The organism is Streptomyces sp. PA03-5A (genome assembly GCF_033792725.1).
Taxonomy (GTDB): Bacteria; Actinomycetota; Actinomycetes; order Streptomycetales; family Streptomycetaceae; genus Actinacidiphila.
In genome coordinates this window covers 168,924-223,297 of the sequence record NZ_JARAVL010000013.1, presented here as the reverse complement: position 1 = coordinate 223,297, position 54,374 = coordinate 168,924, and the positions used below count along the sequence as shown (strand labels likewise).

The window sequence follows — 54,374 nt, the reverse complement described above, 5'->3', positions numbered from 1 at the left end:
TATCTGGCGTTGACTTTTGGCACGCTGTTGAGTTCTCAAGGAACGGAAGCTTCCTTCGAGACCGTTTCACCGGCCCCTCCGGGCTTTCCCTTCGTTGTCACCAGCTTATCAGACTCTTTCGGGCCCGATTCCCGCCGGCGGGGATTTCCTGCTTTTGCGTTTCCGCCTTTCGGCTTTCGCGCTCCCCGACTTTAGCAGATGCTTTCTGTCGGATTTACCGTTCCGCTGTGAGCACGCACGTCTCCGTGGCGTTCTCGTCGCGGGGGTTGTGACAACGTACTGGAGCGGGGCACCCCGATGCAAATCGGGGTGCCCCGCTCCTGGTGGTGCGTCAGACCTCCACGACCACAGGGAGGATCATCGGGCGGCGACGGTAGTTGTCGGAGACCCACTTGCCGATGGCTCGGCGGATGAGCTGCTGCAACTGACGGACCTCTGCGACGCCGTCGGAGGCGGCGCGGGCGAGGGACTCCTCGACCTTGGGGAGTACGTCGTTGAACGCCGCGTCGTCGATCCCGGAACCGCGGGCCTGGACGAACGGACCGCCCACGACCTTGCCGGTGGTGCTGTCGACGACGATGAACACCGAGACGATGCCCTCCTCGCCGAGGATGCGGCGGTCCTTCAGGGAGGCCTCGGTGATGTCACCGACCGAGAGGCCGTCCACGTACACGTAGCCCGCCTGGACCTTGCCGGTGACCCTGGCGACGCCGTCGACGAGGTCGACGACCACGCCGTCCTCGGCGAGGACGCAGCGCTGCTTCGGGATGCCGGTGGCCTGGCCGAGTTCGGCGTTGGCCCGCAGGTGCCGCCATTCGCCGTGGACCGGCATGAGGTTGCGCGGCTTGCAGATGTTGTAGAAGTACACCAGTTCGCCGGCGGAGGCGTGGCCGGAGACGTGCACCTTGGCGTTGCCCTTGTGCACGACGTTGGCGCCCCAGCGGGTGAGGCCGTTGATCACCCGGTAGACCGCGTTCTCGTTGCCGGGGATGAGCGAGGAGGCCAGGACCACCGTGTCGCCCTCGACGATGCGGATCTGGTGGTCGCGGTTGGCCATCCGGGACAGGGCGGCCATGGGTTCGCCCTGGGAGCCGGTGCACACCAGGACGATCTTCTCGTCGGGGAGGTCGTCGAGCGTCTTGACGTCCACGATGAGACCCGGTGGGACCCGCAGGTAGCCCAGGTCACGGGCGATGCCCATGTTGCGGACCATGGAGCGACCGATGAAGGCGACCTTGCGGCCGCGCTCGTGGGCCGCGTCCAGGACCTGCTGGATGCGGTGGACGTGGCTGGCGAAGCTGGCCACGATGATCCGCTTCTCGGCCTTGGCGAAGACCTGGCGCAGCACCGGCAGGATGTCCCGCTCGTGCGGGATGAAGCCGGGCACCTCCGCGTTGGTGGAGTCGGAGAGCAGCAGGTCGATGCCCTCCTCCGACAGGCGCGCGAAGGCGTGCAGGTCGGTGAGGCGGCCGTCGAGCGGCAGCTGGTCCATCTTGAAGTCGCCGGTGTGCACGACCATGCCGGCCGGGGTGCGGATGGCGACCGCGAGGGCGTCGGGGATGGAGTGGTTGACCGCCACGAACTCGCAGTCGAACGGCCCGATGCGCTCGCGCTGCCCCTCGGCGACCTCGAGGGTGTAGGGACGGATGCGGTGCTCGGCGAGCTTGGCCTCGATGAGGGCCAGGGTCAGCTTCGAACCGATCAGCGGGATGTCGTCCTTCTCCCGCAGGAGGAAGGGGACGGCGCCGATGTGGTCCTCGTGACCGTGGGTGAGGACGATGCCGACGACGTCGTCCAGGCGGTCACGGATGGACGTGAAGTCCGGCAGGATCAGGTCGACTCCGGGCTGCTCCTCCTCCGGGAAGAGCACCCCGCAGTCGACGATCAGCAACCGGCCTCCGTATTCGAAGACCGTCATGTTGCGGCCGATCTCGCCGAGACCGCCTAGCGGGGTGATGCGCAAACCCCCTTCGGGCAGCGCGGGGGGCGGGCCGAGCTCAGGGTGCGGATGGCTCAAAGTATCTCCTCACCACGCACGCCACAGGCCCCGGGCGGACACCCGGGGACACCGTGCGCGCATGACAGCGTGCTTTCTGTTGCGTTGTCCTCATGGAGCGATCATTCAGTTCTTAAGTCTTTGGTTACAGCTGTACCCCGCCGGCGGCGAGATCCTGCTTCAACTGTGCCGTCGCGGCCTCGCCGAGCTCCACGAGCGGGAGCCGGAGCGGGCCGCCGGGCAGCCCCTGCAGGGCCAGGGCGGCCTTGGTGGTGATGACGCCCTGGGTGCGGAAGACGCCGGTGAAGACCGGGAGCAGCTTCTGGTGGATCTCGGCCGCCTTGTGGACGTCACCCGAGAGGTACGCCTCGAGGAGGGCCCGCAGCTCAGGGCTGACCAGATGTCCCACGACGGAGACGAAGCCGGCGGCGCCGACGGAGAGCAGCGGCAGGTTGAGCATGTCGTCGCCGGAGTACCAGGCGAGGCCGCTGCGGCTGATGGCCCAGCTCGCGGCGCCGAGGTCGCCCTTGGCGTCCTTGTTGGCGACGATCCGGGGGTGCTCGGCGAGCCGGACCAGGGTCTCGGTCTCGATCGGGACGCCGCTGCGGCCGGGGATGTCGTAGAGCATCACCGGAAGGCCGGTGGCGTCCGCGACGGCGGTGAAGTGCCGGTACAGGCCCTCCTGCGGGGGCTTGTTGTAGTACGGCGTCACCGTGAGCAGGCCGTGGGCGCCGGCGCGCTCCGCCTGGCGGGCCAGCTCGACGGTGTGGTGGGTGTCGTTGGTGCCGACGCCGGCGACGACGAACGCGCGGTCGCCCACCGCCTCGAGTACGGCCCGGACGAGCTGCTCTTTCTCCACGTCGCTGGTGGTCGGCGACTCACCGGTGGTGCCGTTGACGACCAGGCCGTCGTTGCCTGCCTCGACGAGGTGGGCGGCGAGCTGCTGCGCGCCGTCGAGGTCGAGGGCGCCGTCCGCGGTGAACGGCGTGACCATTGCGGTCAGGACCCGCCCGAAGGGGGTCTGCGGGGTGGAGGTCGGAGCCATGAGTCCAACGCTACTCGGTGCCGGTGCCGGGACACCCCCTCGGGACCTGCGATGAGGACTCCGGCGCTGCCTGCTCGGGGGTTCAAGCAGCACCGGAATCCGTTTCTGAAGACTAGACGAACAGCACGAAACCCGGCAATCGGAAGATTCCGGATGAGTGGTGACCTGCTACGGAGCGACCCGGCCGTTGGCGTTGAAGGCGGCGTGGGTGAGCGGCATGAGCTTCGTCCATTCGGCTTCCATCCGCTCCCCGACCATCTCGATCTCCCGCTGCGGGAAGGACGGGACCGTGGCGAGCTCGTGCTGGGTGCGCAGGCCGAGGAAGTGCATCAGCGAGCGGGCGTTGCAGGTGGCGTACATCGACGAGAACAGGCCGACGGGCAGGGTGGCGCGGGCGACCTCGCGGGCGACGCCGGCCGCCAGCATCTTCTGGTAGGCCTCGTAGGAATGCCGGTAGGAGGCCTCCATGGCGTCCACGACGGCCTGGTGCTGCTCCGGGGACCCGTGCACGAACTCGTACTTCCCGGGGCGGCCCTGCTGCACCAGCTTGCGCTCCGTGGACGGCACGTAGAAGACCGGCTGCAGCTCGCGGTACCGGCCGGACTCCTCGTTGTACGACCATCCGACGCGGTGGCGCATGAACTCGCGGAAGACGAAGATCGGGGCGCTGATGAAGAAGGTCATGGAGTTGTGCTCGAAGGGGCTGCCGTGGCGGTCCCGCATGAGGTAGTTGATCAGGCCCTTGGAGCGCTCGGGGTCCTTCGTCAGCTCCGCCAGGGACTGCTCGCCGGCCGTGGAGACCCGGGCGGCCCACAGCACGTCGGAGTCGGCGGCGCTGTGCTTGACGAGCTCGACGGTCACGTCGTCGCGGAACTGCACGGAATCGTCGGCGGGGATGTCGGTCACCGGGCGTCCTTCCTCATGGAGCTTGGGGCGGCGCCCAGCCTATGCGCCCGCTCCGACATCGCCCGACACCCGTCGACACCGGCCCCACCCCCCGCAAAGCGGAGCAAGGCAGACGACCGGCGGACCACTGCTGGCCGGTCCCGGCGGGGCCCGCTAGCCTCACCGATGTGTCTCTGCCCTTCCTCGCCGCCGACAGCGGCCACGACGAGTACGCCGCGGACGCCGCCCTTCCGCACCGGGTCCAGGACGGGTGGATCCGTCCCTACCGCCCGGGGCCCTGGCGGGTCGCCGCGGCGGCGATGCTGCTGGTGCTCGCCTCGTACCTGCTCATCGCGGGAGTGATCATGGGGCTCGCGGGCAACGGGCCCGGGGTCGCCGCTACGGTCGTCGCCGCCGTGCTGGCCATCGTCTGCGCGCTGCGTCTGCTGCGCGTGGGGTTCTGGGTGAGCACGCGCGGGCTGCGGCAGGTGGGGCTCTTCTACACCACGACGCTGCCCTGGAACCGCGTCGGGGCCGTCCGTACGGCCCAGCAGCCGGTGAAGTGGCTGGGGCTGCCCCGGACCGTCCAGGGCCAGGCCCTGGTCGTCACGCGGGCGGACGGCCAGCGGTTGCGACCGCTGCTCACCGACCACAACGCGGACTTCCTCGGCCGTACGGAGGCCTTCGACCAGGCGGCCGACGCCATAGAGGGCTGGGCCTCCGAGCTGAGCCGCTGAGGGCTCAGCGGGGAACCACGCCACGCCCCGGTCCGGGAGGCACACGGTGGCGGGAGACGGCGTGGAGGCGACAGCCGGGCGTCATCGGGGGTTTGCCTGCGGCTGTTAGCGTCCGGCCGACCCGGCCCGCCGAGGACCTGGAGCGACTCTTGCTCGCACCGCCGCATCCCGACACGCTCCTCACCCATCCCGCGCCGCTGCCCGCGCTGGAACCGCTGCGGGGCCGCACCGTCGTCGTGAAGTTCGGCGGGCACGCCATGACCGACGGGACGTTGCTGCGCACCTTCGCCGAGGACGTGGTGCGGCTGCGGCGGACCGGGGTGCGGGCCGTGGTGGTGCACGGGGGCGGTCCGCAGATCAGCGCGCAGCTGGACCGGCTCGGCGTACCCGCGCACTTCCTGGGCGGTCAGCGCGTCACCACGCCGGAGACGCTGGACGTCGTGCGGATGGTGCTCGCCGGCAAGGTGCAGCGGGAGCTGGTGCGGCTGTTCAACGAGCACGGCCCGTACGCCGTCGGGCTCACCGGCGAGGACGCGCACACGCTCACCGCGGTGCGCCGGTACGCCGAGGTCGGCGGGGAGCTGATGGACATCGGCCTGGTCGGGGACGTCACGGAGGTCAACACGGCCGCCGTGGACATGCTGCTGGACCACGGGCACATCCCGGTGGTCTCGCCGCTCGGCCGCGGCACGGACGGCGAGGTCTACAACGTCAACGCGGACGCGGCCGCCGGCGCGCTCGCCGCCGCGCTGGGCGCGGAGGCCCTGGTGGTGCTGACGGACGTGCCCGGGCTGTACGCGGACTGGCCGTGCCGGGAGCGGGTGCTGGACCGGCTGACCGCCACCGAACTGGAACGGATGCTGCCGTCCCTGGGGGGCGGCATGGTGCCGAAGATGGAGAGCTGCCTGCGCGCGGTCCGCGCCGGTGTCGGTACCGCACGGGTACTGGACGGGCGCGCCCCGCACGCCCTGCTGCGCGCGCTGACCGGCGCCCCCGGCGAGGCCGGGACGACCGTCCTGCCGGGCTGAGGCCGGGCCCCTTTCAGGGGGTCTGCGGCGCCTTCCCGCGCAGGGCGATCGCCCGCTGCATGGCCTTGCGCGCCCGCGGGGTGTCGCGGGCGTCGTGGTAGGCGACCGCGAGCCGGAACCACGTCCGCCAGTCCTCCGGCGCGGCCTCCGTCTCGGCCTTGCGCCGGGCGAAGACCGCGTCGGCGGAGGCGCGGTCGACGCGCCCGCTCGGGGTGCGCACCAGCTCGTCCTCCGGCAGGCCGCCCTCGGCCTCCAGTTCGCGGGCCAGCCGGTCCGCGTTGCGTGCGAACTGCGTCGTACGGACCAGGAACCAGACGCCGACCAGCGGCAGCACGAGCACGGCCACGCCGAGGACCACCGTGACCGGGCGGCCGTCCTGGATCAGCCAGACGCCGCGGGCGCCGGCCAGCACGAAGTACACGACCAGCACGGCCGCGAGGACGAAGTAGGTGATCTTTGCGCGCATGGTGGGCGAACCGGCTCTCGGTTGGTCGTCTCTCGGTCGGTCAGTCGAGGTCCATGAAGTGCTCCAGGCCGAAGGTGAGTCCCGGCGTGGAGACGACCCTGCGCACACCGAGCAGCACGCCCGGCATGAAGGAGCCGCGGTTCATGGAGTCGTGACGGATGGTGAGGACCTCTCCGGCGTCGCCGAAGAGCACCTCCTGGTGGGCGACGAGACCGCGCAGCCGCACCGCGTGCACGGGCACGCCCTCGACGTCGGCGCCGCGCGCGCCGTCCAGGGCGGTGGCGGTGGCGTCCGGCTGCGCGCCGAGGCCGGCCTCGCGGCGGGCGTCGGCGATGAGCTGCGCGGTGCGCACGGCGGTGCCGCTGGGGGCGTCGACCTTGTCCGGGTGGTGGAGTTCGACGATCTCCGCGGACTCGAAGAAGCGGGCCGCCTGGCGGGCGAAGCGCATGGCCAGGACCGCCCCGATGCCGAAGTTCGGGGCGATGAGCACACCGGTGCCCGGCGTGGCACCGAGCCAGCCGCGCAGGGTGTCCAGGCGCTCGTCGGTCCAGCCGGTGGTGCCGACGACGGCGTGGATGCCGTGCCGCAGGCAGAAGTCGAGGTTGCCCATGACCGAGCCCGGGGTGGTCAGTTCCACCGCGACCTGGGCCTCGTTCTCGGCCAGGGTCTCCAGCTTGTCCTCGCGGCCGATCGCCGCCACGAGCTCCAGGTCGTCCGCGGCCTCGACGGCCTTGACCGCCTCGGCGCCCATCCGGCCGCGGGCCCCGATCACACCCACACGGATCTTGCTCATCGTTCCAGTCCTCCGGTCCAGACGTTCGAGACGGTCGGTACGGCTCAGGCTCAGACGACGGACTCGTGCAGGCGGGCGGCCTGCCGGTCCTTCAGCGGGCCTATGACGGCCAGCGAGGGACGCTGTCCCAGGACGTCGCGGGCGACCGCACGCACCTCGTCGGGGGTGACCGCGGCGATCCTCTCCAGCGTGGCGTCCACCGACATCTGCTCGCCCCAGCAGAGCTCGCTCTTGCCGATCCGGTTCATGAGCGCGCCGGTGTCCTCCAGGCTGAGCACGGTCGAGCCGGAGAACTGACCGATGGCGCGGTGCAGTTCCTCGTCGCTCAGCCCGTGCTCGGCGACCTGGTCGAGCTCCTCGCGGCAGATCTTCAGGACCTCGTGGACGCGGCGCGGCTGGCAGCCGGCGTACACACCGAACAGGCCGCAGTCCGCGAAGGACGAGGTGTACGAGTAGACGCTGTAGGCGAGGCCGCGCTTCTCGCGGACCTCCTGGAACAGCCGGGAGCTCATCCCGCCGCCGAGCGCCGTGTTGAGCACGCCCAGCGCCCAGCGCCGGTCGTCGTGCCGGGACAGCCCCGGCATGCCGAGCACGACGTGGGCCTGCTCGGTGCGGCGCTCCAGCAGCTCCACCCGGCCCTGGCCGCGGATCGTGCGGGCGCCGTCGCGCGGCGGGCGGGGAACGGCGTCCGCGTCACGGAGGGCGCCCGCGTCCTCGAAGGCCTTGCGCACCTGGCGGACGACGGTGGCGTGGTCGATGTTGCCCGCGGCGGCGACGACCAGCCGGGTCGGGTCGTAGTGCTTCCGGTAGAAGCGGGCGACCTGGTCGCGGGTGAGGGCGTTGATGGTGTCGACCGTGCCGAGGACGGGGCGGCCCAGCGGGGAGTCGCCCAGCATGGCGGTGGCGAACAGGTCGTGGACCTGGTCACCGGGGTCGTCCTCGGTCATCGCGATCTCCTCCAGGACCACACCGCGCTCGGCGTCGATGTCCTCCTGGCGGATCAGGGAGCCGGTCAGCATGTCGCTGACCACGTCGATGGCGAGCGGCAGGTCGGTGTCGAGGACACGCGCGTAGTAGCACGTGTACTCCTTGGCCGTGAAGGCGTTCATCTCGCCGCCGACGGCGTCGATGGCCGAGGAGATCTCGAGTGCGCTGCGCCGCGCGGTGCCCTTGAAGAGCAGGTGCTCCAGGTAGTGCGTGGCGCCGTTGAGTGCCGGGGTCTCGTCGCGGGAACCGACGCCGACCCAGATGCCGAAGGTCGCGGAGCGCACGGTCGGCAGGGTCTCGGTGACGACGCGCAGTCCCCCGGGGAGGACGCTGCGCCGGACCGTACCGATGCCGTCGGCGCCGGGCAGGAGGGTCTGCGTGCGGACGGCCCGCCCCTTGGTGGAGGGGCGGGCCGTCACGCGTGTGGAGCCGGTGGTCACTTCTCGGACGCGTCCTCGGCCTTGTCGTCGGCCGCGGTCTCTTCGCCCTCGATGACCGGGATCAGCGACAGCTTGCCGCGCTGGTCGATCTCGGCGATCTCGACCTGGACCTTGGAGCCCACGGCGAGGACGTCCTCGACGTTCTCGACGCGCTTGCCGCCGGCCAGCTTGCGGATCTGCGAGATGTGCAGCAGGCCGTCCTTGCCCGGGAGCAGGGAGACGAAGGCACCGAAGGTGGTGGTCTTCACGACCGTGCCCAGGTAGCGCTCGCCGACCTCGGGCATCGTCGGGTTGGCGATGCCGTTGATCGTGGCCCGGGCGGCCTCGGCGGACGGGCCGTCGGCGGCACCGATGTAGATGGTGCCGTCGTCCTCGATGGTGATCTCGGCGCCGGTGTCCTCCTGGATCTGGTTGATCATCTTGCCCTTGGGGCCGATGACCTCACCGATCTTGTCCACCGGGATCTTGACGGTGATGATGCGCGGGGCGTTCGGCGACATCTCGTCCGGGGTGTCGATCGCCTCCATCATCACGTCGAGGATGTGCAGACGGGCGTCGCGGGCCTGCTTGAGGGCCGCGGCCAGGACCGACGCCGGGATGCCGTCGAGCTTGGTGTCCAGCTGCAGCGCCGTGACGAACTGCTTGGTGCCGGCGACCTTGAAGTCCATGTCGCCGAAGGCGTCCTCCGCACCGAGGATGTCGGTGAGGGTGACGTAGTGGGTCTCGCCGTCGATCTCCTGGGAGATCAGGCCCATGGCGATGCCGGCGACGGGGGCCTTCAGCGGCACACCGGCGTTCAGCAGCGACATGGTGGAGGCGCAGACCGAGCCCATCGAGGTGGAGCCGTTGGAGCCGAGCGCCTCGGAGACCTGGCGGATGGCGTACGGGAAGTCCTCGCGGGCCGGCAGGACCGGGAGGATCGCCCGCTCGGCCAGCGCGCCGTGGCCGATCTCACGGCGCTTGGGGGAGCCCACGCGGCCGGTCTCGCCGACGGAGTACGGCGGGAAGTTGTAGTTGTGCATGTAGCGCTTGCGCGTCTCGGGCGCGAGCGTGTCCAGCTGCTGCTCCATGCGGAGCATGTTGAGGGTGGTGACGCCCAGGATCTGCGTCTCACCGCGCTCGAACAGGGCCGAGCCGTGCACCCGCGGGATGGCCTCGACCTCGGCGGCCAGGGTGCGGATGTCGGTGACACCGCGGCCGTCGATGCGGACCTTGTCCTTGATGACGCGCTCGCGGACCAGCTTCTTGGTCAGCGAGCGGTAGGCGGCGGAGATCTCCTTCTCGCGGCCCTCGAACTGCGGGAGCAGCTTCTCGGCGGCGAGACCCTTGACGCGGTCCAGCTCGGCCTCGCGGGCCTGCTTGCCGGCGATGGTCAGCGCCTGCTTGAGCTCGTCGGAGACGGCGGCCTCGAGCGCCTCGAACACGTCGTCCTGGTAGTCCAGGAAGATCGGGAACTCGGCGGTCTCCTTGGCGGCCTTGGCGGCGAGGTCGGCCTGCGCCTTGCACAGCACCTTGATGAAGGGCTTGGAGGCCTCCAGGCCCGCCGCGACGACCTCCTCGGTCGGCGCCTCGGCGCCGTCCTCGACGAGCTTGATCGTCTTGGTGGTGGCCTCGGCCTCGACCATCATGATCGCGACGTCGCCGTCCTCGAGGGTGCGGCCGGCCACGACCATGTCGAAGACGGCGTCCTCCAGCTCGCTGTGGGTCGGGAAGGCGACCCACTGGCCGCGGATCAGCGCGACGCGGACGCCGCCGACCGGGCCGGAGAACGGCAGGCCGGCCAGCTGCGTGGAGCAGGAGGCGGCGTTGATGGCAACCACGTCGTAGAGGTGGTCGGGGTTGAGTGCCATGATCGTCGCCACGACCTGGATCTCGTTGCGCAGGCCCTTCTTGAAGGACGGGCGCAGCGGGCGGTCGATCAGGCGGCAGGTGAGGATCGCGTCCTCGGAGGGACGGCCCTCACGGCGGAAGAAGGAGCCGGGGATCCGCCCGGCCGCGTACATGCGCTCCTCGACGTCCACCGTCAGCGGGAAGAAGTCGAGCTGGTCCTTCGGGTGCTTCGAGGCGGTGGTGGCCGACAGCACCATGGTGTCGTCGTCCAGGTAGGCCACGGCGGAGCCAGCGGCCTGACGGGCCAGGCGGCCCGTCTCGAAGCGGATCGTACGGGTGCCGAAGCTGCCGTTGTCGATCACGGCTTCGGCGTAGTGGGTCTCGTTCTCCACTATGGGGATTCTCCTCTTTCGTGCCCCCGGGCGTCTTCCCGGGAGCCGTCGGTGGAGGGGCGTCCCGCCGGGCCGGTCTTCGATCGAAGCCACCGGGACGTACGTGCTGCCCGGGGGCCACTACCGAGGACCGGCTCTGGTGGCGTTTAGGAGGACGCTCCCTCCGCATGCTCTATGGCGTTGTGTATGGGACCAGACTACAAAGCTTCGGTCCCGGTCTCGCGCCCAGCGCGGTCCCGTACGTACGCCAAGGGAGCGGCTCCCGGACGGGAACCGCTCCCTTTACGGCGTCTCAGCGGGCGCCGGCCGCGCCACGGCGGATGCCGAGGCGCTCGACGAGCGCACGGAAGCGCTGGATGTCCTTCTTGGCCAGGTACTGCAGCAGGCGGCGGCGCTGGCCGACCAGGATCAGCAGACCACGACGGGAGTGGTGGTCGTGCTTGTGGGTCTTGAGGTGCTCGGTCAGGTCCGAGATGCGGCGCGAGAGCAGCGCGACCTGGACCTCGGGGGAGCCGGTGTCGCCCTCCTTGGTGCCGAACTCGGCGATGATCTGCTTCTTCGTCGCGACGTCGAGCGACATACGGTCTCCTTGTGGTGTCGGTGCCTCCGAGCGCCCCTGGTCTGCGTCACAGGAGAAGCTGCGATGACTCGGAAGGCATGACGCGCCGCGCATGGGCGGACGCATCGGTTACACAGAGTACCACCCCGGGCCCGGTGCGATGTCCGGGGCCGGGGTGGCGGTGCTGCGGGCGGCTCGCGGGCGTCCCGGCTCAGCCGCTGGTCATGCCGCGGGCCTCGGCGTACAGGTCGAGGACCGCGAGGGCGAGCGGGATCAGCGAGAGCAGCACGGTCGCCTCGGCGAGGTCGAGCATCCGGCCCCAGAAGGGGGTGACGCCCTTGCTCGGGACGATGAGGGCGATCGCGACCAGGAGGGTGGCGCCCAGGGCCACCGCGGCGGACAGCCACACGGTGCGGATGTCGAGCGAGGAGTGGTTGCCGCGCAGCAGGTCGGTGAGGACGTCGGTCGGCAGGTTGAGGGCGAGACCGATGATCAGCAGCCCGATGGTGATCACACCGGCCACCATCAGCGTCACGACCTGCGAGGTGTAGCGGAACAGCCGGGCGCGCATCAGTGTCGCCAGGCCCATCGCGAGGGCGAGCAGCTGCGCCCAGGCGCTGTCGGAGAAGCCGAGCACGACGCCGGCGGAGCCGACGATCGCGGCCGCGCAGCCGCCGACCAGCCCCAGCAGCAGCTCGTGGCCGCGACGGGCCTGGTTGGTGATCCGGTCGAAGTCGACCGGCTCCTCCTCGCCCTGCCGGTCGCCGTCGCCGCGGTGCCGGGCCTGGACCTGGTCGGGCGAGCGGAAACCGATGGGCAGCCGGGCGAAGCGGGCGGACCAGCCGGGCAGGAAGCCGATGACGGCGATCATGACGACGGCGGTGACGGCGGCCGCCTCGCGCGGCGCGGCGTCCGTGAGGATCGCCACGAAGGTGGCCACGGTGCCGACGCCGGCCGTGAAGGAGGCCGCGACGAACGGCGCGTCGCCCTGCGGCAGCATCAGCACGAGAAGCACGGCGGCGATGAGCACCACGACGCAGCCGATGAGGAAGTGCAGCCGGCCGGGTCCCTCGGTCTTGCCGACGCCCATGACCCCGGAGCCGGCGACGAGCAGCAGCGGCAGGGAGGCGAGGCCGAGGGCGACGGCGGAGTGCCGGTCGTCGTACACGCGGGCGCGCACCGAGGCGAGCGCCACCAGCACCAGGCCCGCGGCGCCGGCGAGGATGCCGGGCAGGCCGTGCATGTCGTGCTTGACCGGCTCGGAGAACCAGAGCACGAAGGCCATGAGGGCGAGCAGGATGACGCCCGCGGTCAGGCCCACGCCGCGCATGAGGCCGTCGTTCCAGCTGCGGCGGTCGGTCTGGACCGCGGCGGCGACGGCATCGACGACGTCGTCGAACACGGCGGGCGGCAGCGAGTCCGCGAACGGACGCAGCAGCAGCAACTCGCCGTCGTGGACGCGCTGTTCGGCCAGGGACAGGGTGTCGTCGAGGACACGCCCGTCACGGCGGACCAAGTTGTAACCGGTGGGGGCGGCTTCGTCGGGCGTCTGGCCCGACAGGCGCAGTATCTCGGGATGGATGTCGGAGAGCGGTACGTCCTCCGGAAGTGCCACATCGATCCGGCTGTTCGGCGCCGCCACCGTGACTCTGCAGAATCCCGTCGCTGAGATCGTGCTCACCTGGAGTGGTCCCCCTCGTCCGGTGATGGATGGGTAGAGGTCGGGTCCACGCGGCCGTCCAGGGTCGGACCCCCGTTCCGCGCTTCGCGATCCGTCACCCTACCGGGTACCCCAAGTCCCTTGTCCCTCACCCGTCCCAGTGCCCTGTGACTGTCATGCCCAGTAGGATCGCCACCTGCCTGTGGTCCAATGCCCGCCCCGTGCGGGGGCGGAGCGCGACCGGGACGTGTCATACGGGGGACCGTCGCCACGGGGGCGGCCCGAAACTGCGATTCGCGTGAAGGACTGGTGCATCGGTGAGCGTGGTCGTCATCAAGCGCCCGCCGCGGGTTTACCCGCCGGAGGTGCCGAATGAGGAGGTACGGCTCGAAGCCCCGCCCGAACTGCCACGCGGCGAGGACCAGGGCCTGTTGATGAACCTGCTGCCGATGCTCGGCATGGGTTCGTCGGCGGCGTTCTTCTTCCTGCCGACGGGGTCGGGGACCTCCGGCGGATTCATGAAGGTCATGGGCGTGCTCATGATGGGCTCCACCGTGGCGATGGTGGTGGCCCAGATCGTGCGCTCCCGCAAGGGACCGTCGGGGCAGATGGCGGAGGCCCGCCGGGACTACCTGAAGTACCTGGCGCAGATACGCCGCGGGGTGCGCAAGACCGCCCGCAAGCAGCGCGACGCACAGTATTACCTGCACCCCGCGCCCGAACAGCTGTGGGCGCTGGTCGCCGAGGGCTCGCGGGTGTGGGAACGCCGGCTCACCGACCCCGACTTCGCGCAGGTGCGGGTGGGCCTGGGGCCCCAGCAGCTGTCGACTCCGCTGGTGGCGCCGGAGACCGCCCCGGTGGACGAGCTGGAACCGCTGACCGCGCACTCGATGCAGCAGTTCATCGCGGCGCACGGTTCGCTGGACAACCTGCCGCTGGCCGTCGGCCTGCGCTCCTTCTACCACGTGACGGTCTCCGGTGACCCCGACACCGTCTACGGGCAGACCCGCTCCATCGTGGGCCAGCTGTGCTCCCTGCACTCGCCGGAGGACCTGGTCGTCGCCGTCGTGGCGGCTCCCGGCGCGCAGTCGGAGTGGGAGTGGGTCAAGTGGCTGCCGCACGCACAGCACAAGGAGCACGACGGCGCGGGCTCGCGCCGTCTGATATGCGGCGACCTGGGTGAGGTCGAGGAGCTGCTGGCGGACGAGCTGGACGGCAGGCCGCGCTTCAACCGCGAGGGCCAGACGGTGCTGGACCAGCCGCACGTGGTGATCGTGCTGGACGGCGGCGGCGTGCCGGCGGACTCCGTGATCGCCTCCGCCGAGGGCCTGCAGGGCGTCACGATCCTGGAGGTCGTCCCCGGCGAGCTGGACGAGGCGCGTGGCTCGCTGTCCATCCAGGTGTGGCGCGACCAGCTGTACCTGGAGGCCGGGGCCGGCACCTTCACCGGCGTCCCCGACGTGCTGTCCCCCGTACAGGCCGAGTCGCTGGCGCGGCAGCTCGCGCCGCTGCGGCTGGGCGCCGCCGACGCCGACGAACCGCTGCTGGCGAACCTGGACTTCACCGACCTGATGGGGATCGGCGACGCCTCGTCGGTGGACGTCGCGCGGACCTGGCGGCCGCGGACCCTCCATGAGCGGCTGCGGGTGCCGATCGGCCTGGGCGAGACCGGCGAGCCGGTCATGCTGGACGTCAAGGAGGCATCGCAGGAGGGCATGGGCCCGCACGGCCTGTGCGTCGGCGCCACCGGTTCCGGCAAGTCCGAGCTGCTGCGCACGCTGGTACTGGGACTGGCCGTGACGCACTCCTCGGAGACCCTCAACTTCGTGCTCGCCGACTTCAAGGGCGGCGCGACCTTCACCGGCATGGGCACGATGCCGCACGTGTCGGCGGTCATCACCAACCTGGCCGACGAGCTCACCCTGGTGGACCGCATGCGCGACTCCATCACCGGTGAGCTGACCCGCCGCCAGGAACTGCTGCGGCAGTCCGGCAACTACGCCAACATCACGGACTACGAGAAGGCCCGCGCGGCGGGCGCGGCGCTCGACCCGCTGCCCTCGCTGATCCTGATCATCGACGAGTTCTCCGAGCTGCTCGCCGCCAAGCCGGACTTCATCGAGATGTTCATCCAGATCGGCCGCATCGGCCGTTCGCTGGGTGTGCACATGCTGCTGGCCTCGCAGCGCCTGGAGGAGGGCAAGCTGCGCGGCCTGGACACCTTCCTGTCGTACCGCATCGGTCTGCGGACCTTCTCCGCCGCCGAGTCGCGCACCGCGATCGGCGTGCCCGACGCGTACCACCTGCCCAACGTCCCCGGCGCGGGCATCCTGAAGTACGGCACCGACACGATGGTGCAGTTCAAGGCCGCGTACGTGTCCGGCACCTACCGGGCGCCGGGCACGCGGACGGCCAGCGGGGCACGCATCGACCGCTCCCCCGTGCTGTTCACCGCCTCGCCCGTGCCCGTGCGCATCGTCACCGAGCCGGAGCCGCAACCGCGCGCCGGGCAGGTGGACGACGCGCTGGCCGACACCGTGCTCGACGTCATCGTCGGCCGGCTGGAGGGCCAGGGGCCGCCCGCCCACCAGGTGTGGCTGCCGCCGCTGGACGAGCCGTTCAGCGTCGACCAGGTGCTGCCGCCGCTGACGGTGAGCGCCGAGCGGGGTCTGCACGCGGACGGCTACACCGCCACCGGCAAGCTCCAGGTGCCGGTCGGCCTGGTCGACAAGCCCTTCGAGCAGCGCCGTGACGTCATGTACGCGGACCTGTCGAGCTCCGGCGGTCACGCGCTGGTCGTCGGCGGCCCGCAGTCCGGCAAGTCGACGCTGGTGCGCACCCTGATCGCGTCGTTCGCGCTCACGCACACCCCGAAGGAAGTGCAGTTCTACGCACTGGACTTCGGCGGCGGCGGCATGCTCGCCCTGGACGGGCTGGCGCACGTCGGCGGGGTGGCCTCGCGCCTTGACGCGGAGAAGGTCCGCCGTACGGTGGCCGAGGTGCACGGCATCCTCAACGCCCGCGAGGAGTTCTTCCGCACCAACGTCATCGACTCGATGAACACCTTCCGCTCCCGCCGGGCCTCGGGGCACTTCCCCGACCAGCCCTGGGGCGACGTGTTCCTCGTCATCGACGGCTGGAGCACCTTCAAGACCGACTACGAGATGCTCGACCCGGTCATCAACGACATCGCCACCCGCGGTCTGGGCTTCGGCATCCACCTGGTCATCACCGCCACCCGCTACACCGAGATCCGGCCCGCACTGCGCGACCAGGTCCTCAGCCGGCTGGAGCTGCGGCTCGGCGACCCGATGGAGTCCGAGTTCGACCGCAGGCGCGCCGAGAACGTGCCGGTCGGCAAGCCGGGCCGCGGTCTGTCCCCGGAGAAGCTGGACTACCTGGCGGCGCTGCCCCGCGTCGACGCCTCCTCGAACGTGGAGGACCTCTCCGAGGGCATGGCGCAGTTCGTGGCCACGGTCAACGCCAACTGGTCGGGTCCCACCGCGCCGAAGGTGCGGATGCTGCCGACGATGCTGCCGTCGACCGAGCTGCCCAAGGGCGGCGACTTCTCCGACCGCGGCATCGCGATCGGCGTGGACGAACTCACCCTGTCGCCGGTGTTCGTGGACTTCGAGACCGACCCGCTGTTCGTCATCTACGGCGAGAGCGAGTCCGGCAAGTCCTCGCTGCTGCGGCTGATCGCCAAGCAGGTCAGCGAGCGCTACGAGTCCGGCAAGGCGCTGTTCGTGGTCTCCGACTTCCGCCGGGCGCTGCTCGGCCAGGTCCCGGAGAGCCATGTGTACAAGTACTGCGCCTCCGGTCCGCAGCTGCAGGAGGTCATGGAGTCGCTGGCCGGTTCCATGAGCCGCCGGATGCCCGGCCAGGACGTCACGCCCGAGCAACTGCGCAACCGCAGCTGGTACAGCGAGCCGGACGCCTGGGTCTTCGTGGACGACTACGACCTGGTCGCCACCTCGATGGGCAACCCGATGCAGGTGCTGATGGAGTACCTGCCGTTCGCCCGTGACCTGGGTCTGCGCATCGTGCTGTCGCGCAGCACCTCGGGGGCGTCTCGGTCGTCCTTCGAGCCGTTCCTGACCCGCGTCAAGGAGCTGGGCGCGACCGGTGTGCTGCTCTCCGGCGACCCGGGCGAGGGGCCGGTCTTCGGCAACGTCAAGGCGTCCAGGCTGCCCCCGGGCCGTGCGCAGTTCATCACGCGGCGCCGCGGCAACCAGCTCATCCAGACCGGCTTCCTGCCGGAGAGCTGAGCCCGTTCCGGCGCGCGGCGCCGGGACACGCGAGTGGGGGCGGGCCGGACGGCCCGCCCCCACTCGCGTGTCCGCGTTCAGTCCCGCGGGGCCGGTGGCCGGTAGGCGGGCGGGACGTCCCGGGGGTCGCGCCGGACGGCGGCCGGGCGGTGGCCGCCGGACGCCTCGTCCTCCCGGTCGTCCCCGGCTTCCCCGGCTTCCTCCTCGGCCTGCTGCTCGAACCAGCGCCGGGCGCGCTCCTCCTGCGCGGCCCGCTCCTCGGGCGTCAGCCGTTCGTCGGCCCGCTTCAGCTCGGCCAGGCGGTCGCCGATCGCACCGAGGTAGGCGCTGGAGGCCAGTGCCTCGCGCATGCCGAGGCGACCGGAGAGCACCTCCCGCGCCGTCTCCTTGAGCGTGCCGTCCACGGTGGGGTTGTCGGCGAGCGTCCTGAGCGCCTTGTGCAGTCGGCGGGCCTGTGCGGGGTCGTCCGCGACGTCCATCAGGTCCGCGTCGCTGATCTCCTTGCTCATCGGTCCGTTCCCCCGGTCGAGAGTGTGGTGACGGGTGTGCTCATGCCATCGTGCCACCAGGGGGACGCCGCAACCACGGTCAGCGGTCGCGGGCACCGTCGCGGGTGCGCGGGCCGAGCGGCACCGACACGCTTCGTCAACCTTTCGGACGTCCTTCCCGGAGCGCTGATCGGAGTTCCTCGATCAGATGTGGCACGGTCTGTCTGAACGATGCCGAAGGAGGCGACGAGCGATCATGTCCTACCCCGAGCCCCGTTACCTCGGAGAACAGGGCGAGATCAGCGCACTGTTCCGCTCCGCCGACACCGCCGCGGACGTGGTCGCGCCGTCGGGCAACCGCACCCACTACCTCGCCACGCACACGTCGACGGACGGCGGCTTCGGCCTGTACCGGATCGACATGGGCCCGGGCTCCCCCGGCCCCAGCACCCACTTCCACCGCTCGATCTCCGAGTCCTTCTTCGTCCTCTCCGGGGCGGTGCAGCTCTTCGACGGGGAGCGCTGGATCACCGCCCGTCCCGGGGACTTCCTCCACGTGCCGCCGGGAGGACTGCACGCCTTCCAGAACGACTCCGACGAACCCGCGTCGATGCTGCTGCTCTTCGCGCCCGGCGCGCCCCGGGAGGAGTACTTCGAGCGGGCCGGTGAGATGGCGCAGCGCGGGGGCACGGCGTTCCGGGAGTTCCTGCTCCGCCACGACAGCTTCTTCGTGGACCCGCCGCAGGTCGGGCCGGAACCGCTGTGACATAGGGGGCGGCGGTCAGCCGACGCTCTTGTCGATGACGCAGAACCGGTTGCCCTCGGGGTCGGCCAGCACAACGAAGTCCGGGTCCGGGGGGTAGAGGTCCCAGTCGACCCGCCCGGCGCCCAGGGCGACCAGTCGCTCCACCTCCGCAGCCTGTCCGGCGGCGTCGTCCGCGTACAGGTCCAGGTGGACCCGGGGGTGCTCCTGGACCGGGGTGTCGCTGGTGCCGAGCGCGATCCCGGGTCCCGCCGCTCCCGCGGCGGGCACCAGCACCGCCCAGTCGTCCTCCGCCCGCACCTCGCCGTCGCGGGGCACGTAGCCGAGGGCGGCGCCCCAGAAGGCCGCGGCGCGCCGCACGTCCGTCACTCCGAGCACGATCGTCCCGAGGGTCAGCATGCGTCGATTGTGGCAGCCGGCGCCGGACCCGGACGGGCCTGCCCGGATGGGGACATGGCCCGCGTCACCCGTCGCCCGCACCGCCGACCTGGACGCCGCCGTGCTCGGCGCGGCGCGCTCGCTGCCGGACACCGCCTTCGAGGGCGACCTGTCCGGCTCCGACGGGGAGCACGCCCTCGGCGGCATGCACGCGGTGGTGTGGGAGGACAGCGGCCTCGCCGGGCACGCCGCCGCGCTGCTGGACGCCCTGGAACGGCTGGTGCGCGGCACCCACGGCCTGGGGCGCCGGCCGCCGCCGACGGAGCCGGCGCCTTCTGCGCCGCGCGCGGCTGGCGGCCCTGGCGCGGCCCCACCGCGGCACTGACGCCGGACGGTGTCGTCCGCACCCCCGGGGACGACGGTTGCGTGCTCGTGCTGCCCGGGCCCGCCCCGCTCGACCTGTCCTGCCCGCTCATCTGCGACGGGCGCGACGGCGACCTGTGGTGACCGCGGCCGGCGTCACGGGACGTACAGCTCCAGGCGCCAGTCGTTGCAGCGGATGGGGTGCCCCGGCGGGTACTCGAAGTCGCACTCCTCCACCAGCGTGAAGCCGAGCTTGCGGCAGATCGCGTTCGAGGGGTGGTTGTCGACCTTGGGGAAGGCGTGCAGGAAGCGCGGGCCCTTCTCGGCCGCCGCCCGGGCGATGACGGCCGCCCCGGCGGCCGCGGCGACCCCGCGCCCCTGGAACTCGGGCAGGACGCCCCAGCCGGTCTCGTACACCGTCCCGCCGCGCCAGGACTTCTCCCAGTAGCCGATGCTCCCGGCCGGGACCCTCTCGGGCAGCAGCACGATGCTGAACATCCCGCCACCGCCCTCGCCGCCGCTCGCCAGGTACCGCTCGTGCCGGACGAGCAGTTGCTCCTCGGTCTCGGGGCCGCCGAGGTGGCGCATCATCCCCGGCGCGTTCGCCCGGCGCAGCAGGTCGAGGTCACCCTCCGCCCACGGCTCGATCCGTACCTGCGCTGCCATGTTCCGCTCCCTCGTCGCTCCTGCCGATCACACCACACGGGTCGGACACCGCCACCGATGAGTTCCGCCGGCCCGGCCGGTCCTACCTCCCGGAGCCGTTCCGCAGTGGCCCGGCCCGACCAGGAAGGCAGCATCATGAACGACATCACCATTACCCGGGTCTTCGACGCCCCGCTCGCCAAGGTGTGGAAGGTGTGGACCGAGCCGGAGTACTTCGCCCAGTGGTTCGGCGCCCCGCTGCCCACCGTCGCCAGCGACGTCCGCCCGGGCGGCGCCTGGCGCGCCACCATCACCACGCCGCAGGGCGAGATGCCGCTGAGCGGGGTGTACCGCGAGGTGGAGGTGCACAAGCGCCTGGTGTGGACGATGGACGTCCCCGGCGCACCCGAGGTCGTCATGGACGCCACCTTCACCGACCGCGGGGACAGGACCGAGGTCGTCTACCACCAGCCCGGGGTCCCCGAGGAGCACTGCGCCACGGCCGAGGCCGGGGCCAACCACATCCTGGACAGCTTCACCTCCGTCCTGACGAAGTCCTGAAGGGAGGGCGGACGGACGTGACGGAGACGACCTTCGTCCTGGTCCCCGGGGCGGGCGGCGGCACCTGGTACTGGCACCTGCTCGTGCCGGAGCTGCGCCGCCGCGGCCACGCCGCGGTCGCGGTGGACCTGCCCACCGCGGACGACTCCGCGGGCCTGCAGGAGTACGCCGACGCGGCCGTCGCCGCCGCGGGCGACCGTGCGCCGCTGGTGCTGGTCGCCCAGTCGATGGCCGGCTTCAGCGCGCCCCTGGCCTGCGAACGACTGGGGGACCGGCTCGTCCTGCTCGTCCTGGTCAACGCGATGGTCCCGGTCCCCGGCGAGACCGCCGGGGACTGGTGGGCCGCCACCGGCCAGCCGGAGGCCCGGCGCGTCCTCGACCTCGCCGAGGGACGTCCGGTGGACGGGGAGTTCGACCCCCTGGTCACCTTCTTCCACGACCTTCCGCGGCCCGTGGCGGACGAGGCCCTCGCTCAGGGGAACCGGCAGTCGGACACCCCGTTCGGCGTGCCCTTCCCGCTGCCCGCCTGGCCGCAGGTGCCCACCCGCGTCGTCGTGGGCCGCGACGACCGGCTGTTCCCCGCCGCCTTCCAGCAGCGGGTGGCCCGGGAACGGCTCGGCGTCGAACCGGACGTCCTGCCGGGTGGGCACCTGGTGGCGCTCGCCGACCCGGGCGGACTGGCTGACCTTCTGGTGGGCTATCTGCCCGGCTGAGGCAGCGACCGGCGAAGGTGCAGGGCGCCGGGGCTCCACTGGTCCCGCCCCGTGCCGCGTACCTCCGCCGTCCAGCCCTGCGCGGCGGCGACGGCGGAGGCGCGGTCCGGGCCCGCACCACGGAAGAGCCGGGCGGGGACGGTGACGGCGAGCACGGCCCCGCCGTCGGCGTCCCGCGCCCGGTGGGCCGCCGGCCGGCTCTCGGCGGCGGCGATCCGGGCGCGGATCCGCTCGGTCGCGTACGCGTCCCACCGGGCGGGGTCGGCGGCCCACTCGAGCCGGAACCGGGGCCAGGTGAGGGCGCCGCGCCACGGGTTGAGCCACGCGAGCGGCGGGTTGGCCCCCGCGGACGCGATCGCGACGAACAGGCCCAGGGCAAGCGCGCCGACGGCCCACAGCGGCAGCCAGAGCCACTGCAGGACGAACTGCGCGAGCAGCCCGGGCCTGTTCCTGCGCGGGGCGGCGAGGAGGGGCGGGGCGGTCACGCGGTGCCGTGCGAGCGGTGGACCACGGCCTGCGCGTACGCCACCCGTACGTCCAGCCGGTCCGTCCGCACCTTGTACCGCTCGGACATCCCGTAGTACTTCAGCGACGCCGGCGAACCGGCCCCCTGCCGCCAGGCCGTCCGGACGGGCAGCGACCAGGCGGAGTCACCGGTGCCGCCGACCGCCCAGAACAGGTTGAGGACGAGCCACAGCGGCGACAGCAGCACGAACACCACCCACGAGGTCGTCGTCCCGCCGTGCCCGGCGAGCACCCGGCCGCCCGGCAGCCTGATCTCCCAGCGCGGCCGCCACCGCGCCCGCTTCGCCGGGGTCCCCAGCTCGCCCAGTTCCTCGCCGCCCGGCCCGAGCACCGACAGCCGCCCGCCGGACGACTGCCCGCCCACCGGCCGGACGACGTAGCCGAGCGTCTCCCGTCCGGCCAGGTCCCGGTACATCGCGAACCGCGGCTTCGCGTCGGCCCCGGAGCCGCCGGCGGGAGCACCGTGCCCGACGTACACGGTCTCGCCGCCCCGCCGGGGACGGATGACCTTCTGCAGCTTGAAGCCGGCCTGCCGGCGCTCCTGTTCGGAGGGCGGCCGTACCTGGAACGAAACGACACTCATCGGATCATGTCCTGTCCTGTGTCACCCGAAGACGGAGCGGACGTCGCCACCCGCGCCGGGCTGCTCCGGTGGGCCTGCGGGGGCGCCGCCGGAAGTGCCGCGGTCGCGTGCGAAGTGCACGCTCCCCCCGATCTCGGACATCAGCGAGACGTACACGGGCAGGTCCGCCAGGCTCGGGGTGCTGAGCGAGAAGACGACGAGGTAGCCGCCGAACGGCGACGGCACGTAGAGCTCGATGTGCAGGAACGCGAAGGGGGCCGCGATCTGTTCGCCGTCGACCTCCGTCGCGTGGAACGACACCACGGCGGGACCGCACTCCAGGTCCACCTGGTGGACGTCCCGGTGCGGCTCCAGCGAGAGCATCTCGTGCAGCGCCGCCGCCGCGATCCCCGGGTCGCCCGGCTCGACCTCCTCGATGCGCACGAGCAGGTTGGCCGTGCTGATCCGGTCGTCCTCGCTGGCGAACAGGCCGAGGGCCGCGTGCAGGACCCCGTCGGCGTCCAGCGACCCGGCGACCTCGCGGTACACCGCGGCGGTGGCCTCCCGCTGGAAGTCGGTGCCGCCCGGCCAGATGCGCGCGGCCAGTTCGGCCACCTGCGCGTCCAGGGCGTCGGGCGGCAGGTGCAGCGGGATCTCGTGGAAGACGTCCGGGGACTCGAACTCGACGAGCACGCCCGGCGCCTCGTGGAGCGACGTGCTCATCAAAGCCTCCCGGCCGCAGGCGTGTCCGAATTGTTGAACATGTTGTAGACGCCGGTCACGATACCGGGAGCCTGCTGCGCGACCTGCGGTCCCTTGGCCCACCACGACATGGGGTCGAGCGTGCCGTCGGCCCGGATGGCCGCGCCGAGGGAGTTCTTGACGCTCTGCGGGGCGAACTTCTCCACCGCCCAGCTCAGCGCCTTCTCCTTGGCGGAGGATCCGACGGTGTCCAGGACGTGGTTGTCCCAGGCCATCTTCATGCGGTTGCCGAAGCCCTCGGCGCTGACCATCTTGCTGCCCGGCAGTGCCTCCCGCCGCAGCAGGCCGACCTTGCCCTCCAGCTTCTCGACCGTGTAGCCGGCGTTCTTCAGCGCCCGGATCTTGGTCACGTGCTCGATGGAGGCGATGGTCCTGCCGTTCACCTTGTAGAGCTTCATCGGGATCTTGACGCCCTTCATCGCGACCTTCCCCAGCTTGCCGATGGGGATGACGCCCAGACCGTCACCGATCAGGTCCATCGCGCTGACGTCCGCGCCGCCCAGTTTCGCCGCCCCGTGCGTGGCCAGGGCACCCAGCGACAGCGCGCCGCCCGCGAGCGCGAAGGCACCGGAGAGCGGCGGGCACCAGAGGGTGAGCAGGGAGAGGACGCCCATCACCGTCGAGGCGATGCTGAGCCAGTCACCGATCTGCTTGAGCAGGTCGGCGTGCTCGACGCACCAGTTCTGGATGCTGTGCCCCAGCTTGGTGAACGCGTCCGCCAGTCCTTCGAAGAACCCCGTGTCGGGCGCCTTGTCGTTGGCCTTGCGCAGCCGGTCCGCGATGCCCCGGGCGTCGGACTGGTGGTGCTCCAGCAGCTCCTCGGCCCGCTTGATGATGTCCTCGAGCTCCTGCTGCGCCTTCTCCAGCTGGTTCCCCGCGGAGTCGAGGTCCTTGCCCGCCTGGTTCAGCCGGTTCGACGCCGCGTCGATCTTCGCCTGGGCGTCGGCGAGTTCGCTCTGCGTCGCGTAGTACTGGCCCGCCAGGCGCAGCGCCGGGTCCGCGGCCGCCTGGTTGTAGGCGGCCGTCGCGCGGTCGTAGGTGCCCTGCCCGGTCTTCTCCCGCTCCTTGGCGGCCTTGGCCTGCGCCTCGTACTCCCGGGCCTTGTGCTGGTACTCCGCCAGCTTCGAGCGCCACGACGACAGCTGGAGCGAGGCCTCGCGCAGTGCGTCCCGGCTGTCGCCCACGTAGCGCGGCAGGTCGCCGACCTTCTCGGCGAAGGCGCTCGCGGCCTCGCCCTCCCAGGTCTTGCCGCCCTTGGTGATCCCGGTGAGCGTCGTGTAGGCGTTGTCCAGGCCCGTCGCGGCCCGCGAGAGCTTGGAGGTGAGGTCCTCGACGCTCTCCAGCTTCCCCGGTGCCGGGTCGAAGCCTATGGAGGGGTATTCCACCGCCGTCATCGCGCACCTGCCGTGGGCCGCGCCTCGGGGGACGGGGAGGGCGTGGGCTTCGGCGCCGCGCCCTGCGTCATGGCGTCGCGGATCGCCTGCTCCGTGGCCTCGTAGTTGTCCTTGGTGGCCTTGAGCTTCTCCTCGATCTGCTGCGTGCCGTCCGCGATCTTCCCGATGGCGTTGTCCCAGCTGTCGTGGAACTCGTCGCAGGCGTTGTCCAGCGCCTCGCTGCCGGTGCTCTTCGGACCCACGTCCTTCAGCGCGTTGAGCGCCTTGCGCATGTCGTCCTGACTGTCGTGCAACTGCTTCAGCAGCCGGTCGAGGTCCTGGACCTCGACCTTGAAGTGGTCACCCAATGTGTGTCCCCCGCGTGGACCGCCCGCCGTGCTTCAGCACCAGGGGCGGTGGTTTCAGCCGACCCACCGAGGCTACCGCTCCCCCACGTGCCGCTTCACCCCCTCCCGGGTGCTCCCCGCAGGATCTCTACGTGCCCCGACGCGGGCACGGTGTGCGCGGGTTCCTCACGGGATGCAGGGCGCCCGGTGCGCCCCGGACGTGATCCGGTATGTTCGGGTGCAATTGGCATGTCCTCGCTTAGGCGATGGCGCGGTTCCGGAGTCAGGGGACCGCACGCACGGCGGACGTGCCGGGATCGCAGTCAACGGGGATGGGACAAAGGGATGAGCACTCCCTTCGACGGTTCACAGGGCGGCGGAGCCACGCGGATGCGGCTGAACTCCGTTCCCGCGGATCCGGGAGGCGGCGGTACGTCCGCCGGGACGACGAAGGTCGACACCCAGCGCCTGGACGAGGCCGCCAACGCGCTGGTCGAACTGCGCGGTGACACCGAGAACGTCGACAACCAGGCCGACGAGGACACCCTCGGGGCCGTCACGGGCCTCAACAAGCACACCGCTCCGGGTCCGCCCGACGGGGGCTCCTGGGCCACCGCGGGCTCCCTCATGAGCATGGACGTCCGCTGGGGCGACCAGGTCCTCAACCTCAAGAGCATGCTGCAGGACATCAGCGACAAGCTCCACACCAGCACCGGCCACTACACCCGCACCGAGCAGGAGGAGCAGGCCCGCCAGGCCTCGCTCCACACCCCCTTCGGTTAGGGCCCGCCCTCCGGCCCGGGACGCCCGGGCCACGTGGCACGGCCGCAACGCACACCCATACCCGTCCGCAGGGACGGACAGGAGCTGACGCACACATGGTGTCCATCCCCTACCTCGACAAGGCCGACCTCGGGCCGCTGTCCGACGCCGCCGCCTCGTGGGGCGCGCTGCCCGCCAAGTACGAGGCCCTCCAGCGCGAGTTCGAGCAGCGCGTGATCAACCACCTCAAAGGCCACTGGGAGGGCGACGCCGCGACCGCGGCCTTCGCCACCATGGGCAAGGCCCGCACGGAGTACGAGAACGCCGCCACCGAGGCCGGCCGCGTCGCCAAGCTGCTCAAGGACGCCCACACCGAGTTCGCCGCGTACCAGAAGCAGCTCCACACCCTCCTCGACGAAGCCCGGGCCGACAGCTTCCACGTCTCCGAGGACGGGGCGATCAAGGACGTCGACTCCCGCTGGGACAGCCCGACCGCCTCCGCCTCCCCGGGCTTCGCCGCCGAGCGCAAGGACAAGCTGGACTCGCTCTCCTCACGCCTGACGCGCGTGCTCGAACTGGCGACCGCCGCCGACGAGGCCGCGAGCGCCGCCCTGGAGCGCGACGCCAACGGCGACAGCCGGTCGTTCAACACCAGCGTCTACACCAGCCTCGACGCCGTCGAGGCCGACCAGGCGGCCGCGCTGATGACGAAGAAGGGGCGGCTGTCCGACGCCGAGCTCACCAAGCTCGACCTGCTGCTCTCGGCGAACAAGAACGACCCCGAGTTCTCCCGGGAGTTCGCGGTGAAGACCGGCGGCGAGAACATGCTCGCCAAGTACAACGAGATCGTCACCCCGCCCGCGGGGACGCACCTGTCCAAGAGCGAGCTCGCCCGGCTCAAGGACATCCAGAAGAACCTGGGCACCACCATCGGGACGGCCACCACCTCCGACGACCGCGCCGGCCACCCAGACCCGGCCATCACCAAGTTCCAGGACGACCTGCTCGAGGCCGGCCGCCGCGATTTCAACGCCAACCCCACCGAGACCCCCTACGGCCTCAGCGGCTACCAGCTGACCAGCAGCCTGATGAGCCACGGGAAGTGGGACAAGGACTTCCTCCAGGCCTACGGAAACGACCTCCTCACCGCCGAGACGAACGGCACCAACAGCGGCCAGAACCCGGACGCCTACTGGACCGGCAACATGACCCGTTCCCTGGGACCGGCGAACATCGGCGCGCTCGACCCCATGACGGGCTTCATGGACGCCCTGGGCCACAACCCGGCGGCCTCCACCGCGTTCCTCTCCTCCGAGTCGGAGGTCAACGGCGAAAAGGTCGACCACCTCGACTACCTGATGAAGGACCGCCACTGGCCGGAAGGCGCGGGCTTCACCGGCGACTCGAAGAACCCCAGCGGCTACGACAACCTGGGGCACGCCCTGGAGTCCGCGACCACGGGGCACCCGTACGACGCCAGCCCCTCGGCGGACACCCCGGCGCACAACGCGGCCCAGGCCCGCCTGATGGAGGAGGTCGTCCACTCCGTCTCCCAGGACTCCGAGCTCGCCCACGACGGGATGCAGGACAGCCTCGGCCGGATGGCGGGCGAGTACATGCCGGACATCCACCAGTCCCTGACGAACGACCGCTCGGGGAACCGGGACCAGTTCTACCCGATCGAGGGCACCGCGGCGCACCTGAACGAGCAGGACACCTCCCGCTTCCTCATGACCGTCGGAAAGGACCCGGACGGCTACGCGGCGGTCAACCTCGCCGAGAGCGCGTACACCTCCAACCTCATCGACTACCACCTGCAGCACCCCGAAGCGTTCGACGGGTCCACGGACACCGCGCTGCGGGAGATCGCCAGGTCCTCCGGCGAGGTCCAGGGGAGCATCGCGATCGGCCGGCGCGAGTCGGACATCGGCGACGCCGTGGAGGCCGACAAGGCCTACAACGACGCCATGGGGAGAGCCGGCAGCTACGCGTCCGGGATCGTGGGCACCGGCATCGGTGTCGGCACGTCCTTCATCGCCACACCTGCCGTCGGCGCGGGCGTCGGCGGCGTGGCGACCACCGTCACCGGGGACCTGATCAACCAGATCGTCAGCGGTTCCGAACGGGACACCATGGGCAACGCGGTGTATTCCAGCGGCACCGACTGGGAGGACGCGAAGTACTCCACCACCGCGGTCCTCCAGGACGCCTACCGGAACTCCGCGCAGGCCCAGGGACAGGGCCACGTCGCCGACTACCAGAACATCCTGGCCAACGAGGTCGAGGTGGGCTTCCACTCCGCCGACAGCAACCTGGACGGCTACGGGCAGGACAAGAGGGGAACCGGGCAGGGCTGACCACCGGGCCCCGGAGGGGCCCGGCCACCACGACGGACACCGCCGACACGGTCGGCCCAGGCATCGCGGACAGGGATTACGGCACATGAAGTGGAACGACCGGATTTCGCTCCGGAAGAACGGCAGGCGCAGGCTGCTCGTCTCAGCGGTGACGCTCGTCGCCCTGGGCGCGGGATGCTACGGATTCCAGCTGCAGTACCCGGCCGCGAAGGCAGGCCGGGCCTGCGGCGGGATGCTGCCGGTCGACCCGGTGCTGGATCTCGCCGGGAAGTCCCGGATGAGCCTGTTCGGCGGGGGCTTCGACGTCGGCAGCCGGCAGTTCGACGTGTCCGACGACGTGAAGGAGCCCGCGGGCCTCGCCGTGCGGTGCGACGTCGGTGGCGTCGAGATATCCGTCGAGACCACGGCGGGCGCCCTCAATGCCTTCGGCGTCTACACGTTCCAGGACGAGCAGGAGTCGCTCCCCGTGCCCTTGGACGCGGGCTGGCAGGGCTTCATGGTCACCAAGGACGCCGGAGCGACCGCGTCCGTGGTGCTCGGCTGCAAGAACTGGGCGCCCGACGAAGGCGGCGGGATACTCGTGACGGCCGCGTCCCCGTCCGGCACCGAGGTCACCGACGACGTGCGCCTCGCCCTGGCCCGCACCGTGACCGGGACTGCGCAGCGAGCGGCGGACAGCACCGGGTGCGCGGCGGAGCCGGGTGACGCGGCCAAGCTGACGGCCCCGGCGGCGTCCGCCACCACCGTGCCGGCCGCCGAGGCCGAGGGCACCTGCAAGGGGCTGACCTCCGCCACCGAGGTACGCGAGACACCCGCGGAGGCAGCGCCGGTGGAGGAGTGCGTGCTCTCGGGCCACCTGCAGCTGGCCGCCGCGTACGGCGCCTTCAACGACAACTCCCAAGCCGTCATGAACGGCGCCTACGGGGGGCACGACAAGCCCTCGGGAGCCGACGGCACGTCGGTGTGGACCTCGGCCACCTGCCCGGGGGCCCTGGGCATCGGCTACTTCCACGCGTCGCCGGTCGACGGGAGCGACCGGCGCTTCACCTCGAAGCCGCTCACCGCCTCCGAGCGGGCCGATCTGCAGCGCTTCGCCGAGCAGTCGGCCGCGCGCCACGGCTGCGACAGCCCCGCGAAGCTCTCCTGACGGCCCCGCTTGCTCGCTCTGCGGACAGCGAGAAGGACGGCACGGCGCAGCCCCGCGCTTGCTGCGGGAAAGGTCGCTTTCAGGCCCCGGCTACTGGTTCGACCACTGCTGCCCCGGGCCCTGCGGTTGCTGCTGGTACGGATTGCCGCCCTGGCCCGGATACTGCTGCTGGTGCGGCGGCTGCCCGTACTGCGGCTGGCCGTTGCCGCCCCAGCCGGAGGGCGTTCCGGGCCCGCCCGGGCCGCCACCGTTGTTGCCCTTGTTGCGGCGCGCCAGCTTCACGATCAGGAAGACGACGAGCGCGAGCACCAGCAGACCCACCACGCCGATCACGCTGAGCGCGATGACCTGCTTGCGGTCGGCGGCCGCCTGCTCGTCGTCGCTCATGCCGCCGCCGATGGCGTTGGGGGCGGAGGCGGAGGGGTTGTCCGTGGTGCCCTGGCCGTCACCGCTCTGCCCGGCCTGCAGCGACTCCGGCACTTCGAGCGGGCCGAACTCGGGCCCCGCGGGGATGTCCTGGGTCAGGGCTGCGAGAGGCTGGATGAAGCCGTAGCCATAGTGCTTGTCCGGGAGGGACAGGCCCTTTGCGGACGGGGGGAGACCGGCGGTCTTGGTCAGGCGGTTGACGATCTGCCCCGCGGTCAGGTCCGGGAACTTCGCCCGGAGCAACGCCGCCGCGGCGGAGACGAAGGCCGTCGAGTCGGACGTGCCCGTACCCGATCGGTACGTGGTGTCGGACTTTCCACCGGCCGACACGATGAACGTGGCAGGCGCAGAGACGAGGATCTTCTCGCTGTAGTTCGAGTTCTCCCAGATCTCGGCGTTGTTCTTGACCCCGCCGACGGCCACGACCCCTGGATAGCCGGCCGGGTAGCCCGCCGGACCGCCGTCGTTGCCGGCGCCGACGACAATGAGGACGTCCTTCTGCAGTGCGTAGGCGATCGCCTTGGTCTCCGCCTCCTCGGCGATGGGACCGGCGAATTCCTGCGAGATGTTGATCACGGAGGCGCCATGGTCCACGGCGTAGCGGATCGAGGAGGCGAAGCCGTCGCCTTGGCGGCCGTCGTCCCTGATGTCCAGGATCTTGGCCTTCGGGGCGAGTCCCATCACGCCGTCGGCCCCACCGGCGCCGTGGCCGTGAGCAGCGATGATCGAGGCCATGCCGGTTCCGTGATCATCGTCGGGGTCCTGGTCCGACATCCCCCCGTTCACGAAGTCCTTGCCCTTGATCACGTTGCCCTTGAGGTCCACGTGGTCGGCGTTCACCCCGGCGTCGATGACCGCGACGGTGACTCCCTTGCCTTGCGAGACCTTCCAGATCGACTGCGCGTCGAAGGCCTCCAGCGGCCACTGGTCCTGCCTGGTCTGGTCCGCCGAGGCCGGCGACGCAGACGCGAAGATCAGTGCACTCACGAGAGCTGCGCCGGCTGCTGTGCGCAGCGTCCGTGCGAAGGGCATCTCCAGTCCTCTCTCAGGGCAGTGTGGGAGCGCGACACTCCGTCGTGCCGCACCCCCACACTTTCTACATGCTGACGGGCACCGACTGACTACTCGATGACCCGGGGAGCGTTGTTGCGCTCGGGCGTCCAGGTCTCCTCGTCCTCGACCAGGTAGTCGGGACGCTCGCCCTCGCGGCGCTCTTCCTCTTCCGTCCGATCGGTCTGGCCGCGGCCCATCATGCGGTTCGCGCCCCTGCCGGCGTTGCCGCCACTGCCGGCACCCGCCGCGCCGCGGCTCCTGTGCAGGCCCGAGCCGCCCGGCGTACCGCGGGTGCCCGAACCGGTGCCCTTGGCGGCACCGACGACGCCGCCGCCACGGCGGGCGAGGCTGCCGCCCCGCCCGGCGGTCGCGCCGCCTCTGCCGCCTGCACCCGCGCCCGCACCACCGGCGCCGGGCATACCGCCGCGGCCCGCAGCGCCACCGCGTCCGGCACCACCTGCACCTGCGCCGCCCGCCGTACCGCCACGTCCACCGAGGCCGCCCAGGACTCCCGCACCGGCTCCGGCACCGGCCGAGCCACCGGCGCCCACGCCACCGACACCGCCGACTCCGCCGCCGACACCCGCGGTCCCGCCGCCGTACCCGCCGGACCCGGCGGTGCCTCCGGCGATGCCGTCGATCGCAGTACCCACCTGCGGCTTGGTGCTGGCCACCGGCTTCTGCACACCACCGGTGATGCCCGATTCACGGGGCGACTTCACCTCGCGCGACGGCGTGAGGGTGCCGGTGGTGCCCCCCGTCCTGCCGCGGCCGGTGTCGCTGGGACGGGGGCTGCCGACCTCGGAGGGGATCGGCATGGGTACGGGCGCGACGCCGCCCGGGTCTCCGGGGTAGTCGTCGCGGTCGTCGACGCCGCCGCCCGGCGGCGGCTTCCTCGTCCACGTCCCCATCGTCTTGGACTGCGCGTTGTAACCCGCGCCGAGTTGCTCCATCTTCACAGCCATCTCGAGCTGTGCTTCCTTGCCCGCCGACAGCGAGCCGCGGTTCTTGTCGAGCGCGGACTGCGTGCCCATCCCGTTGCCGAGGTCGGAGTGAAGCTGCGCGTCGCTGCGGTCGAACCCGTCGCCGAGGGCGTCGCCGAAGCTGGACAGGGTGCCCGGCTTCTCCATCGCGTCGACCTGCGGCTTGATCGTCTTCAGGATCGACGCCGCGTTGGTCATCGCCTGCGACGTGTACCGCGCGTACGTCGAGCAGTCGCTGATCATCTTGGTGATGACCTTCGCCTGGGCCTTGAAGCCCTCGGCCGCGGCGCCCTCCCAGTGCTGGGTGATGTGCTCGACGGCCGCGTCGAACACGGACTTGGCACTGCCGCTCCCCACCACGAGCTGGTCGTGGACCTGCATCCAGCCCTTGGCACAGGACTCGACCTCGACGTGGTCGGCGTTGGCGACCATGCCCTTCATCTGGTCCATGTTCTTGGTGCCGGCGAAGTCCGTGCTGTGCTCACCGACGTAGCACTGGGTGGGGGCGTTGTACTCGTAGTACGCCCCTTCGGTGTCAGTCATTGGTTAACCCCCTTGGCGACCGGCACGACGTTCCTCACTGCGCTCACTGCGCCCATCCTCAGCCCTTGCCAGAGCCGGACATACCGCTCTGCGCGTCGTATTCGGCGTCCGAATAGTGGCCGTGCACCTTCTTCGTCTTGCTGCCGAAATCGTTCATGACACGATGGATGTACGCGACGACCGACTCGATGTGCGTCTTCATGTCCTCGTGCGCACGCGCCAGTTTCTCGGCTTCGTCGAATCCGGCGCCGAGCGCGCCGGGCGGCAGGTAAGTGTCGTTCTTGGCACAGACGTTGGCCACGCCCAGTTGGCTGATGACGCCGTTGAGCTTGGTGATCGTGTCCTCAAGCTCACTCAGATCGACCTTGTACTGGTCACTCATCGTGTCGCTTCCCCGTTCCTACTCATGTGTTGATCCCTCGCTTGCGACGCCAGTCGCCCAGCACCACGCCACCGCCCACCAGCAGCGCGACACCGCCGATCGCGCCGCCGACCGTGTAGACGGCGTAGCGCTCGGTGCGTTCCTGGGGGCTCTCGCCGAGGATGACGGTCGCCGCCTCGATCTTCTCGTGGGCCCCGGCGTTGACGACGGGGTCCGGCGTCGGGGCGTCCTTCGGGGTGGTGGCGTCGTCGTTGACGGCGGCCACGGGGTCGATGACGCCCCATCCGACGAAGTCGTCGCGGCCCGGCTTGCCGCGGTCCGCGGTCTGCTCGATCTGGGTGATGACCTGGCGGTAGGTCCAGTCGGGGTGCTTGGCCCGGATGAGGGCCGCGACGCCGGAGACGTACGGCGCGGAGAAGCTGGTGCCCTGGTCGATGCAGTGGCCGCCGAAGGGGACGGTGGAGACCATGTCGACGCCGGGGGCGGCGATGCCCACGAAGGAGCCGGGCTGCGAGAAGTTGGCGCGGGCGTTGTCGCGGTCGGAGGCGCCGACCGCCAGGACGCCGTCGTAGGAGGCGGGGTAGGTCAGCTTCTCCTGCCCCCCCGCGCCGTCGTTGCCGGCGGAGGCGACGATCAGCGCGTCGCGTTCCTGGGCGTACCTGACGGCCTGCTCCAGTGCGGAGTCGGGCGGCATCGTCGTGGCGGTGTCCTGCGAGATGTTGATGACCTTGGCACCGGCGTTCGCGGCGTACTTGATCGCCTCGACCATGGTGCTCACCGTGCCGCCGCCCTGGTTGTCGTTCTGGCGGATGGCGAGGATCGACGCTCGCGGGGCGATGCCGACGAAGCCGGTGTCCTTGGAGGGCCGGGCGGCGATGATGCCGGCGACCTTGGTGCCGTGGCCGACCGGGTCCTTGGTGCCGTCGTTCTTGCGGTCCCGGTCGATCAGGTCCTTGCCCACGCCGAACTTGACGGCGGTGGCGAGCTGCCTGTTGTTCTTGTCGACGCCGGTGTCGATGACGGCGACGACCACCCCGAGGCCCTGGGTGTCCTTCCACAGCTGCTCGAGGACGATGCGCTGGAGCGACCAGGGCGTGCCCTTGATCACGTCGGACGGGAACGAGCACTGGGTGTCGTCGATCTGGAAGCGCCCGTCGTCGCCGTCGTCGGCGAGGACCGTGCGTACGTCGCCGGCGGACGACGCCGAGGCGACGCCGGCGGCCGGCAGGCCGAAGGCGGCGAGCGCCGCTGCTGCGGCGATGGCGGCGATGCGCCTCACGGCGTGCGATCCCACTGGTGTTCCGTCCTCCCGTTATGTGCGGTTCGTGGTCAAACCGCCGACGAGGGCGAGCACGTACGTCGCCGTACACGCCCGCCCTCATCACCTGTCACGCGGCCAGGCGCGCAATCAGCCCCAGATCTGCCGGTTCTTGTTCTCGGTGGCCTGGTAGCTCTGCGCGGCCGTGTCGAGGGCACGGGCGATGGCCTCCAGCGTCTGGTGCATGGACGCGGCGCGCTGGTCCCACTCGGTCTGCTTGGTGCGGTAGGCCTCCTGCGCGGAGCCCTCCCACGTGGTCGCGATCTTCTTCACGCCGGCCTCGAGGTCGTCCAGCTGGCGCTTGATGTTGTTGGCCGTCGTACGCACGTCGGTCGCGGCCTGGGAGATGGTCTGGAAATTGACCAGGATCTGCCCGGACATGTGATGTCTCCTCAGATGTTGGATTCGGATGGCTGGTCCGGCCGGCGCGGCGTCAGGTCACCGCGCGGGGACGGTCATCCGAACGGGTTGCTTCCCTGCGCCGAGATGCTCTGGATGGACGCGCGCTGCTCCTCCTCGGAGGCGGAGTAGTTCTTGGTGCTCGCGTCCACAGCTTCCTTGATGTCGCCCAGGATCTGATTGATCTTGTTGGCGTCCTCGTTCACCTGCGACTGCAGGTTGTTGTACGCCGTGGCGGCGGAGCCCTTCCACCCCGAGGTGATCGTGTCGATCACGGTCTGGAGGCGGCGGATCTCGCCCTGGATCGAGGAGTTGACCGTGGAGATGCGGTTGCTGAACGCAACCATCTCCTCCTCGGTCATGGTGAACTGCTGTCCAGCCATGTCTGGCGTCCCCCATGAGACGTAGAAGATCGGATTCGTCGCACATCGGAAGATGTGGTCGGTCTTCAACTCTAGCCAATAGCAGTGACAAGGCGAACAGGTACCCGGTTCCGTATCGGGATCCTGACCTTCATCACCAAACCCTCACGTTGCCACGGGTGTTGATGGCTTGGCCAATGGATTGTCAAATGCTCAATCAATACCCGTGAAGGTCCGCGGAAATACCAGTTCAGGAGCCCTGCGCCTGCTTCGCCGCGTTCACGTCGAGCGTCGGCCCGCTCGCGAGGAGGTCCGACCAGATCCGCGGCACCGGCACCGGGGAGTTCTTCGCGTAGCCGAGCTTGGTCTGCACGACGCCGACCGCGTCGTCCTGCTTGGCGGCGCCGCCGCTGTCGCTGTCGCCCGTCGTCGGCACCGAGTAACGCAGTCCGGTGTCGGTGACCAGGAAGATGGACCCGATGCGCTTGTCGGTACCGTCGTACGCCTTGTAGAAGAGGCCGCTACCGGGCGAGACGTAGGTGTTCGTACCGCTCTGCGCCACGTCCCGGGGGAACTTCTTCCCGGCCCACATCGTCATCGCCGGCTTCTTGGTCACCTTGTCGTCGACACCGCTGTACACGCTGCACGCGACGCTGCGACCGTCCTTCTCGTCCTGGGTGTTGGCCTGCGTGACCGCCTTCTCCGGCCAGCCGAGGTCGTCCATGAAGGTCTCGCTCGCCTGGGCCGAGGTGACTTCGCCCACGTTGACGGAGACCGCCTCCGGCGATCCGTCGTACAGCGACCTCGCCTGGGGGCTGTTCAGCAGCAGCTTCGCCATGAAGGCGGTGACGCGGACGACCCGGTCCCGCTGCACCACGTACTGGTCGTCGTTGGCCTTCAGCACCAGGCCGACCTTCGCGTGCCCGGCGCTCAGGCCCGGCGCGGTGGACGTCTCGCCCATGCCGTCGACCTGCGGGAAGGAGATGGCGGCGCCCGGCACGTTGTTGAGGGTCGACAGGAAGTCGGCGTCGACCTTCTGCGGCTGCGCGGAGGCGCCGAAGATGACCTGGCGCAGGGTGTTGACCAGTTCGGGCTGCTGCTTCCCGGCGGGGCCGCCGAGCAGGTAGGGGAAGCCCCGGTCCGTCACCAGGTACTGGTCGCCGCCGGGCACCTCGATGTACATGGCCTCGTCGTCACGGAGCTGGTTCGCGCCCCCGACCAGGGCCGCCTCCTTGGGCTTCTGCTGGTTGATGACGAGGACCGCCCGCTGGGCCGAGCGGTCCGTGCCGCCGCCCGGGGTCTCGCACAGCGCCCAGGTCTTGGGCTTGCCGGCGTCGTCCTGGCTGGGCAGCCGGTCCGGGGCGTAGGGGATGCCGATGGTGCTGCCGAGCGTCATGCCGCTGTTGTCGAGCACCGACTCCTTGACCTTGATGACCTCGAACTTCTCGGGGTCGAGCAGCAGTCGGGCGGAGGCGAGGTTGAGCACGGGGTGCAGCTGCGCCTCGCCGTTGGTCTTCAGCACGACGTAACGGGTGGTGGACTCGTCGCCGACGATGACCTTCTGGGCGGGGGTGTCCCAGCCCTTGGGCGCGGCGGGCTTCAATATGCCCCAGAATCCGAAGCCGACGACGACCAGCAGACCCACGACGAGGCTCGGGGCGACGGTCTTCAGCGGGCGCGGGGCGGCCTCCTCCGAACCGTGCGGGGAGGGCTGGAGAAACGCGGCCACCGTGCGCCTGCGCGCGAACGAGTAGGCGTTCAGCTCATCCCTACGTGTCGCCATCCCTGCGTCAACTCCCCGTATGTCGCTGCTTTGTTGTGGCGTTCCCCGGTCCCGTCTGTCCGCCGCGGTGGCGGCTGTGGTGACGGCTGTGATGAGGGGGACCCCTACTATGCCGTGTGACGATCGCACCGTACGGTACGGGGTAGCGCGATCGGCCCGCCAGCGGCACCCGGAGCGTCCCACGCCGGCAGGGCGACGGACGCGAGCGAGCGCTGGACGGCGCCGGGCGCCGCCCACGCGGCACAGGTACCAGCAGAAGCAGAAGGGTTGTACGGGGGATGACCACCGCGACCAGGTCCCGGCGCAGTCCGGGCGACGAGCCACCGGAGCAGTACGCCGGACCACCCGGGAGCGGGCACGGCGGCTCCCCCACGGCGCGGGCCGGGGCGGCGGCCCCGGTGATGACCCGCAGGCCCGGGAGCATAGGCCCCGTGCGGGTGCAGCAACTCGTGCTGATCGAGCTGGCACTCGCACTGCTGCTGGGCGGCTGGCTGATCCACGAGGTGGTCGGGCCCGTCGTGGCCGCGGTCATCGCCGTTCCGCTGCTGCTCTTCGGCCTGCTGCGGCGGCGCGGCCGCCCGATGCCGGAGTGGATGGCCAGCGCCCGCGCCCTGAAGGCCCGTCAGCGGCGCAACGCCGCCGGCGTCCCGCAGGGCACCGACCCCGGTTTCGTACCGGCCGTGGAGTGCGACCCGGCGCTGCGCACCTACGGGTACACCGACGAGCGCGAGCAGCGCGAGATCGGCATGATCGGCGACGGCACCTTCCTGACGGCCGTCGTCCAGGTGCAGGCGGTCGACGAACCGCTGCGCCCGGCCCGCGGAGTCCGCTCGCTCCCCCTGGAGCTGCTGAACGGCCTGCTGACGGTGGACGACATCCGGCTCGCGTCGGTCCAGGTCGTCCAGCACACCCAGCCCGCCCCCGCCCCGCACCTGCCCCCGCAGGCGCTGGCCGCGCGCTCCTACGCACCGCTGCAGGCGCAGAGCCGGACGCCGGGGCTGCGGCTCACCTGGATCGCGATCAAGCTCGACCCCGAACTGTGCCCGGAGGCGGTGCAGGCGCGCGGCGGCGGCATGGCCGGGGCGCGGCGCGCCCTGCTGCGGGCCGCCGACCACCTGGTGAGCCGGCTGGTGGGCACCGGGCTCGAGGCCCGCGTGCTGACCGAGCCCGAGATCATCGCCGCCGTGGCGACGTCGAGTTGCGTGAACCCCCTCGCCACGACGGGCGGCGCCGCCCTCGACGGCAGCCGCCAGGCACGCCGTACCTCCGAGAGCGCGCGGGCGTGGCGGTGCGACGACCGCTGGCACACGACCTACTGGGTCAGCCGCTGGCCGCAGCTGGGCACCGGCGCCGCCGCGCTGCCCGACCTGGTCGGCCTGCTGACCTCCTCGCCCGCGCTGGCCAGCACCTTCTCGCTGGTCCTCGCACCGGGCGGCAGCCGGGCGGCGCTGCTGTCCGGGTACGTGCGGCTGACCGGCCGCAGCGAGAACGAACTGGTCGAGGCCCGGCACCAGTTGGAGCGCCGCGCGACCGCGTCCCGGCTGGGCCTGGTGCGGCTGGACCGCGAGCAGGTGCCCGGCATCCTGGCCACGCTGCCCTTGGGAGGTACCCGCTGATGTCGGCTCCGACCGTTCCCGCCTTCGGCGGACAGCGCCCCGGCGCGGGCTCCGGTTTCCCCGGCGGCGGGCCCCGCCCCTCGCACCTGCCGCAGGGCGCCGACCCGCGCGGCTCCTCCTTCGCCGGCGCCGGACGGCGCACGCTGCGTGCCGCGTTCGGGCTGCTCGGACCGCGCCGCGACCGGCACACCCTGACGCCCGGGCAGTTGTCCGGGCTGTCCCTGCCGATCGGTGACGACGGTGTCGTCATCGGGATCGACGCCGCCAACCAGCCCGCCGTGCTGGCGCTGAGCCGCCCGGCCCGGCTCGACGTCGTGCTGGTCGGCAGCATGTGGCTGGCGCAGGTGCTGTCGCTGCGCGCCGCCGCGACCGGTGCCCGGGTCGCGGTGGAGACCGCCCGACCCCAGTCGTGGGCGCCGATGGCGCAGGCGGCGGGCGGCGGCCAGCAGTGCGTGACGGTGCACGAGGTCGGGCGGATCGCCCCGCAGGGTCCTTCGGTGCACAGCCCCGTCGTCATCGTCCGTGACTGCGGCGCCCGTCCGCCGCGCAGCCGGGTGGCGGCGCAGTCCTGGCAGTCGGTCATGACCCTGCTGCCGTACCTGGGGCCGACGGCCCCGCGGTTGCTGGCCGGCGCCGACGTGGTGGGGCTGCAGCGGGTCTCGCCCCAGGAGGCCGAGGTCATCGGCCAGGTGATGGGCCTGTCGGAGGCCGACGTGGCCGCGCTGCCGACGCTCGGCGACAACGTGACGATGTGGTGCACGCGCAAGCGCCGGCAGTTCGTGATGACGCAGCCCACGGACGCGGAGTCCGGCCTTCTGGGACCGGCCCGGCGGGTGGACTGACCCGGGGCCACCCGCCGGGGCGTTCCGGACGCTCTCGTGCCGCGGCGGTTACCCGGCCGCGGCACGGGGCATGGGCACAGGGGTCCCGGTATCCGCAGCAGCCGTGTCCACGCGTGGACGGCGCGGCTCCGTGCGCGGCGAACGGTGCATCACGTCGGCGTTCCGGTCGTGATGCCGACGGCGCTTGCCCTACCCACGGGCCGGATGATTAGGCTCTTCCGGTGAGCCGCGGCAGCTGTGCCGCGGGAACTCCGAGACGGGGGAATCGCGTCCGCTCCGACGGACCGGGCGCGTACTTGAGTTGACCAGGAGGCACAAGTGAGCAGCGATCAGGACGACATCCGCACCGGCGGGGCCGTCCCGGACGGGGATCAGTCCGACGCGGACCTCACGGGCGAGTTCCAGATCGACTACGCGCCGCCGTCCTGGTACACGCAGCAGGCGGGAGGAGGCGCGCCCACGCCCTCACCCGCTCCCCCGGCTCCGGCCCCGGCTCCGGCTCCCGCGGTGAGCCCGCCGGTGGCGGCCGCGCCCGAGGCGACGTCGCCGCAGGAGCCGCAGGTGCCGCAGAACCCCCGTCCTCCGCAGGCCGCGCAACCCCCCGCCCCCGCGGAGCCGCAGCCCGCTCCGGCGGTCCCCGACGCCGCCCGCGAGGCCGCCGCGGCGGCGGTCTTCGCCGACCCCGAGCCCGTCCGGCCCGAGGAACAGCAGCCGGTGGAACCGCAGCCGGTGGAGGCGCCCGCGCCGGTGGCCACCGAGGTGACGCCCGCGCCCGCGGAGCCGGACGCGGGGCCGCAGCAGCCGCCCGTGCCGCAGCCCCGGCAAGCACCCCAGGGGGAGACCGCGGCCGCTCCCGAGCAGCAGCCGCAGCCGCCCGCTCCGGCGCCGCAGTCCCAAGTGCCGCCGCTGCCGCCGGAGTACCAGCCGGCCACCCCGCAGGAGGCACCGCAGCAGCCTGCCCCGGTGCAGCCCCCGCCGCAGCAGGGGTACGGCTACCCGCAGCCGCCGCATCAGGGTGCGCCGTGGGGCGACCCCAACTCGCCCGCGCCGCAGCAGCCTTACGGCTACCCCCAGCCCGCCCCGCCGCCGCACGGTTACGGGTACCCGCAGCCGAACCAGGGCGCGCCCTGGGGTGACCCCCACGCGCAGCAGCCGCCGTACTCGCAGCAGGGGTACGGATATCCGCAGCCGGGGCCCGGGCCGTACGCCCAGACGCCCCCGCAGCAGCCCCCGGCTCCCGCGCCGGGGCCGCTCCCGCAGCAGGGGCAGCAGCCGATGCCGCCGTACGCCGACGGAGCCAACCCGCCGGCACCGCCGCACGGTTACGGCTCTCCGCAGCCGGGGCCCGGCCCGCACGACCAGCCCCAGCCCCAACCCCAACCGCCGGTGCAGCCCCACCCCCCGGTCCTGCCGCAGCAGCAGCCCGCCCCGCCCGTGGACCCGCGCACGGCCGCCGGCTGGGGCGGTCCCGGTCCCGGCCAGGAGCAGCAGCAGCGGGTCATGCACGGCGCCCCGCTCGGCTACAACGCGGCGGTGGAGCTCTCCTCGGACCGTCTGCTGCGACAGCAGCCGAAGGCGCGCAGGAACAACAACCAGGCGTCGCGCTTCAAGATCGGCGCGAAGAAGGAGGAGCAGGAGCGCCAGCGCAGGCTGGACCTGATCCGCACGCCGGTGCTGTCCTGCTACCGGATCGCGGTGATCAGCCTCAAGGGCGGCGTCGGCAAGACGACGACCACCACCGCCCTGGGTGCCACGCTCGCCTCCGAGCGCCAGGACAAGATCCTGGCCATCGACGCCAACCCGGACGCCGGCACGCTCGGCCGCCGCGTGCGCCGGGAGACCGGCGCGACGATCCGGGACCTGGTCCAGGCGCTGCCGCACCTCAACAGCTACATGGACATCCGCCGCTTCACCTCGCAGGCGCCCTCGGGCCTGGAGATCATCGCCAACGACGTGGACCCGGCCGTCTCCACCACCTTCAACGACCAGGACTACCGGCGCGCGGTGGCCCTGCTCGGGCAGCAGTACCCGGTCATCCTCACCGACTCCGGCACCGGTCTGCTCTACAGCGCCATGCGTGGCGTGCTCGACCTGGCCGACCAGCTGATCATCGTCTCCACCCCGTCGGTGGACGGTGCCAGCAGCGCCAGCACGACCCTCGACTGGCTCGGCGCGCACGGTTACGCCGACCTCGTGCAGCGCAGCCTCACGGTGATCTCCGGGGTCCGCGAGACCGGCAAGACGATCAAGGTGGACGACATCGTCGCGCACTTCGAGACCCGCTGCCGCGGAGTCGTCGTGGTGCCCTTCGACGAGCACCTCGCCGCGGGCGCCGAGGTCGACCTCGACATGATGCGGCCGAAGACCCGTGAGGCGTACTTCCACCTGGCGTCGCTGGTCGCCGAGGACTTCGTCCGCGCCCAGCAGGCCCAGGGCGTCTACCCGCCCCAGCAGCAGATGCCGCCGCAGCAGCAGGGCGGCTACCCGCCCCAGCAGGGGCAGCAGCCGTACCCGCCGCAGCAGCCGATGCCCCCGCAGCAGGGGTACGGCCACCCGCAGCAGCCGCCCTACGGGCAGCCGGCCCCGCCTCCCCCGCCCGCGCAGGGCGGCATGCCCCAGGGCTGGACCCAGCAGCCGCCCCCGCCGCCGCAGGAGGCGCAGCCCGGGCAGCAGCCCCCGGCGCAGGGGCAGGTCCCGCCCGGCTGGACCCAGCAGCAGTGACGGGAAGGGCCCGTCCCGCCATCGTGGCGGGACGGGCCCTTCGTGTCGGTCGGTCAGCGGCGCTCCGGCCGCCGGTTCACCCGGCGGCGCCGTAGGCGTCGACCAGCTCCCGGGCGCGCTTGACGTCGTCGGCCATCCGCTCAAGGAGCGCGTCGATCGTGTCGAACTTCTCCATGCCCCGCAGGTAGGTGAGGAAGTCGACGGCGACGTGCAGCCCGTACAGGTCCAGCCCGACGCGGTCGATGGCGTACGCCTCGACGGTGCGGGCGGTCCCGTCGAAGGTGGGGTTGGTGCCGACGGAGATCGCGGCGGGCATGGCCTCGCCCTCGACGTGCAGCCAGCCTGCGTAGACCCCGTCCGCGGGGATCGCGGTGTGCGGCAGCGTCTCGACGTTCGCCGTGGGGTATCCGAGGTCCCGGCCGCGCTGCGCGCCGCGGACGACCACGCCCTCGACCCGGTGCGGCCGGCCCAGGATCTCGGCGGCGCCCGCAACGTCGCCCTCGGCGATCAGGCGGCGGGTCATCGTGGAGGAGAACGGCTGCCCGCCACCCGCCTCGCCCGTCAGGTAGAGGTCGACGACGTCCACCTCGTAGTCGTACTTCAGCCCCATCGCGGACAGGAACTCCACGTCACCGGCGGCCTTGTGCCCGAAGCGGAAGTTCGGGCCCTCGACGACGGCCCGCGCGTGCAGCGCGTCGACCAGCACGGTGCGGACGAAGTCGCCCGGCGAGAGCTGCGAGAACTCGGTCGTGAACGGGAGGATCAGCAGGGCGTCGACGCCCAGCTCCGCCATCAGCTCGGCGCGGCGGTGGTGGGCCGCCAGCAGCGGCGGGTGGCTGCCGGGGCGGACCACCTCGCTGGGGTGCGGGTCGAAGGTGACGACGACGGAGGCGACGCCCAGCTCGCGGGCGCGTTCCACGGCCCTGCCGATGATCAGCTGGTGCCCGCGGTGTACGCCGTCGTAGGAGCCGATGGTGACGACGCTGCGTCCCCAGTCCCCGGGGACGTCCTCCAAGCCTCGCCAGCGCTGCACAGTGACCGCTCCTCGACCGCCGATGATTCTTCGATGTGCAGGTCCAAGCCTGCCATGCCGGGGGGCCCACCGGCGCAGCGCCCCCGGTGACGCGGCCGTCGCGGACCTGGCGCGCCCCTCGCCCGACCGGTGGGAGCACCCCCTCCGCCCGGAAGGGACGCGGTACGTGGCGGGACGCGGCGCCGGAGGCACGCGGTCCAGGAGTGCCGGCACGGTGAGCAGCGGCGCAGCACGACGGCCGGCCGGGGCATGAGGTGCACGGACCGCAGCGGGCACGTGACGCCGCCCCCGGATGGTCCCTGGCCGGTCAGAGGCCCACCGCCTCCGCCGGCGCCAGCTGGTCGCACATGCGCCGGGCGCTCGGGCCGATCACCGCGTCCCACGCCCCTGGGCCCGCGCCGTCGAGGCCGTCCGCGGCCAGCCATCCGCGCACCAGCCGGGCGAACCCGGGCGACCCGCTGACCAGCTGCACCAGCCGCCGGTCGAAGAGGGCCGCGCCCTCGGGCGTACGGCAGAGCAGGAGGCCCACCCGGTGCACCAGGTCGCGGGTCATCGGGGCCGGCCGCCGGGCGCACCCGTCGGCGGCCGCGCCGAGGAGGGCGTCGAGCACGGCCGGGTCGCGTTCCTGGTCCAGGAGGACGTCCAGCAGCTCCTGGCGCAGCGGGCGGGAGAGGTGGCCGCCCGGTGCGGCCAGCACGGGCGCCAGCACCCTGCGCACCTGCGGCGGGTGCTCCCGCAGCAGTCCGGTGACCAGCGGGAGGAGGACGGCGCGGGCGGCCGGTCCGTGCTCCAGGCGGCGGTCGAGGTAGGCCGCCGCGTGCCGGGCGTCCTCGGGACGGTGGCCGAGGTGGTCCCACACCAGGGCGGCGGCCCGGCGGGCGAGCGCCGGGGTGGACACCTCGGCCAGTTCGCGCAGTACCTCGGCGGCGCCGGGGCCCGGTTCGCGCAGCCGGGAGTGGAACGCGGCGAGCACCTGCTCGGGGTGCGTGGGGAGGGCCGCGGCGAGCGCCGCGGCCGGCAGCAGCGGGTCGCCGGCGGCGAAGCCGTCCAGGGCCGCCCGCAGGTGGAGGCAACGGGTCGCCGGGTCCCGCACCAGGAGGCCGAGCGCGGCGCCGTGCAGGGTGCGGTCGGCGGGTCGGGCCAGGATCGCCAGGGCCGCGTAGCGCAGCAGCTCGCGGTCGGCGGCGAGTGCGGCGTGCGGGGCGGCGAGCAGGCCGTAGGTGGCCGCGGCGGCGTGCCGCTCCGGCCGGTCCTCGTGCGCCCAGCGGTCGACGGCACGGCACACGGCGGACGGCTCGTCCTCGGCGAGGGCCGCCAGCAGTTCCTTGGCACGGGGGTGGTCCGTGGCGGCCAGGACCTCGGTGAGGTCGTCCACCGCCTGCCGCCGGTGCGTGTGGAGGAGGGCCTGCGCCGCGGAGGCGACCGTCGGCCGGGGGCCGCAGGGCGCGGACTGCAGCAGCCGTTCGTCGGTGAACCAGCCGCACAGCGCGGGCAGCGACGGCCGCGGCGTGGCGGCCAGCACCTCGCCGGCCGCCGTCAGGAACCGCTCCCGCGTGCGGTCCGCGGCGCGCGGCGGGCCGTCGGCGGGCAGCAGCAGCCGCAGCAGCGCCAGGCGCTCCTCCGGGGGGAGCCGCAGCCGCCGCCAGAACCACGGACCGAACTCCCCCAGCCCCGCGCCCTCGTGGAAGCCCCCGGCCTCGATCGAACGGACGGTGACACGCTCCGCCAGCAGCCGCAGCACCTCCCGGTACCGCGTCGCGTCCGGCACCCCGAGCAGGGTCTCCCCCAGCAGGTGCGCCGCCCACCACACCGCGTCCGCGCGCCGGGCCGCCGCCCGGCCGGCGCCGTCGCCCTCCCCGCGCGGCCGTGGCACCCCGTCGAGCAGCACCGTCGCGCCACCGCGCGACGCGGGCGCGGCGGCGTCGCGGTCGAGCACCTGGACCAGTTGCCGCAGCCTGCGCCCGAGGACGTCCGGCCCCGAACGGCGGGCGGTGAGCAGCAGCGCCTGTACGACCGGGCCGATGCGGTGCCGCGGCACGGGCACGCAGCGCGGCTCGGAGGGCGGGGCGAGCGGCGGTGCGGGCGGCACCGGCGGCACGGCCCTGTGCCGCGGCTGCGCCCCGGCCCGGGCGGGCAGGCGCACGGGGGCCTCGGCGCAGCCGTCCCGGTCGCCGGCCGACCAGCGGTGGACCAGGGCGTACAGCGCCTCGTCCAGGTCGAGTTGACCGCCCTGCAGCCAGTCGCCGAACTCCTCGTGCGCGAAGCGGTACCCGGCACCGGCCGGCACCACCAGCCCCTCCGTGAGCACCGCCGCCGCCCACCCGGGGCGCCACGGGAACAGCTCCTCGAAGGACGCCCGGTCCAGTTCGCCCTGGCCCGGACCCAGGCAGCGCCGGGCCGCCTCGTGCGCCTGCCCGGCGACGCGGGCGGCCAGCCGCCGTACCTCCGTTGCCCTCGCGGGGGCCGTGGCTGCCGCGATCCGATGGGCGATCCGCAGGCACAGCAGGTCCAGGTGGGCCGAGAAGACCTCCGCCCGGCCGGGCCGTCCCGTCAGGCCACCGCCGGCGGCCCGTACCTCCGACAGCAGCCGCAGGGCCAGCGGATGCGCCGCGTCCTGCTCGGCGAGGGCACCGGCGGACAGCCCGTGGCGCTCCCGGGCGAGCCGTGCCGGCTCCTCCGGCAGGCCGCCGAGGCGCAGGCAGGCGGGCAGCGCCCGGGCGCCCGGCGGGGTGCCGGCGTCGTGGAGCAGGCCGGGAGGGAAGAGGGCTCCGGCCTGCTCCCAGTACTCGGGGCGGCACGCCACGATCAGCCGCGCCCCCGTCGTGCCCAGCCACCGCGCCGTCTCCGCGGACCACTCGGGCAGCGCATGGGCGAGCAGCGGTGGCATCTCCTCGGGAGCGTCCAGCACGACGAGCAACCGCTGCCCCATGGCGCGCGCCAAGCGGGCGACGGCATCGGGCGACGCGTCGGCCGGCGCGCGTTCCGGCGCCCTCCCCGCGTGCACGATGCGCCCCGCGGCAGCCAGCGCCCGCGCCGCGGCGTCCCTCAACCCGGCGTCGCCCGCCCGCAGTTCGGCCCCGCGCAGCCACAGCGTGGGCGCCGGGTCCGGGCCCGCGGCACGCCGGGCGGCCAACGCCTCCAGTGCGGTCGTACGGCCGCTGCCGGGGGCGCCGACCAGCCCGAGCACGCAGGCGCCCGCCTCCCCCGTGAAGCCTGCCAGCTCCGCCTCCGTGTCCGGGCGCGCCTCGGCCTCGCGCCAGGGCCGCGGCCGGGCCGCCGAAGCGACGGAGCTCGCGGTCAGCTCCAGCGCCCCCGCGATGTTGAGGTGCGGCCCGTACGCGGGCACGGTCGCCGCGTTGCGCGCCAGCGCGTCCGCGAGCGCCCCGCCCTCCGCCGGCGCCCGCAACGGCACCGCGAACCCGCCCGCCCTTCGTCCCGCGTGCAGCGCGGTCACGACGACGCCGTGCACGGCACCGGTCTCGGCGTCGATCACGGGCTCCCCCGAGGCGACGGCACGAAGCGGTTCGTCGTCGCCGCGTGCACCGGCGAGCTCGTACGCCGCGTCGAGGAGGTGGAAGCGGTCCGTCGCGGTGTACGTCACCGGCGCCGTCCCCGCGATCGTGGCCTCCACCCAGGCCGCGCCGCGCAACCGCACGGCCCGCCCGTGCCCCGCGGTGCGCGCGAACCCGGCCACCGGCAGCGGCGGCACGTCCAGTCCCTCCGTCGCCACGAGCGCCAGCCCCAGCTCCGGCAGCGGGGTGATCGCGGGCGCCTCGACGAGGGTCGTCTGCTCCCCGTGCGCATGCAGCACCAGCCGCACGAGGCCGTCCACGGCCTCGTGGCTCGTCACGAGCGTCCCCCGTCCGTCCCGCGCCTCGACGAGGAACCCCGTCCCCCGCGGCCGTCCGGCCAGGTCACGGACGCGCACCAGCGCCCGGTCGACATCGGCGGTCGGTACCGCCATCTGCGCACCTCCCCGCCACAGTGCCCGTTTCGACCGTAGACGTCCGTTGATCGACACAACAGATCCCACGTCGAACGCGCCCCCAAGCGCTCCCTCTCTTCACTCCGAGCGCCTGCCCGTTGGAGTGAATTGATCTTGCCGGGTGGATAGGGACGGGGAGGGAGGGGGATCGTGCAGCGCGGGCCGCGAGGGGGGGAGGGCCCGCGCTTCACGGTTGCGCCGCGAAGCCGTCCGGGGTGCCCGTGTCGCCGCGTGCGCGCGGTGCGTGGTTGCGGTTAGGTTTCTTCCCCCGCCCTCCCGCCCGATTGCCCGGCGCGGTCAGTGCGGGCCTGCGCTCTGTTGGGGTGGGGTCGGGGCCGCGCCGGCGCACTCCCCCAGCCTTCGGCCGGGGGGACCCCCACAGCGCTCGCGGTTTACGTCCACATCGTTCGGCACCCGGGTCCGCCGCTCGTCTCCCCCAGCCTTCGGCCGGGGGGACCCCCATGGGCGCACCCCGCCACACCCCCTCATGCCGGTTGGGGCGCATGACGGCCGGTGGGGGTTCAGAAAGGCACTTGCGGCAACCCCGGACCGCTCTCTGAACCCCCACCGGCCGTTGGTCGCGGAACCGGCGGAGGGGGCGGGGGAGGTGGGGGCACCTCCGGCCGAAGGCTGGGGGAGGGTGGGCGTTCTGGACGCTGACGTGTATGTGTTGTGCGGCACAGACGGCACAACAAGTACCGCCCGCCACGCACATAAATATGCGGTCCAGAATGCCCAGCCCCGGAGGCCCCGACCCCGGCCCACCCACGAACCGCGCGAGGCCCGCACCAACCGCGCCGGATGGGGGTCCCCCCGGCCGAAGGCTGGGGGAGGGAGGGTGGGGGAGGGAGGGTGGGGGGATGCCCGCCGCAGGCGCAAGCGACCCGCACACAAACACCGGGCCCCACAGACACCCGGCACCGCAAGCGCAGCGTCAGGCGAGGTTGGCCAGGATCTTGGCCTGCCCCTCCCGCGCTTCGACCAGCGCCAGAAACTCCCCCTCCGGCCCGAACACCGCCGTGGGCACCGCCCCCAGGGACGGGGGCGCGTCCAGCCGCACGCCGTGGCCGAGCAGTCGCGCCTGCCGGGCGTCCACGTCCCACCGGGGGAACGCCGCCGCCGCGGCCTCCGCGATGGGCAGCACCGCGAACGCCTCCGTGAGCTGCTCCAGCGTACGGGCGAGCCCGGCGCCGTAGGGGCCGACGCGGGTGCGCCGCAGCGCGGTGAGGTGGCCGCCGACGCCGAGCCCGGCACCCAGGTCGCGGGCGAGGGCCCGGATGTACGTGCCGGAGGAGCACTCGACCGTGACGTCGACGTCGACCACGTCACCGCCCTCGTGCCGCACGTGCCGGACGTCCCGCACGACGAACGACGACACCGTGACCGGCCGCGCCGCCAGCTCGAAGTCCTCGCCGCCGCGCACGCGGGCGTACGACCTGACGCCGTTGACCTTGATGGCGCTCACCTTGGACGGCACCTGCATGATGTCCCCGGTCAGCGGCACGACGCCCGCGTCGATCGCCTCGCGGGTGACCCCGTCCGCGGGGACGGAGGCCGTGACCTCGCCCTCGGCGTCGTCGGTGACCGTGCTCTGGCCGAGCCGGATGGTCGCCTCGTACTCCTTGCGCGTGAGCGCGAGGTGCCCGAGCAGCCGGGTGGCCTTCTCGACGCCGATGACGAGGACGCCGGTGGCCATGGGGTCGAGCGTGCCCGCGTGCCCCACGCGCCGTGTCCCGGCCAGCCTGCGCAGCCGGGCCACGACGTCGTGCGAGGTCATACCGCCCGGCTTGTCGACGATGACAAGCCCGTCCTTCATCGGTCGCCGTCCTCCTCGTCGTCGACCTCGTCCTCCGCCGGCTTGCGGTAGGGGTCGGCGTCGCCGGCGTAGGTGGCGTCCGTGGCGGTCTTGCGGACCTCCTCGTCGGCCTCGCGGGCCTTGGCGAGCAGGTCCTCGATCGTGCGCGCGTTCTCGGGGATCGCGTCGGCGACGAACGTCAGGGTGGGCGTGAAGCGCACGCCGGTCTGCCGTCCGACCTCCGAGCGGAGGACGCCCTTGGCGCTCTCCAGCGCCGCCGCCGAGGCGGCCCGCTCCTCGTCGTCACCGAAGACCGTGTAGAAGACGGTCGCCTCCCGGAGGTCACCGGTGACCCGGGTGTCCGTGATCGTCACGTAGCCCAGCCGCGGGTCCTTGATCCGCCGCTGGAGCGTCTCCGCGACCACGACCCGGATGCGGTCCGCCAGCTTGCGCGCCCGCGCGGTGTCGGTCATGCGTGCTCTTCTCTCTTCTCATCACGCTTCGGAACGTGAGTGTCAGTCGTCGTCCCCGTGCACCCGCTGCCGCGCCGACAGCAGATCCACCTCGGGGCGCGAGGCCATCCAGCGCTCGCAGCGTCCGAGGACGTCCTTGATGTGCCCGGGGTCCCCGGACACGACCGCCACGCCGATCTCGGCCCTGCGGTAGAGGTCGTGGTGGTCGACCTCGGCGACGCTCACCGCGAACTTGCGGTGGAGCTCGGCCACGATCGGCCGGATGACGGACCGCTTCTCCTTCAGCGAACGGACGTCGCCGAGAAGCAGGTCGAAGGACAGCGTCCCTACATACATGGGCATCAGGTCAAGCCGACCTGTGGGGCCTCGTCGTGAACGGTGCGAACACCGTGAACAGCAATCACCACAGTAAAGGCAACGGCCGGGGCCGATCGACGGAATTTTCCCTCCGCCAACCGGCCCCGGTCAGATGTCCCTCGATCAGACGCGAGGCTTCTCGCGCAGCTCGTAGGTCGCCACGACGTCGTCGATCTTGATGTCGTTGTAGTTGCCGAGGTTGATACCGCCCTCGAAACCTTCACGAATCTCGGTGACGTCGTCCTTGAAGCGCCGCAGACCCTCGATGGTGAGGTTCTCGGCGACGACCTTGCCGTCACGCAGCAGGCGCGCCTTGGCGTTGCGTCGGACCTCGCCGGAGCGGATGAGCACACCGGCGATGTTGCCGAGCTTGGAGGAGCGGAAGACCTCGCGGATCTCGGCGGTGCCGAGCTCCACCTCCTCGTACTCGGGCTTGAGCATGCCCTTGAGCGCCGCCTCGATCTCGTCGATGACCTGGTAGATCACCGAGTAGTAGCGGACGTCGACGCCCTCACGCTCGGCCAGCGACGTGGCGCGGCCCTCGGCCCGCACGTTGAAGCCGATGATGATGGCGTCGGAGCCCGCCGCCAGGGTGACGTCGGTCTCGGTGACCGCACCGACACCCCGGTGGAGGATGCGCAGGTCCACGTCCTCGCCGACGTCGAGCTGGAGCAGCGAGGACTCCAGGGCCTCGACCGAACCGGACGCGTCGCCCTTGATGATGAGGTTGAGCTGCTGGACCTCGCCGGCCTTGAGCACCTTGTCCAGGTCCTCGAGGCTGACCCGGCGACGGGTCTTGGCGAAGGCCGCGTTGCGCTCGCGGGCGGCGCGCTTCTCGGCGATCTGACGGGCCGTACGGTCCTCGTCGACCACCAGGAAGTTGTCGCCGGCACCCGGCACGTTCGTCAGACCGAGCACCAGGACCGGGGTCGAGGGGCCCGCCTCGTCGACGGTGTTGCCACTGTCGTCGAGCATCGCGCGGACACGGCCGTACGCGTCGCCGACCACCATGGTGTCGCCGACCCGCAGGGTGCCGCGCTGGACCAGGACGGTCGCCACGGCACCGCGGCCGCGGTCGAGGTGCGCCTCGATCGCGATGCCCTGCGCGTCCTGCTCCGGGTTGGCCCGCAGGTCGAGCGCGGCGTCCGCGGTCAGGACCACGGCCTCCAGCAGGCTGTCGATGTTCAGGCCCTGCTTGGCGGAGATGTCGACGAACATGGTGTCGCCGCCGTACTCCTCGGCCACCAGACCGAACTCGGTCAGCTGACCGCGCACCTTCGTCGGGTCCGCGCCCTCGACGTCGATCTTGTTGACCGCGACCACGATCGGCACGTCGGCCGCCTTGGCGTGGTTCAGCGCCTCGATCGTCTGCGGCATGACGCCGTCGTTCGCCGCCACCACGAGGATCGCGATGTCGGTGGACTTGGCACCGCGGGCACGCATGGCGGTGAACGCCTCGTGACCCGGGGTGTCGATGAAGGTGATGGCCCGGTGCTCGCCGTTGACCTCGGTGGCCACCTGGTAGGCACCGATGTGCTGGGTGATGCCGCCGGCCTCGCCCGCGACCACGTTGGTCTTGCGGATCGCGTCGAGGAGGCGGGTCTTGCCGTGGTCGACGTGACCCATGACGGTCACGACCGGCGGACGAGCGACGAGCGCTTCCTCGCCGCCCTCGTTCTCGCCGAACTCGATGTCGAAGGACTCGAGGAGCTCGCGGTCCTCCTCCTCCGGGCTGACGATCTGGAGGGTGTAGTTCATCTCGTCGGCGAGCAGCTGCAGCGTGTCGTCGGAGACGGACTGGGTCGCGGTGACCATCTCGCCGAGGTTCAGCATCACCTGGACGAGCGACGCCGGGTTGGCGCCGATCTTCTCGGCGAAGTCGGTCAGCGAGGCACCACGGGAGAGGCGCACGGTGTCGCCGTTGCCGCGGGGCAGCAGCACGCCGCCCACGGACGGGGCCTGCATGGCCTCGTACTCCTGGCGCTTCGCCCGCTTCGACTTGCGGCCACGGGCCGGACGGCCACCGGGGCCACGGCCGAAGGCGCCCTGCGTGCCACCGCGGCCACCCGGACCACCGGGACGACCGCCGAAGCCGCCACCACCGGGGCGACCGGCGAAGCCGCCGCCACCGCCACCACCGGCGCCGGCAGGACGCGGACCGCCGAAGCCGCCGCCACCACCGGGACGGCCACCGCCGCCACCGCCACCGGGACGACCGGCGAAGCCGCCGCCACCGCCACCGGGACGACCGGCACCGCCGCCGGGACGGGCGCCGGGACCGCCGGGACGACCCGGACCGCCCGGACGACCCGGCGCGCCGCCGGCAGCGGGACGCTGCGGCATCATGCCGGGGTTCGGACGGGGGCCGCCGCCCTGCGGACGGGGCATGCCGCCCGGGGTCGGACGCGGACCGCCGGAGGCGGCACCGCCGCCGGGGCGCGGAGCGCCACCCGGACGGGGACCGGAACCACCCGGAGCGCCACCGGGGCGCGGGCCGGACTGGCCGGGGGCACCACCCGGACGCGGCGCCTGCGGGCGCGGCATACCGGTGGAGCCGGAGGTGAAGGGGTTGTTGCCCGGGCGGGGACCGGCCGGACGGGGGGCACCCGGACGCGGCGCCTGGCCACCGGGACGCGCACCGGGGCCGCCCTGGCCACGGCCGCCGTCACGCTGGCCGGGACCGGAGGGACGGGTACCGGGACGCGGGCCGGGGCCACCGGGACGCCCGGCAGCGGGGCGCTCGCCCTGAGCCGGACGCTCCTGGGCCGGGCGCTCCTGGGCGGGACGCTCCGGGGCCGGCGGGGCGGAGAACTCCGCCTGCGGCACCGGGGTGACCGGCGCGGGCTTGGCCGGGGCCGGCTTGGGACCCGGGGTCGGGCGCGGGCCCGGCGTCGGCGCGGGGCCACCGGCGGGCTTGGTAGTGGGGGCTGATCCCGTGGCCGGCTTGGGAGCCGGCGCAGCGGGACGGGCCGGCGCACCCGGAGTGGGGGTGGCCGGCTTTGCGGGCGCGTCCTTGCGCGGCGCCGCGGGCCTGGCAGCCGAGGGCTTCGAGGAGGCGGAACCGCCACCGGAACCCTGCAGTGCGTCGGTCAGCTTGCGAACAACCGGCGCCTCGATCGTCGAGGACGCCGAACGGACGAATTCGCCAAGTTCTTGGAGCTTGGCCATGACGACCTTGCTCTCAACTCCGAACTCCTTGGCGAGTTCGTATACCCGGACCTTAGCCACTTCGCTCCTTCATGAGGTCCGGGGTGGTCGTCCGCCGGACCGTCGCTACTTCATGGGCGTACTCATCGCGTGCTCATCGAGTGCTCATCGCAATCTCGACCTACTTCCAACTCGCGGGGTACCTGGCCGTACGGTCGCCCGTACGGTCTTCCTGCCTACTCACGGTGTGCCTGCTCCACGTAGCCGCGGAGGTCCGCGGTGTCCAGCGGTCCCCGGGCCCGGAAGGCCCGCGGGAACGCCCGGCGGCGGACCGCCAGGTCGAGACAGACGGTGTCGGGATGCACATACGCACCCCGACCGGGCAGCGTACCGCGAAGATCGGGAACACAGAATTCCCCGACCACCGCCACACGCAGCAGATCTCGCTTGGCCGCCCGCTCCCTGCACCCGATGCACGTTCGCTCCGGGCGTGCTGGGTCATGCGTCCGGCCAGACATCCTTAGTCTACCTCCCCGCGCCGACCTCACCCCTCCGGGTTATTCGACGCACGGTCGTTCATCGGTTACCCGCCGGTGCTACTGCTCGGCGAGCTCGGTGTCGGGCCGGATGTCGATCCGCCAGCCGGTGAGCCGTGCGGCCAGGCGGGCGTTCTGCCCTTCCTTGCCGATCGCCAGCGACAGCTGGTAGTCCGGCACGGTCACCCGCGCGGAGCGGGCGGCCATGTCGACGATCTCCACCTTGCTCACCCGGGCGGGTGACAGGGCGTTGGCGACCATCTCCGCCGGGTCGTCCGACCAGTCGACGATGTCGATCTTCTCGCCGTTCAGCTCGGCCATCACGGCGCGCACCCGGGCGCCCATGGGGCCGATGCAGGCGCCCTTGGCGTTCAGTCCGGAGCGGCCGGAACGGACCGCGATCTTCGTACGGTGCCCGGCCTCGCGGGCGATCGCGGAGATCTCCACGGAACCGTCCGCGATCTCCGGGACCTCCAGCGCGAAGAGCTTCTTCACCAGGTTGGGGTGGGTGCGCGAGAGCGTCACGGACGGACCTCGCACACCCTTGGCCACCCGGACGACGTACGAGCGAAGGCGCGTGCCGTGCTTGTAGTCCTCACCGGGCACCTGCTCCTGCACGGGCAGGATCGCCTCGAGCTTGCCGATGTCGACCAGCACGTTCTTGGGGTCCTTGCCCTGCTGGACCACACCGGTGACGATGTCGCCCTCGCGGCCGGCGTACTCGCCGAAGGTGATCTCCTCCTCCGCGTCCCGCAGCCGCTGCAGGATGACCTGCTTGGCCGTGGTCGCGGCGATCCGGCCGAAGCCGCTGGGCGTGTCGTCGAACTCCCGGGGCTCGGCGCCCTCGGGGGTCTCCGACGGGTCCTCCTTGGCCCACACGGTGACGTGCCCGTTCGTGCGGTCGAGCTGCACGCGCGCGTTGCGGCGGCTGCCCGGCTCGCGGTGGTACGCGATGAGGAGCGCCGACTCGATCGCCTCGACCAGCAGGTCGAAGGAGATCTCCTTCTCCCGCACCAGACCCCGCAGGGCACTCATGTCGATGTCCACGGCTACGCCTCCTCCATGCTCTCGTCGCCGTCAGTATCGGCACCGGCCGGGTCCTTGCGACTGAATTCGATCTCCACCCGTGCCTTGGCGATCTCGCCGAAGGAGGCACGGGCGGGTTTGGGCTTGCGTCCCTTGACACCCGGGACCTCCAGGTCGAGCCCGTCCTCGTCGACCGCGAGGATCCGCGCGACCAGCTCGTCACCGGCGGTCGTCGTCAGCTTGACCAGCCGACCCTCGTTGCGGCGGAAGTGGCGCGGCTCGGTGAGCGGGCGGTCCACGCCCGGCGAGGAGACCTCCAGCAGGTACGCCGCCCCGCCCATGGCGTCGGCGTCGTCGAGGACCTGCGAGATCTCCCGGCTCAGCTCCGCGAGCGTGTCCAGCGGCGCACCCTCGTCGGAGTCCACGATCACCTGGAGCTGCCGCCGGTTTCCAGCGGCCGTCACCTTGACCTCTTCCAGTTCGAGCCCCGTCTTCACGACGAGCGGCTCGAGCAGCCCGCGCAGCCTCTCGCTCTGGGTGGTGCTCATCCGGGTGACTCCTCGGCCGCGTGTGCTGTTGTGGTGGAAGGTCGTGTGTCGGGCCAAAGCCTATCGGTTCAGGCCCCGGAACGACGATTCGGCGCAGCGGAGGGCGCCGTCACGGCCCCCGGGCGTCGCGCGGGTACCCTCACGTGAGGTGATCACGGGAAGGGGCACTGTGCCGCTCAGCAACATTCCCCGCCGGCGCGCGGTACGCGCCGCC

General features: G+C 72.1%; 47 protein-coding genes (1 of these 47 only partly in view). 14 read left to right on the top strand and 33 right to left on the bottom strand.

Annotated features, from left to right (window positions below; all coding sequences use genetic code 11):
* Window positions 1-331: 331 nt before the first annotated feature.
* The 3 genes from PV410_RS18645 to thyX all read right to left on the bottom strand — a co-directional run bounded on the left by PV410_RS18645 (window position 332) and on the right by thyX (window position 3,947).
* Window positions 332-2,017 (bottom strand): ribonuclease J, encoded by a 1,686-nt coding sequence (locus PV410_RS18645; protein WP_500325854.1) that lies wholly within the window; start codon window positions 2,015-2,017, stop codon window positions 332-334.
* Window positions 2,018-2,141: 124 nt separating this feature from the next.
* The gene (gene dapA, locus PV410_RS18640) at window positions 2,142-3,041 is read right to left on the bottom strand and encodes a 4-hydroxy-tetrahydrodipicolinate synthase (protein WP_500325853.1); all 900 of its coding nucleotides are present in this window, start codon (window positions 3,039-3,041) and stop codon (window positions 2,142-2,144) included.
* Between the two features lie 168 nt (window positions 3,042-3,209).
* Complete coding sequence (thyX, locus tag PV410_RS18635) at window positions 3,210-3,947, bottom strand: FAD-dependent thymidylate synthase (protein ID WP_500325851.1); 738 nt, start codon at window positions 3,945-3,947, stop codon at window positions 3,210-3,212.
* Between the two features lie 167 nt (window positions 3,948-4,114).
* On the opposite strand from thyX, the gene PV410_RS18630 reads away from it, so the two are divergent.
* Entirely contained in the window at window positions 4,115-4,663 is a 549-nt protein-coding gene (locus tag PV410_RS18630) for an SCO5741 family PH domain-containing membrane protein (RefSeq protein WP_499514350.1), read from the top strand.
* A 149-nt stretch (window positions 4,664-4,812) separates the two neighbouring features.
* Complete coding sequence (gene argB / locus PV410_RS18625; protein ID WP_500325849.1) at window positions 4,813-5,691, top strand: acetylglutamate kinase; 879 nt, start codon at window positions 4,813-4,815, stop codon at window positions 5,689-5,691.
* A gap of 13 nt (window positions 5,692-5,704) precedes the next feature.
* Here argB and PV410_RS18620 read toward each other — a convergent pair whose 3' ends face one another.
* The 6 genes from PV410_RS18620 to eccD form a co-directional block, all read right to left on the bottom strand.
* Complete coding sequence (locus PV410_RS18620; RefSeq protein ID WP_499514348.1) at window positions 5,705-6,157, bottom strand: hypothetical protein; 453 nt, start codon at window positions 6,155-6,157, stop codon at window positions 5,705-5,707.
* Between the two features lie 40 nt (window positions 6,158-6,197).
* A complete protein-coding gene (dapB, locus tag PV410_RS18615) occupies window positions 6,198-6,950 on the bottom strand; it encodes a 4-hydroxy-tetrahydrodipicolinate reductase (protein ID WP_499514347.1) in 753 nt (250 codons plus the stop codon).
* Between the two features lie 50 nt (window positions 6,951-7,000).
* Window positions 7,001-8,377 carry a M16 family metallopeptidase gene (locus tag PV410_RS18610; protein WP_500325846.1) on the bottom strand — a complete coding sequence of 459 codons (1,377 nt, stop codon included), beginning with the start codon at window positions 8,375-8,377 and terminating at the stop codon, window positions 7,001-7,003.
* A complete protein-coding gene (locus PV410_RS18605; protein ID WP_499514345.1) occupies window positions 8,374-10,599 on the bottom strand; it encodes a polyribonucleotide nucleotidyltransferase in 2,226 nt (741 codons plus the stop codon). The genes PV410_RS18610 and PV410_RS18605 overlap by 4 nt, the downstream gene beginning before the upstream one ends.
* Window positions 10,600-10,891: 292 nt before the next feature.
* Window positions 10,892-11,179, bottom strand: a complete 288-nt coding sequence (gene rpsO / locus PV410_RS18600; protein WP_361804583.1) for a 30S ribosomal protein S15 — start codon at window positions 11,177-11,179, stop codon at window positions 10,892-10,894.
* A gap of 190 nt (window positions 11,180-11,369) precedes the next feature.
* The gene (gene eccD / locus PV410_RS18595; RefSeq protein ID WP_500325844.1) at window positions 11,370-12,839 is read right to left on the bottom strand and encodes a type VII secretion integral membrane protein EccD; all 1,470 of its coding nucleotides are present in this window, start codon (window positions 12,837-12,839) and stop codon (window positions 11,370-11,372) included.
* 296 nt (window positions 12,840-13,135) lie between these two features.
* On the opposite strand from eccD, the gene eccCa reads away from it, so the two are divergent.
* Window positions 13,136-17,086, top strand: a complete 3,951-nt coding sequence (gene eccCa, locus PV410_RS18590) for a type VII secretion protein EccCa (RefSeq protein ID WP_500325842.1) — start codon at window positions 13,136-13,138, stop codon at window positions 17,084-17,086.
* 77 nt (window positions 17,087-17,163) lie between these two features.
* Here the strand turns inward: eccCa and PV410_RS18585 are convergent, their stop codons facing one another.
* Window positions 17,164-17,595: a hypothetical protein gene (locus tag PV410_RS18585; protein WP_500325840.1), complete on the bottom strand. Its 432-nt coding sequence runs from the start codon at window positions 17,593-17,595 to the stop codon at window positions 17,164-17,166.
* A gap of 235 nt (window positions 17,596-17,830) precedes the next feature.
* Here PV410_RS18585 and PV410_RS18580 point away from each other — a divergent pair, with 235 nt between their 5' ends.
* Window positions 17,831-18,340, top strand: a complete 510-nt coding sequence (locus PV410_RS18580) for a cupin domain-containing protein (protein ID WP_500325838.1) — start codon at window positions 17,831-17,833, stop codon at window positions 18,338-18,340.
* 15 nt (window positions 18,341-18,355) lie between these two features.
* Here the strand turns inward: PV410_RS18580 and PV410_RS18575 are convergent, their stop codons facing one another.
* Window positions 18,356-18,736, bottom strand: a complete 381-nt coding sequence (locus PV410_RS18575) for a VOC family protein (RefSeq protein ID WP_500325836.1) — start codon at window positions 18,734-18,736, stop codon at window positions 18,356-18,358.
* Between the two features lie 46 nt (window positions 18,737-18,782).
* On the opposite strand from PV410_RS18575, the gene PV410_RS18570 reads away from it, so the two are divergent.
* The gene (locus tag PV410_RS18570; protein ID WP_500325835.1) at window positions 18,783-19,100 is read left to right on the top strand and encodes a hypothetical protein; all 318 of its coding nucleotides are present in this window, start codon (window positions 18,783-18,785) and stop codon (window positions 19,098-19,100) included.
* A 134-nt stretch (window positions 19,101-19,234) separates the two neighbouring features.
* Here PV410_RS18570 and PV410_RS18565 read toward each other — a convergent pair whose 3' ends face one another.
* Window positions 19,235-19,744: a GNAT family N-acetyltransferase gene (locus PV410_RS18565; RefSeq protein WP_500325833.1), complete on the bottom strand. Its 510-nt coding sequence runs from the start codon at window positions 19,742-19,744 to the stop codon at window positions 19,235-19,237.
* A 135-nt stretch (window positions 19,745-19,879) separates the two neighbouring features.
* Between PV410_RS18565 and PV410_RS18560 the strand changes: the two genes are divergently transcribed.
* Both PV410_RS18560 and PV410_RS18555 read left to right on the top strand, forming a co-directional pair.
* Window positions 19,880-20,284, top strand: a complete 405-nt coding sequence (locus tag PV410_RS18560; protein ID WP_500325831.1) for an SRPBCC family protein — start codon at window positions 19,880-19,882, stop codon at window positions 20,282-20,284.
* 17 nt (window positions 20,285-20,301) lie between these two features.
* Window positions 20,302-20,997 carry an alpha/beta fold hydrolase gene (locus PV410_RS18555; RefSeq protein WP_500325829.1) on the top strand — a complete coding sequence of 232 codons (696 nt, stop codon included), beginning with the start codon at window positions 20,302-20,304 and terminating at the stop codon, window positions 20,995-20,997.
* On the opposite strand, the gene PV410_RS18550 is transcribed toward PV410_RS18555, so the two are convergent.
* Genes PV410_RS18550 through PV410_RS18530 form a run of 5 tightly spaced genes read right to left on the bottom strand, consistent with a single transcriptional unit; the run spans window position 20,982 to window position 24,587 of the window.
* Window positions 20,982-21,482, bottom strand: a complete 501-nt coding sequence (locus PV410_RS18550) for a hypothetical protein (protein ID WP_500325827.1) — start codon at window positions 21,480-21,482, stop codon at window positions 20,982-20,984. The two genes, PV410_RS18555 and PV410_RS18550, sit on opposite strands and share 16 nt — an antisense overlap.
* Complete coding sequence (locus PV410_RS18545; RefSeq protein ID WP_500325826.1) at window positions 21,479-22,105, bottom strand: hypothetical protein; 627 nt, start codon at window positions 22,103-22,105, stop codon at window positions 21,479-21,481. The genes PV410_RS18550 and PV410_RS18545 overlap by 4 nt, the downstream gene beginning before the upstream one ends.
* A 21-nt stretch (window positions 22,106-22,126) precedes the next feature.
* Window positions 22,127-22,807: a hypothetical protein gene (locus PV410_RS18540; protein ID WP_500325824.1), complete on the bottom strand. Its 681-nt coding sequence runs from the start codon at window positions 22,805-22,807 to the stop codon at window positions 22,127-22,129.
* Window positions 22,807-24,240, bottom strand: coding sequence for a putative T7SS-secreted protein (locus PV410_RS18535; RefSeq protein WP_500325822.1), 1,434 nt, complete (start codon window positions 24,238-24,240; stop codon window positions 22,807-22,809). The genes PV410_RS18540 and PV410_RS18535 overlap by 1 nt, the downstream gene beginning before the upstream one ends.
* Window positions 24,237-24,587 carry a WXG100 family type VII secretion target gene (locus PV410_RS18530; RefSeq protein WP_500325820.1) on the bottom strand — a complete coding sequence of 117 codons (351 nt, stop codon included), beginning with the start codon at window positions 24,585-24,587 and terminating at the stop codon, window positions 24,237-24,239. The genes PV410_RS18535 and PV410_RS18530 overlap by 4 nt, the downstream gene beginning before the upstream one ends.
* Before the next feature lie 324 nt (window positions 24,588-24,911).
* Between PV410_RS18530 and PV410_RS18525 the strand changes: the two genes are divergently transcribed.
* The 3 genes from PV410_RS18525 (at window position 24,912) to PV410_RS18515 (ending at window position 28,832) form a co-directional block, all read left to right on the top strand.
* A complete protein-coding gene (locus PV410_RS18525; RefSeq protein ID WP_500325819.1) occupies window positions 24,912-25,349 on the top strand; it encodes a hypothetical protein in 438 nt (145 codons plus the stop codon).
* Window positions 25,350-25,444: 95 nt separating this feature from the next.
* Window positions 25,445-27,685: a WXG100 family type VII secretion target gene (locus tag PV410_RS18520; RefSeq protein WP_500325817.1), complete on the top strand. Its 2,241-nt coding sequence runs from the start codon at window positions 25,445-25,447 to the stop codon at window positions 27,683-27,685.
* 85 nt (window positions 27,686-27,770) lie between these two features.
* On the top strand, window positions 27,771-28,832 hold the full coding sequence (locus PV410_RS18515; RefSeq protein WP_500325815.1) for a hypothetical protein: 1,062 nt from the start codon (window positions 27,771-27,773) through the stop codon (window positions 28,830-28,832).
* A 90-nt stretch (window positions 28,833-28,922) separates the two neighbouring features.
* Here the strand turns inward: PV410_RS18515 and PV410_RS18510 are convergent, their stop codons facing one another.
* The 7 genes from PV410_RS18510 to eccB all read right to left on the bottom strand — a co-directional run bounded on the left by PV410_RS18510 (window position 28,923) and on the right by eccB (window position 36,081).
* Window positions 28,923-30,245: a S8 family serine peptidase gene (locus PV410_RS18510; protein WP_500325813.1), complete on the bottom strand. Its 1,323-nt coding sequence runs from the start codon at window positions 30,243-30,245 to the stop codon at window positions 28,923-28,925.
* A gap of 134 nt (window positions 30,246-30,379) precedes the next feature.
* Window positions 30,380-31,837, bottom strand: coding sequence for a hypothetical protein (locus PV410_RS18505; protein WP_500325811.1), 1,458 nt, complete (start codon window positions 31,835-31,837; stop codon window positions 30,380-30,382).
* Between the two features lie 58 nt (window positions 31,838-31,895).
* Entirely contained in the window at window positions 31,896-32,219 is a 324-nt protein-coding gene (locus PV410_RS18500; RefSeq protein ID WP_500325809.1) for a hypothetical protein, read from the bottom strand.
* A gap of 22 nt (window positions 32,220-32,241) precedes the next feature.
* The gene (gene mycP, locus PV410_RS18495) at window positions 32,242-33,498 is read right to left on the bottom strand and encodes a type VII secretion-associated serine protease mycosin (protein WP_500325807.1); all 1,257 of its coding nucleotides are present in this window, start codon (window positions 33,496-33,498) and stop codon (window positions 32,242-32,244) included.
* Between the two features lie 129 nt (window positions 33,499-33,627).
* Window positions 33,628-33,918: a WXG100 family type VII secretion target gene (locus PV410_RS18490; protein WP_499514323.1), complete on the bottom strand. Its 291-nt coding sequence runs from the start codon at window positions 33,916-33,918 to the stop codon at window positions 33,628-33,630.
* 74 nt (window positions 33,919-33,992) lie between these two features.
* Complete coding sequence (locus PV410_RS18485) at window positions 33,993-34,319, bottom strand: WXG100 family type VII secretion target (RefSeq protein ID WP_500325805.1); 327 nt, start codon at window positions 34,317-34,319, stop codon at window positions 33,993-33,995.
* Between the two features lie 229 nt (window positions 34,320-34,548).
* A complete protein-coding gene (eccB, locus tag PV410_RS18480) occupies window positions 34,549-36,081 on the bottom strand; it encodes a type VII secretion protein EccB (protein WP_500325804.1) in 1,533 nt (510 codons plus the stop codon).
* A gap of 278 nt (window positions 36,082-36,359) precedes the next feature.
* Between eccB and eccE the strand changes: the two genes are divergently transcribed.
* The 3 genes from eccE (at window position 36,360) to PV410_RS18465 (ending at window position 41,260) form a co-directional block, all read left to right on the top strand.
* The gene (gene eccE, locus PV410_RS18475) at window positions 36,360-37,697 is read left to right on the top strand and encodes a type VII secretion protein EccE (RefSeq protein WP_500325802.1); all 1,338 of its coding nucleotides are present in this window, start codon (window positions 36,360-36,362) and stop codon (window positions 37,695-37,697) included.
* Window positions 37,697-38,539, top strand: a complete 843-nt coding sequence (locus PV410_RS18470) for a hypothetical protein (protein WP_500325800.1) — start codon at window positions 37,697-37,699, stop codon at window positions 38,537-38,539. Before eccE ends, PV410_RS18470 begins: the two co-directional genes overlap by 1 nt.
* 318 nt (window positions 38,540-38,857) lie before the next feature.
* Window positions 38,858-41,260, top strand: a complete 2,403-nt coding sequence (locus tag PV410_RS18465) for an SCO5717 family growth-regulating ATPase (protein WP_500325798.1) — start codon at window positions 38,858-38,860, stop codon at window positions 41,258-41,260.
* 76 nt (window positions 41,261-41,336) lie between these two features.
* Here PV410_RS18465 and PV410_RS18460 read toward each other — a convergent pair whose 3' ends face one another.
* From PV410_RS18460 to rimP, 9 genes are all read right to left on the bottom strand, one after another.
* Window positions 41,337-42,293, bottom strand: coding sequence for a bifunctional riboflavin kinase/FAD synthetase (locus PV410_RS18460; RefSeq protein WP_500325796.1), 957 nt, complete (start codon window positions 42,291-42,293; stop codon window positions 41,337-41,339).
* A 307-nt stretch (window positions 42,294-42,600) separates the two neighbouring features.
* The gene (locus PV410_RS18455; RefSeq protein ID WP_500325795.1) at window positions 42,601-46,257 is read right to left on the bottom strand and encodes a serine protease; all 3,657 of its coding nucleotides are present in this window, start codon (window positions 46,255-46,257) and stop codon (window positions 42,601-42,603) included.
* Between the two features lie 955 nt (window positions 46,258-47,212).
* Entirely contained in the window at window positions 47,213-48,094 is an 882-nt protein-coding gene (truB, locus tag PV410_RS18450; RefSeq protein WP_500325793.1) for a tRNA pseudouridine(55) synthase TruB, read from the bottom strand.
* Window positions 48,091-48,546, bottom strand: coding sequence for a 30S ribosome-binding factor RbfA (gene rbfA / locus PV410_RS18445; protein WP_500325791.1), 456 nt, complete (start codon window positions 48,544-48,546; stop codon window positions 48,091-48,093). The genes truB and rbfA overlap by 4 nt, the downstream gene beginning before the upstream one ends.
* 42 nt (window positions 48,547-48,588) lie before the next feature.
* A complete protein-coding gene (locus PV410_RS18440; RefSeq protein WP_018562639.1) occupies window positions 48,589-48,882 on the bottom strand; it encodes a DUF503 domain-containing protein in 294 nt (97 codons plus the stop codon).
* A 144-nt stretch (window positions 48,883-49,026) separates the two neighbouring features.
* Window positions 49,027-52,131 carry a translation initiation factor IF-2 gene (gene infB, locus PV410_RS18435; RefSeq protein WP_500325789.1) on the bottom strand — a complete coding sequence of 1,035 codons (3,105 nt, stop codon included), beginning with the start codon at window positions 52,129-52,131 and terminating at the stop codon, window positions 49,027-49,029.
* A gap of 155 nt (window positions 52,132-52,286) precedes the next feature.
* Window positions 52,287-52,568, bottom strand: a complete 282-nt coding sequence (locus PV410_RS18430; RefSeq protein ID WP_500325787.1) for a YlxR family protein — start codon at window positions 52,566-52,568, stop codon at window positions 52,287-52,289.
* Window positions 52,569-52,646: 78 nt separating this feature from the next.
* Window positions 52,647-53,633, bottom strand: coding sequence for a transcription termination factor NusA (gene nusA, locus PV410_RS18425; RefSeq protein ID WP_499514311.1), 987 nt, complete (start codon window positions 53,631-53,633; stop codon window positions 52,647-52,649).
* Window positions 53,634-53,635: 2 nt separating this feature from the next.
* A complete protein-coding gene (gene rimP / locus PV410_RS18420; RefSeq protein WP_500325785.1) occupies window positions 53,636-54,160 on the bottom strand; it encodes a ribosome maturation factor RimP in 525 nt (174 codons plus the stop codon).
* A 148-nt stretch (window positions 54,161-54,308) separates the two neighbouring features.
* On the opposite strand from rimP, the gene PV410_RS18415 reads away from it, so the two are divergent.
* A protein-coding gene (locus tag PV410_RS18415; RefSeq protein ID WP_500325783.1) for a hypothetical protein crosses the window boundary here: on the top strand, window positions 54,309-54,374 show its beginning. Its footprint extends 495 nt past the window's final position; only the first 66 of its 561 coding nucleotides appear in the window; the start codon lies at window positions 54,309-54,311; its stop codon lies off the right edge, out of view.

What these genes read in the sequence shown, in the direction of transcription:
- dapB (WP_499514347.1), bottom strand. Translation starts at nt 6,950, where the DNA reads ATGAGCAAGATCCGTGTGGGTGTGATCGGGGCCCGCGGCCGGATGGGC.
- rimP (WP_500325785.1), bottom strand. Translation starts at nt 54,160, where the DNA reads ATGAGCACCACCCAGAGCGAGAGGCTGCGCGGGCTGCTCGAGCCGCTC.
- PV410_RS18505 (WP_500325811.1), bottom strand. Translation starts at nt 31,837, where the DNA reads ATGACTGACACCGAAGGGGCGTACTACGAGTACAACGCCCCCACCCAG.
- PV410_RS18485 (WP_500325805.1), bottom strand. Translation starts at nt 34,319, where the DNA reads ATGGCTGGACAGCAGTTCACCATGACCGAGGAGGAGATGGTTGCGTTC.
- PV410_RS18470 (WP_500325800.1), top strand. Translation starts at nt 37,697, where the DNA reads ATGTCGGCTCCGACCGTTCCCGCCTTCGGCGGACAGCGCCCCGGCGCG.
- PV410_RS18525 (WP_500325819.1), top strand. Translation starts at nt 24,912, where the DNA reads ATGAGCACTCCCTTCGACGGTTCACAGGGCGGCGGAGCCACGCGGATG.
- eccE (WP_500325802.1), top strand. Translation starts at nt 36,360, where the DNA reads ATGACCACCGCGACCAGGTCCCGGCGCAGTCCGGGCGACGAGCCACCG.
- PV410_RS18455 (WP_500325795.1), bottom strand. Translation starts at nt 46,257, where the DNA reads ATGGCGGTACCGACCGCCGATGTCGACCGGGCGCTGGTGCGCGTCCGT.
- PV410_RS18440 (WP_018562639.1), bottom strand. Translation starts at nt 48,882, where the DNA reads ATGTATGTAGGGACGCTGTCCTTCGACCTGCTTCTCGGCGACGTCCGT.
- PV410_RS18585 (WP_500325840.1), bottom strand. Translation starts at nt 17,595, where the DNA reads ATGAGCAAGGAGATCAGCGACGCGGACCTGATGGACGTCGCGGACGAC.
- PV410_RS18490 (WP_499514323.1), bottom strand. Translation starts at nt 33,918, where the DNA reads ATGTCCGGGCAGATCCTGGTCAATTTCCAGACCATCTCCCAGGCCGCG.
- PV410_RS18560 (WP_500325831.1), top strand. Translation starts at nt 19,880, where the DNA reads ATGAACGACATCACCATTACCCGGGTCTTCGACGCCCCGCTCGCCAAG.
- PV410_RS18565 (WP_500325833.1), bottom strand. Translation starts at nt 19,744, where the DNA reads ATGGCAGCGCAGGTACGGATCGAGCCGTGGGCGGAGGGTGACCTCGAC.
- PV410_RS18515 (WP_500325815.1), top strand. Translation starts at nt 27,771, where the DNA reads ATGAAGTGGAACGACCGGATTTCGCTCCGGAAGAACGGCAGGCGCAGG.
- truB (WP_500325793.1), bottom strand. Translation starts at nt 48,094, where the DNA reads ATGAAGGACGGGCTTGTCATCGTCGACAAGCCGGGCGGTATGACCTCG.
- PV410_RS18430 (WP_500325787.1), bottom strand. Translation starts at nt 52,568, where the DNA reads ATGTCTGGCCGGACGCATGACCCAGCACGCCCGGAGCGAACGTGCATC.
- eccB (WP_500325804.1), bottom strand. Translation starts at nt 36,081, where the DNA reads ATGGCGACACGTAGGGATGAGCTGAACGCCTACTCGTTCGCGCGCAGG.
- rpsO (WP_361804583.1), bottom strand. Translation starts at nt 11,179, where the DNA reads ATGTCGCTCGACGTCGCGACGAAGAAGCAGATCATCGCCGAGTTCGGC.
- rbfA (WP_500325791.1), bottom strand. Translation starts at nt 48,546, where the DNA reads ATGACCGACACCGCGCGGGCGCGCAAGCTGGCGGACCGCATCCGGGTC.
- PV410_RS18580 (WP_500325838.1), top strand. Translation starts at nt 17,831, where the DNA reads ATGTCCTACCCCGAGCCCCGTTACCTCGGAGAACAGGGCGAGATCAGC.
- PV410_RS18575 (WP_500325836.1), bottom strand. Translation starts at nt 18,736, where the DNA reads ATGCTGACCCTCGGGACGATCGTGCTCGGAGTGACGGACGTGCGGCGC.
- dapA (WP_500325853.1), bottom strand. Translation starts at nt 3,041, where the DNA reads ATGGCTCCGACCTCCACCCCGCAGACCCCCTTCGGGCGGGTCCTGACC.
- PV410_RS18535 (WP_500325822.1), bottom strand. Translation starts at nt 24,240, where the DNA reads ATGACGGCGGTGGAATACCCCTCCATAGGCTTCGACCCGGCACCGGGG.
- PV410_RS18540 (WP_500325824.1), bottom strand. Translation starts at nt 22,807, where the DNA reads ATGAGCACGTCGCTCCACGAGGCGCCGGGCGTGCTCGTCGAGTTCGAG.
- PV410_RS18570 (WP_500325835.1), top strand. Translation starts at nt 18,783, where the DNA reads ATGGGGACATGGCCCGCGTCACCCGTCGCCCGCACCGCCGACCTGGAC.
- PV410_RS18520 (WP_500325817.1), top strand. Translation starts at nt 25,445, where the DNA reads ATGGTGTCCATCCCCTACCTCGACAAGGCCGACCTCGGGCCGCTGTCC.
- PV410_RS18620 (WP_499514348.1), bottom strand. Translation starts at nt 6,157, where the DNA reads ATGCGCGCAAAGATCACCTACTTCGTCCTCGCGGCCGTGCTGGTCGTG.
- PV410_RS18545 (WP_500325826.1), bottom strand. Translation starts at nt 22,105, where the DNA reads ATGAGTGTCGTTTCGTTCCAGGTACGGCCGCCCTCCGAACAGGAGCGC.
- PV410_RS18500 (WP_500325809.1), bottom strand. Translation starts at nt 32,219, where the DNA reads ATGAGTGACCAGTACAAGGTCGATCTGAGTGAGCTTGAGGACACGATC.